At 54.7% G+C, this 57,671-nt stretch carries 51 protein-coding genes, 1 rRNA gene and 1 riboswitch (1 of these 53 running past the window's edge); of the genes, 27 read left to right on the top strand and 25 right to left on the bottom strand.

The features are described from left to right. The 3 genes from WH279_RS06135 to btuB form a co-directional block, all read right to left on the bottom strand. Nucleotides 1-166: ribosomal RNA gene (locus WH279_RS06135) — 16S ribosomal RNA — on the bottom strand; the annotation flags it as partial. Nucleotides 167-571: 405 nt separating this feature from the next. After that, on the bottom strand, nt 572-1,423 hold the full coding sequence (gene murI / locus WH279_RS06140) for a glutamate racemase (RefSeq protein ID WP_133846334.1): 852 nt from the start codon (nt 1,421-1,423) through the stop codon (nt 572-574). After that, nucleotides 1,368-3,248: a TonB-dependent vitamin B12 receptor BtuB gene (btuB, locus tag WH279_RS06145; RefSeq protein WP_339455325.1), complete on the bottom strand. Its 1,881-nt coding sequence runs from the start codon at nt 3,246-3,248 to the stop codon at nt 1,368-1,370. The genes murI and btuB overlap by 56 nt, the downstream gene beginning before the upstream one ends. Before the next feature lie 67 nt (nt 3,249-3,315). Beyond that, a riboswitch (cobalamin riboswitch) is annotated at nt 3,316-3,495 on the bottom strand. Nucleotides 3,496-3,620: 125 nt separating this feature from the next. On the opposite strand from btuB, the gene trmA reads away from it, so the two are divergent. Beyond that, on the top strand, nt 3,621-4,721 hold the full coding sequence (gene trmA, locus WH279_RS06150) for a tRNA (uridine(54)-C5)-methyltransferase TrmA (RefSeq protein ID WP_339455326.1): 1,101 nt from the start codon (nt 3,621-3,623) through the stop codon (nt 4,719-4,721). Nucleotides 4,722-4,757: 36 nt separating this feature from the next. On the opposite strand, the gene WH279_RS06155 is transcribed toward trmA, so the two are convergent. Both WH279_RS06155 and fabR read right to left on the bottom strand, forming a co-directional pair. Beyond that, nucleotides 4,758-5,114, bottom strand: a complete 357-nt coding sequence (locus WH279_RS06155) for a YijD family membrane protein (RefSeq protein WP_339455327.1) — start codon at nt 5,112-5,114, stop codon at nt 4,758-4,760. 64 nt (nt 5,115-5,178) lie between these two features. Beyond that, nucleotides 5,179-5,820, bottom strand: a complete 642-nt coding sequence (gene fabR, locus WH279_RS06160; protein ID WP_339455328.1) for an HTH-type transcriptional repressor FabR — start codon at nt 5,818-5,820, stop codon at nt 5,179-5,181. A 192-nt stretch (nt 5,821-6,012) separates the two neighbouring features. On the opposite strand from fabR, the gene sthA reads away from it, so the two are divergent. Then, nucleotides 6,013-7,413, top strand: coding sequence for a Si-specific NAD(P)(+) transhydrogenase (gene sthA, locus WH279_RS06165; protein WP_339455329.1), 1,401 nt, complete (start codon nt 6,013-6,015; stop codon nt 7,411-7,413). On the opposite strand, the gene oxyR is transcribed toward sthA, so the two are convergent. Continuing rightward, nucleotides 7,396-8,310, bottom strand: a complete 915-nt coding sequence (gene oxyR / locus WH279_RS06170) for a DNA-binding transcriptional regulator OxyR (protein WP_133846340.1) — start codon at nt 8,308-8,310, stop codon at nt 7,396-7,398. The genes sthA and oxyR overlap by 18 nt on opposite strands. A 135-nt stretch (nt 8,311-8,445) precedes the next feature. Between oxyR and WH279_RS06175 the strand changes: the two genes are divergently transcribed. Then, nucleotides 8,446-9,177 carry a glutathione peroxidase gene (locus tag WH279_RS06175; protein WP_159338331.1) on the top strand — a complete coding sequence of 244 codons (732 nt, stop codon included), beginning with the start codon at nt 8,446-8,448 and terminating at the stop codon, nt 9,175-9,177. Between the two features lie 86 nt (nt 9,178-9,263). Here WH279_RS06175 and argH read toward each other — a convergent pair whose 3' ends face one another. The 3 genes from argH to argB all read right to left on the bottom strand — a co-directional run bounded on the left by argH (nt 9,264) and on the right by argB (nt 12,868). Next, nucleotides 9,264-10,637, bottom strand: a complete 1,374-nt coding sequence (gene argH / locus WH279_RS06180; RefSeq protein WP_133846342.1) for an argininosuccinate lyase — start codon at nt 10,635-10,637, stop codon at nt 9,264-9,266. Nucleotides 10,638-10,727: 90 nt separating this feature from the next. Beyond that, a complete protein-coding gene (locus WH279_RS06185) occupies nt 10,728-11,942 on the bottom strand; it encodes an argininosuccinate synthase (RefSeq protein ID WP_133846343.1) in 1,215 nt (404 codons plus the stop codon). 149 nt (nt 11,943-12,091) lie between these two features. Then, nucleotides 12,092-12,868, bottom strand: coding sequence for an acetylglutamate kinase (argB, locus tag WH279_RS06190; RefSeq protein WP_200643382.1), 777 nt, complete (start codon nt 12,866-12,868; stop codon nt 12,092-12,094). Between the two features lie 171 nt (nt 12,869-13,039). On the opposite strand from argB, the gene argE reads away from it, so the two are divergent. Together argE and ppc are read left to right on the top strand one after the other, a co-directional pair. Then, the gene (argE, locus tag WH279_RS06195) at nt 13,040-14,191 is read left to right on the top strand and encodes an acetylornithine deacetylase (RefSeq protein ID WP_200643383.1); all 1,152 of its coding nucleotides are present in this window, start codon (nt 13,040-13,042) and stop codon (nt 14,189-14,191) included. A gap of 371 nt (nt 14,192-14,562) precedes the next feature. Then, nucleotides 14,563-17,214 (top strand): phosphoenolpyruvate carboxylase, encoded by a 2,652-nt coding sequence (gene ppc, locus WH279_RS06200; protein WP_133846346.1) that lies wholly within the window; start codon nt 14,563-14,565, stop codon nt 17,212-17,214. A 108-nt stretch (nt 17,215-17,322) separates the two neighbouring features. On the opposite strand, the gene metF is transcribed toward ppc, so the two are convergent. The 3 genes from metF to metB form a co-directional block, all read right to left on the bottom strand. After that, the gene (gene metF / locus WH279_RS06205) at nt 17,323-18,225 is read right to left on the bottom strand and encodes a methylenetetrahydrofolate reductase (RefSeq protein ID WP_339455330.1); all 903 of its coding nucleotides are present in this window, start codon (nt 18,223-18,225) and stop codon (nt 17,323-17,325) included. 214 nt (nt 18,226-18,439) lie between these two features. Continuing rightward, nucleotides 18,440-20,875 (bottom strand): bifunctional aspartate kinase/homoserine dehydrogenase II, encoded by a 2,436-nt coding sequence (locus tag WH279_RS06210; RefSeq protein ID WP_339455331.1) that lies wholly within the window; start codon nt 20,873-20,875, stop codon nt 18,440-18,442. 2 nt (nt 20,876-20,877) lie between these two features. Beyond that, the gene (gene metB / locus WH279_RS06215; protein WP_339455332.1) at nt 20,878-22,038 is read right to left on the bottom strand and encodes a cystathionine gamma-synthase; all 1,161 of its coding nucleotides are present in this window, start codon (nt 22,036-22,038) and stop codon (nt 20,878-20,880) included. Nucleotides 22,039-22,281: 243 nt separating this feature from the next. Here metB and metJ point away from each other — a divergent pair, with 243 nt between their 5' ends. Beyond that, nucleotides 22,282-22,599: a met regulon transcriptional regulator MetJ gene (metJ, locus tag WH279_RS06220; protein ID WP_133846350.1), complete on the top strand. Its 318-nt coding sequence runs from the start codon at nt 22,282-22,284 to the stop codon at nt 22,597-22,599. A 167-nt stretch (nt 22,600-22,766) separates the two neighbouring features. Here metJ and rpmE read toward each other — a convergent pair whose 3' ends face one another. After that, on the bottom strand, nt 22,767-22,979 hold the full coding sequence (gene rpmE / locus WH279_RS06225; RefSeq protein WP_133846351.1) for a 50S ribosomal protein L31: 213 nt from the start codon (nt 22,977-22,979) through the stop codon (nt 22,767-22,769). 217 nt (nt 22,980-23,196) lie between these two features. Here rpmE and priA point away from each other — a divergent pair, with 217 nt between their 5' ends. The 7 genes from priA to rraA all read left to right on the top strand — a co-directional run bounded on the left by priA (nt 23,197) and on the right by rraA (nt 31,367). Next, nucleotides 23,197-25,395, top strand: a complete 2,199-nt coding sequence (gene priA / locus WH279_RS06230) for a primosomal protein N' (protein ID WP_339455333.1) — start codon at nt 23,197-23,199, stop codon at nt 25,393-25,395. 206 nt (nt 25,396-25,601) lie between these two features. After that, nucleotides 25,602-26,639: a DNA-binding transcriptional regulator CytR gene (gene cytR, locus WH279_RS06235; protein ID WP_200643388.1), complete on the top strand. Its 1,038-nt coding sequence runs from the start codon at nt 25,602-25,604 to the stop codon at nt 26,637-26,639. Between the two features lie 177 nt (nt 26,640-26,816). Further along, complete coding sequence (gene ftsN / locus WH279_RS06240; protein WP_339455334.1) at nt 26,817-27,719, top strand: cell division protein FtsN; 903 nt, start codon at nt 26,817-26,819, stop codon at nt 27,717-27,719. Nucleotides 27,720-27,809: 90 nt separating this feature from the next. Then, on the top strand, nt 27,810-28,340 hold the full coding sequence (gene hslV, locus WH279_RS06245) for an ATP-dependent protease subunit HslV (RefSeq protein ID WP_133846355.1): 531 nt from the start codon (nt 27,810-27,812) through the stop codon (nt 28,338-28,340). Nucleotides 28,341-28,352: 12 nt separating this feature from the next. Continuing rightward, entirely contained in the window at nt 28,353-29,684 is a 1,332-nt protein-coding gene (gene hslU, locus WH279_RS06250) for an HslU--HslV peptidase ATPase subunit (RefSeq protein ID WP_167864836.1), read from the top strand. Between the two features lie 164 nt (nt 29,685-29,848). Continuing rightward, a complete protein-coding gene (locus tag WH279_RS06255; RefSeq protein ID WP_339455335.1) occupies nt 29,849-30,775 on the top strand; it encodes a 1,4-dihydroxy-2-naphthoate polyprenyltransferase in 927 nt (308 codons plus the stop codon). Between the two features lie 106 nt (nt 30,776-30,881). Further along, complete coding sequence (gene rraA, locus WH279_RS06260) at nt 30,882-31,367, top strand: ribonuclease E activity regulator RraA (RefSeq protein ID WP_133846358.1); 486 nt, start codon at nt 30,882-30,884, stop codon at nt 31,365-31,367. Between the two features lie 74 nt (nt 31,368-31,441). Here rraA and zapB read toward each other — a convergent pair whose 3' ends face one another. Next, nucleotides 31,442-31,681, bottom strand: coding sequence for a cell division protein ZapB (gene zapB, locus WH279_RS06265; protein WP_133846359.1), 240 nt, complete (start codon nt 31,679-31,681; stop codon nt 31,442-31,444). Between the two features lie 445 nt (nt 31,682-32,126). Here zapB and WH279_RS06270 point away from each other — a divergent pair, with 445 nt between their 5' ends. The 3 genes from WH279_RS06270 to glpX all read left to right on the top strand — a co-directional run bounded on the left by WH279_RS06270 (nt 32,127) and on the right by glpX (nt 35,629). Next, nucleotides 32,127-32,969 (top strand): MIP/aquaporin family protein, encoded by an 843-nt coding sequence (locus tag WH279_RS06270; RefSeq protein WP_167864835.1) that lies wholly within the window; start codon nt 32,127-32,129, stop codon nt 32,967-32,969. A gap of 34 nt (nt 32,970-33,003) precedes the next feature. Beyond that, nucleotides 33,004-34,518, top strand: a complete 1,515-nt coding sequence (glpK, locus tag WH279_RS06275) for a glycerol kinase GlpK (RefSeq protein WP_200643392.1) — start codon at nt 33,004-33,006, stop codon at nt 34,516-34,518. Nucleotides 34,519-34,618: 100 nt separating this feature from the next. Continuing rightward, the gene (glpX, locus tag WH279_RS06280; protein WP_339455336.1) at nt 34,619-35,629 is read left to right on the top strand and encodes a class II fructose-bisphosphatase; all 1,011 of its coding nucleotides are present in this window, start codon (nt 34,619-34,621) and stop codon (nt 35,627-35,629) included. A gap of 156 nt (nt 35,630-35,785) precedes the next feature. Here the strand turns inward: glpX and emrD are convergent, their stop codons facing one another. Beyond that, nucleotides 35,786-36,964, bottom strand: coding sequence for a multidrug efflux MFS transporter EmrD (gene emrD, locus WH279_RS06285; RefSeq protein WP_339455337.1), 1,179 nt, complete (start codon nt 36,962-36,964; stop codon nt 35,786-35,788). A 308-nt stretch (nt 36,965-37,272) separates the two neighbouring features. On the opposite strand from emrD, the gene fpr reads away from it, so the two are divergent. Then, a complete protein-coding gene (gene fpr / locus WH279_RS06290; RefSeq protein ID WP_339455338.1) occupies nt 37,273-38,019 on the top strand; it encodes a ferredoxin--NADP(+) reductase in 747 nt (248 codons plus the stop codon). Here fpr and WH279_RS06295 read toward each other — a convergent pair. Further along, nucleotides 38,010-38,453, bottom strand: coding sequence for a DUF805 domain-containing protein (locus WH279_RS06295; protein WP_339455339.1), 444 nt, complete (start codon nt 38,451-38,453; stop codon nt 38,010-38,012). The two genes, fpr and WH279_RS06295, sit on opposite strands and share 10 nt — an antisense overlap. 91 nt (nt 38,454-38,544) lie before the next feature. Here WH279_RS06295 and WH279_RS06300 point away from each other — a divergent pair, with 91 nt between their 5' ends. Together WH279_RS06300 and tpiA are read left to right on the top strand one after the other, a co-directional pair. Beyond that, nucleotides 38,545-39,138, top strand: a complete 594-nt coding sequence (locus tag WH279_RS06300; protein WP_339455340.1) for a DUF1454 family protein — start codon at nt 38,545-38,547, stop codon at nt 39,136-39,138. A 118-nt stretch (nt 39,139-39,256) separates the two neighbouring features. Continuing rightward, complete coding sequence (gene tpiA, locus WH279_RS06305) at nt 39,257-40,024, top strand: triose-phosphate isomerase (RefSeq protein ID WP_133846367.1); 768 nt, start codon at nt 39,257-39,259, stop codon at nt 40,022-40,024. A 31-nt stretch (nt 40,025-40,055) separates the two neighbouring features. Here the strand turns inward: tpiA and pdxR are convergent, their stop codons facing one another. After that, nucleotides 40,056-41,489 (bottom strand): MocR-like pyridoxine biosynthesis transcription factor PdxR, encoded by a 1,434-nt coding sequence (pdxR, locus tag WH279_RS06310; protein WP_339455341.1) that lies wholly within the window; start codon nt 41,487-41,489, stop codon nt 40,056-40,058. A 59-nt stretch (nt 41,490-41,548) separates the two neighbouring features. On the opposite strand from pdxR, the gene WH279_RS06315 reads away from it, so the two are divergent. Next, on the top strand, nt 41,549-42,004 hold the full coding sequence (locus WH279_RS06315) for a carboxymuconolactone decarboxylase family protein (RefSeq protein ID WP_159338326.1): 456 nt from the start codon (nt 41,549-41,551) through the stop codon (nt 42,002-42,004). A gap of 320 nt (nt 42,005-42,324) precedes the next feature. Further along, entirely contained in the window at nt 42,325-43,887 is a 1,563-nt protein-coding gene (gene mqo, locus WH279_RS06320; protein ID WP_339455342.1) for a malate dehydrogenase (quinone), read from the top strand. 127 nt (nt 43,888-44,014) lie between these two features. Here mqo and WH279_RS06325 read toward each other — a convergent pair whose 3' ends face one another. Then, nucleotides 44,015-44,602, bottom strand: a complete 588-nt coding sequence (locus WH279_RS06325; protein ID WP_133846371.1) for a LysE family translocator — start codon at nt 44,600-44,602, stop codon at nt 44,015-44,017. 137 nt (nt 44,603-44,739) lie between these two features. Here WH279_RS06325 and WH279_RS06330 point away from each other — a divergent pair, with 137 nt between their 5' ends. Then, nucleotides 44,740-46,191 carry an aminotransferase-like domain-containing protein gene (locus WH279_RS06330; RefSeq protein ID WP_200643399.1) on the top strand — a complete coding sequence of 484 codons (1,452 nt, stop codon included), beginning with the start codon at nt 44,740-44,742 and terminating at the stop codon, nt 46,189-46,191. Between the two features lie 53 nt (nt 46,192-46,244). Here WH279_RS06330 and WH279_RS06335 read toward each other — a convergent pair whose 3' ends face one another. Beyond that, complete coding sequence (locus tag WH279_RS06335) at nt 46,245-46,868, bottom strand: glutathione S-transferase family protein (protein ID WP_133846373.1); 624 nt, start codon at nt 46,866-46,868, stop codon at nt 46,245-46,247. Between the two features lie 112 nt (nt 46,869-46,980). Between WH279_RS06335 and WH279_RS06340 the strand changes: the two genes are divergently transcribed. After that, nucleotides 46,981-47,832, top strand: coding sequence for a PhzF family phenazine biosynthesis protein (locus tag WH279_RS06340; RefSeq protein WP_339455343.1), 852 nt, complete (start codon nt 46,981-46,983; stop codon nt 47,830-47,832). A 50-nt stretch (nt 47,833-47,882) separates the two neighbouring features. Here WH279_RS06340 and WH279_RS06345 read toward each other — a convergent pair whose 3' ends face one another. Next, nucleotides 47,883-48,641 (bottom strand): SDR family NAD(P)-dependent oxidoreductase, encoded by a 759-nt coding sequence (locus WH279_RS06345; protein ID WP_339455344.1) that lies wholly within the window; start codon nt 48,639-48,641, stop codon nt 47,883-47,885. 115 nt (nt 48,642-48,756) lie between these two features. Between WH279_RS06345 and WH279_RS06350 the strand changes: the two genes are divergently transcribed. Continuing rightward, nucleotides 48,757-49,656: a LysR family transcriptional regulator gene (locus WH279_RS06350; protein WP_339455345.1), complete on the top strand. Its 900-nt coding sequence runs from the start codon at nt 48,757-48,759 to the stop codon at nt 49,654-49,656. Nucleotides 49,657-49,712: 56 nt separating this feature from the next. Beyond that, nucleotides 49,713-50,726 (top strand): inner membrane protein YhjD, encoded by a 1,014-nt coding sequence (gene yhjD / locus WH279_RS06355; RefSeq protein ID WP_339455346.1) that lies wholly within the window; start codon nt 49,713-49,715, stop codon nt 50,724-50,726. 31 nt (nt 50,727-50,757) lie between these two features. Here yhjD and WH279_RS06360 read toward each other — a convergent pair whose 3' ends face one another. The 5 genes from WH279_RS06360 to cpxP all read right to left on the bottom strand — a co-directional run bounded on the left by WH279_RS06360 (nt 50,758) and on the right by cpxP (nt 55,555). Then, nucleotides 50,758-51,534: a CDP-diacylglycerol diphosphatase gene (locus tag WH279_RS06360; RefSeq protein ID WP_339455366.1), complete on the bottom strand. Its 777-nt coding sequence runs from the start codon at nt 51,532-51,534 to the stop codon at nt 50,758-50,760. Nucleotides 51,535-51,715: 181 nt separating this feature from the next. Continuing rightward, nucleotides 51,716-52,705: a sulfate ABC transporter substrate-binding protein gene (locus WH279_RS06365; protein ID WP_133846379.1), complete on the bottom strand. Its 990-nt coding sequence runs from the start codon at nt 52,703-52,705 to the stop codon at nt 51,716-51,718. A gap of 143 nt (nt 52,706-52,848) precedes the next feature. Further along, on the bottom strand, nt 52,849-53,811 hold the full coding sequence (gene pfkA, locus WH279_RS06370; protein WP_200643404.1) for a 6-phosphofructokinase: 963 nt from the start codon (nt 53,809-53,811) through the stop codon (nt 52,849-52,851). 213 nt (nt 53,812-54,024) lie between these two features. After that, nucleotides 54,025-54,927: a CDF family cation-efflux transporter FieF gene (gene fieF / locus WH279_RS06375; RefSeq protein WP_339455347.1), complete on the bottom strand. Its 903-nt coding sequence runs from the start codon at nt 54,925-54,927 to the stop codon at nt 54,025-54,027. A 118-nt stretch (nt 54,928-55,045) separates the two neighbouring features. Continuing rightward, entirely contained in the window at nt 55,046-55,555 is a 510-nt protein-coding gene (gene cpxP / locus WH279_RS06380; RefSeq protein WP_339455348.1) for a cell-envelope stress modulator CpxP, read from the bottom strand. 152 nt (nt 55,556-55,707) lie between these two features. Between cpxP and cpxR the strand changes: the two genes are divergently transcribed. Further along, on the top strand, nt 55,708-56,406 hold the full coding sequence (gene cpxR / locus WH279_RS06385; RefSeq protein ID WP_133846420.1) for an envelope stress response regulator transcription factor CpxR: 699 nt from the start codon (nt 55,708-55,710) through the stop codon (nt 56,404-56,406). Then, nucleotides 56,403-57,671, top strand: partial view of an envelope stress sensor histidine kinase CpxA gene (cpxA, locus tag WH279_RS06390; protein ID WP_200643436.1) — the 5' portion only. The gene runs 111 nt beyond the window's last position; 1,269 of the gene's 1,380 nt are visible here — the first part of the coding sequence; its start codon is at nt 56,403-56,405; its stop codon lies off the right edge, out of view. Before cpxR ends, cpxA begins: the two co-directional genes overlap by 4 nt.

Below are 57,671 nucleotides of genomic sequence, written 5' to 3' on the forward strand. Positions count from 1 at the left end.
ACCGTTTCCAGTAGTTATCCCCCTCCATCGGGCAGTTTCCCAGGCATTACTCACCCGTCCGCCACTCGTCACCCGGGGAGCAAGCTCCCCTGTGCTACCGTTCGACTTGCATGTGTTAGGCCTGCCGCCAGCGTTCAATCTGAGCCATGATCAAACTCTTCAATTAAAAGTTCGATTTGCTGCAACAAGTGCAGCGATGCTCAAGTGTAAAACGTCATAATGAATTTCATTATGTGTTCACTCTTAAGACTTGATATTTTTTGTCACCCGGAGGTGACTGATATCAATCCTGCGAGTGCCCACACAGATTGTCTGATAAATTGTTAAAGAGCGGTGCAATCAGTGCCGAAGCTTCCTGTTGCGAGGTGGCGTATATTACGCCTTCCTCCTTCGGAGTCAACTTCTTTTTGAGAAGTTTTTCCGGCGCTATCAGTTACCTGACGCTCCTGACCCGGTGACTTGTAAGCCGTTGTTCCGTGTCAGTGGAGGCGCAGTATAGGGATTTTCTGGAGAGTGACAAGGGCTAATTGCAAAAAACTTTCTGAGTGGTGATTTTTTGCCCTAAAGTTCCCTAAAGCGCCAGTTTTTCGAGCTTTGCAAAGCCATATCGTTGTAAAACGGGCATTAATTGAACTGCCTGTTCAGTGATATCCATGCAGAACGCCATGTTCTCATCCTGAGAAAAAGCCTCAGGAGACTCATTTTCCAGCAGCCACACCGTACGGCGGGCAATGGCAGCGCCAGAATCGATTAAACGAGTGCCTTCAGGCAGTACTTGCTGTAGCTCTTCACTGATAAGAGGGAAATGCGTGCAGCCCAGCACCACGGTATCGGGTGGCTCCTGCATCCGCAGCCAGGGTTGCAGAATACGTTTTACTTCTTCTATAGGAACAGGCTGACCATGCAGCTTAGCTTCTGCTAACTCCACCAGTTCCGCAGAGCCCAGCATCTCGGTTTTGCACTCACCACCAAAACGCGCCACCAGCTCTTTAGTATAAGGACGCTTTACCGTGCCACGCGTCGCCAGCAGACCAACCACGCCGTTACGGGTCAGACGTGCCGCTGGCTTAATCGCTGGCACAACACCGACAACAGGAAATTCAAAGCGTTCTCGCAGAGCAGGGAGCGTCACGGTGCTCGCCGAGTTACAGGCGATAACCACCAGCGCAAGAGGATAGAGCCGAGTGACCGCTTCCACGATGGTCACCACACGCTCGACGATAAACTCTTCCGACTTTTCGCCATAGGGGAAAGCAACGTTGTCGAAAGCATAGAGATAATGGAGATCCGGCAATAATTTGCGGATCTCATCATAGACAGAAAGCCCACCGACGCCGGAGTCAAAGACCAGCACGGTGGGGCGCGGTTTAGAAGGTGTAGCTGCCGCTGAGGTAGTATTCCCGTCCAGGGGTTTCATAGCCATACACTGTCTCGTAATCTTTATCGAACAGGTTGGCAATTCTACCACGAACAGTGAGATGGGATGTGACTGGATACGAAACCGCGAGATCCCAAAGGCTGACGCCGCCCAATTTGGCGAGATCACCATTTGGATTCGTTGCATATTGACGGTCGTAGCGTTCACCCAGGTATTGATAACTCACTGACCAGTCGAAATTATACACCGTCCAGTCGAGCTGATACTTCACCTGCTGTTTAGCCCGACGTAGCAAAATCTCATTGGTTTCGGCATTACGCGGATCAACGTAGTCATAGAAAATCTGGTGAGATACCGGGCCGGTATCAAATGAAGCCGTTGCTTCAACGCCTTTGATAGTCGCTTTATTGATATTGTAATAACCACCGCTGGCACTACTGTAATCAATAAGGCTGTCGATATCGTTGCGATATCCGGATACATGCCAGGTCACAGGGCCTGTTAAGCCTTCGAAGCCCCCTTCCCACTGTTTGCTCTCTTCAGGATCAAGATTGCTATTGCCGCCAAAAGAACCATACAGCTGACCGAGGTTGGGTGCCTTGAATGCCGTCCCGTAGCTGGCGATGAAACGATAACCCTCAATGAACTCCCAGGCCGCGCTGGTCTGCCAGGTGTTATGCCAGCCGTAAACGGAGTGATCATCGCCACGAACGGCACCTTCCAGCGTCACTGGGCCAAACATCTGCTGCCCGGTGGCATACAAACCCGTATTGGTCACTTCACGATGGTCATTCACATAAGCAGTCCCTGGCTCAATGGACTGCTTCTGCCAGTCAACGCCGCCACCCACACTGCCCTGTCCCACGACCACATTATTGGCCCACTGCAAATTATACTGCTGGGAGTCATCAAGAGTGGCAGAAGACGCATAGCGTCCCATATCAGGACTGTAGTTATAATCTTTCGTGTGGCTGTAGCTGGCGGTCAGATTGGAAGAATAGAGACCACTATTGAAGCGGAGTCCACCATCCCAGGTCTGGCTATACAGCTGGCGAGTATCAACATAGGTATCGGGTTGAACATAGGTCGGGCTACCGTCATAGGCAGTACGGTTATCAAAGCCATAACCCCGAACAAAGGCACTAAAATCATCATTGATCTGATGTTCAATCGCGCCATAGATGTTCTTGCTCATAAACCCATCACGATCGGGTTGTGCAGTGTTGCCAAGCGCATCAGGGTAGTTAGCAACAACATCATAGCCTTTGGTGTAGGTATAGTTACCTGCAAGCGTCACCCGAGTATTCTGGCCCAGCATCTGCTGAGTGGAACCGTCGTAAGACTGATAGCCGTTGGAACCTACCCCTGCCGCCAGCGTCGTACCCTCCTTAGTGCGCGTGGTAATGATGTTGAGTACCCCACCAATGGCATCAGAACCATAGACCGCTGAACGTGCTCCACGTACATATTCAATCCGCTGAACCAGTGAAATTGGGATCTGGCTGAGATCGGAAGCACCGCTGATCCCCGCCTGATTAAGGCGCACACCATCAATCAAGACCAGAACATGGCTGGAGTTAGTACCACGAATAAACAGTGAGCTTTGCTGGCCCATTCCACCATTTTGAGCAATATCAACGCCCGGCAGGCGACGCATCACATCCGTCAGCGTTTTTGACTGCCAGCGGTCGATCTGCTCTTTCGTGACCACCGTGGTAGGGGCCAATACAGAAGAGACTGGCTGTTCAAAACGATTCGCAGTCACAACCTGCGTTTCTTCTTTATTACTGTCCTGTGCAAAGCCGTTTTGCGCCCAGAGGGAAATTGCCGTAGCGCTAAACGCCAACAGCGTATTTTTAGTTGTCATCATGACCAAGCATCCAAAAAATGTGCAGGATGCCGCAGGCATACGATCGATAGCACGCGATGACCGTAAGAAATGCGACGTTAATCCGGCAGGTCTTCGGGCTCAGAATCGTTGGGTGGCAATGACTTCCCGTCAAAAGACAGTGTCTGCGTTACGCTATTGTCACGACATTCTATACCGCTGCGCGTCAGCTCCAGATTTACACTGGATTCCCTATTAACTCGTGGGAGGCCGGGGAACGCATTTTATGAACAAATATGTTAGAAGTCCAGATATCCAGACATCCATAAAGGGTGAATCGTGGACAATACTGGACATGAGGTAAAGAATCCCTACAATCGCCCGGCTATCACTGCCACATACTCAGGAACGCCCATGACACCCGAACAACTGCCTGTTGAACACTATGACGACCAACTCACAGAGAAAGTGACACGACTGACATCCATGATGTCTGCGTTTAATGCTCCCAACGTCGAGGTCTTCCGTTCTCCGGTCAGCCATTACCGGATGCGTGCAGAGTTCCGTATCTGGCATGACGGTGATGATCTGTACCATATTATCTTCGATCAAAAGACACATGACCGCATCCGGGTAGACAGCTTCCCGGCAGCCAGTGAGCTGATTAACCGCCTGATGCCCCGGCTGATCGATGCCGTGCGCGACCAGCGTGCACTGCGTTTTAAACTGTTCCAGATTGACTACCTGTCGACAGTCAGCGGCCAGGTCGTGGTCTCTATGCTCTATCACCGCAAGCTGGATGATGAATGGCAGCAGGCTGCCACGCTATTGCGTGATGCGCTGCGCGCTGAAGGTTTCGATCTGCATTTGATCGGCCGCGCCACTAAAACCAAAATCTGTCTGGATCAGGATTTCGTTGATGAGCGTCTGATGGTGGACGGCCGTGAGATGATCTATCGCCAGGTAGAAAACAGCTTTACGCAGCCAAATGCGGCAATGAATGTGAAGATGCTGGAATGGGCTCTGGATGCCACGCGTGATTCTCGCGGCGACCTGCTGGAACTGTACTGCGGCAATGGCAATTTCTCGCTGGCGCTGGCGCGTAACTTCCGCCGCGTGCTGGCAACGGAAATCGCCAAACCGTCAGTCGCCTCTGCTCAGTACAATATCGCGGTAAACCAGATCGATAACGTCCAGATTATCCGTATGGCGGCAGAAGAGTTTACTCAGGCGATGAACGGAGAAAGAAGCTTCAGGCGCCTGGAAGGCATCGATCTGACCAGCTATGAGTGTGAAACCATTTTCGTCGACCCTCCGCGCAGCGGCCTGGATGACGAAACGGTGAAAATGGTGCAGGCGTATCCGCGTATCCTTTATATCTCCTGCAACCCGACAACGCTGTGCGAGAACCTTGCCACATTATCGGCTACTCATGAGATTACGCGCCTGGCCCTGTTCGACCAGTTCCCGTACACACACCATATGGAGTGTGGCGTGTTGCTGACCCGCCGCTAATCTGGCTCGGGCGATATCCATCGCCCGGCTTTCGCTTTACACGCTGGAATGACGCGCGCGCCACTTAACCGCAATCCAGAACACCACCGCCACCATCAGAATGGTCGGCACAAAGTTTGAGCCAATCTCAGGATACTCTGCTCTGACAATTGCACTGTACACCAGAATCCCCAGCAGGAAAAAGCCGGCAGCAAGCGAAGGCATCCCTTCAGGCATCGCGCGATTCAGGTAGCGCTGATGCAGACACCAGGCAGCCAGACCAAGCGCGATCAAAGGGAAGACAGAAAATGGCACCACCGTGCTGAACAGCGCCGAAAACGAGCCATTAATCGACAGCCCGGTAAGAAATGTTAACAGCAGAGTGCCTTTATCGCGGCCAGTCGCTAAATTCATGTCATCCCCTTGAATTTGTTCCAGTCGGCTAGGTTATTTGCCATGTAGGCCCTGACCAGGCCGCTTAGTCTTTTGCTTCCAGCGTCACCGCCAGCTTCTCCTGCTCACGTCGATACCAGTAATATGCCCCTTTCGAGATCATACGCAGTTGCAGTACCAGCCTTTCTTCCAACTGGCGCCGCTGATCGACATCAATATCCAGTGCTTCAGCACCGGCGTTAAACACGATAATGACCATCGCTTCTGCCTGCGCTTCAGTGAAGCTGCGCGGCATACGGTTCTCAACTTCCAGATAATCGGCCAGTTCGGCAATAAAGTGCTGAATTTCACGGGCAACAGCGGCACGAAATGCGGCTGACGTGCCGGAGCGTTCACGCAGGAGTAACCGGAAGGCATTTGGGTTATTACCAATAAACTCCATAAAGGTAGAAACCGAAGTGCGGATGACACTGCCACCTTTAGCAATACGCTGACGCGCCTGGCGCATCAACTGTCGCAACATCAGACCACTTTCGTCCACCATGGTTAATCCCAATTCATCTACATCACGAAAGTGACGATAAAATGACGTTGGGGCAATCCCCGCCTCCCTGGCAACTTCCCGCAAACTGAGGCTGGCAAAACTACGTTCGGCACTGAGTTGACTGAATGCCGCTTCGATAAGTGAACGTCGTGTACGTTCTTTTTGCTGCGCTCTAACGCCCATTTTTGTGCCTGTTTAGCCTGCAAGTGAGCACTATAGCAAAAATTTCAGCGTACAGTGGGCCAAACTTTGTGAGCGGCTGTTAACCCTGTTATTTGGCATTTGATGGCAAAAAGCACGGTTAGAATTGGGAACTGAGGCGTGAGATGTTAGAATCTCGTTGTAAAATTGTATAAGAAAATAGGACGTATTGGTATGCAACAGTCTTATGATTACGACGCCATTGTCATTGGTTCCGGTCCTGGCGGTGAAGGTGCTGCGATGGGACTGGTGAAGCAAGGTGCACGTATTGCCGTCATCGAGCGCTACCACAATATTGGTGGCGGATGTACACACTGGGGAACAATCCCGTCGAAAGCGCTGCGTCACGCCGTCAGCCGCATTATCGAGTTCAACCAGAACCCACTGTATAGCGACCACACGCGTCTTCTCCGTTCTTCTTTCGCCGACATTCTGAATCACACCGAAAACGTTATCAGCCAGCAAACCCACATGCGCCAGGGTTTCTATGAGCGCAATCACTGTGAACTGTTCCAGGGGGATGCTCGCTTTGTCGATGCCAACACCATTGAAATTGAGAGCCACGATGGCAGCATTGAGCGCCTGACCGCAGGCAAGTTTGTCATCGCCTGCGGATCACGTCCTTATCATCCGCCGGATGTCGACTTTACTCATCCACGTGTTTATGACAGCGACTCTATCCTGAATCTGCACCATGAACCTGGTCATGTGATTATCTATGGCGCCGGGGTGATTGGCTGTGAATATGCATCGATTTTCCGTGGTCTGTCCGTCAAAGTTGACCTGATCAATACCCGTGATCGTCTGCTGGCCTTCCTCGATCAGGAAATGTCAGACTCGCTGTCCTATCACTTCTGGAATAACGGCGTGGTCATTCGCCACAACGAAGAGTTCGAGAAGATTGAAGGTGTGGCCGATGGTGTGATCATGCACCTGAAATCCGGAAAAAAACTCAAAGCAGACTGCCTGCTGTACGCCAACGGCCGCACCGGTAATACCGATGGGCTGGGGCTGGAAAATGTCGGACTGGAAGCGGATGGCCGCGGCCTGCTGAAGGTGAACAGTATGTATCAGACGGCGCAGCCGCATATCTATGCGGTAGGCGATGTCATCGGGTATCCGAGTCTCGCATCAGCCGCCTACGATCAAGGCCGCATTGCCGCTCAGGCGATGATCAAAGGCGAGGCCAGCGCTCATCTGATCGAAGATATTCCTACAGGTATCTATACCATTCCGGAAATCAGCTCTGTGGGGAAAACCGAGCAGCAACTGACAGCAATGAAAGTGCCATATGAAGTGGGCCGTGCGCAGTTTAAACACCTGGCACGTGCGCAGATTGTTGGTATGAACGTCGGTAGTCTGAAAATTCTGTTCCACCGCGAAACCAAAGAGATCCTCGGTATTCACTGCTTCGGTGAACGTGCTGCGGAGATTATCCATATCGGCCAGGCGATAATGGAACAGAAAAACGGTGGCAACACGATTGAGTACTTCGTGAATACCACCTTTAACTACCCCACCATGGCGGAAGCCTATCGGGTGGCGGCGCTTAACGGTTTAAACCGGCTGTTCTAAGCGGCCCATCACACCCCGCATATGCTCACGGATCGCCTCTGCCAGCTGTTCATAACGGCCACGCAGAGGTGAACCTGGGCGATACACCAGGGCGATAGTGCGCTGTGGTACCGGCTTATAGCAGGACAGATAACAGACGCCATCACGCACTCTTTCGTTCGGTACGGCCAGCGAAGGTAACAGTGTGATACCGCTGCCCGCCGCCACCATATTGCGGAGCGTTTCCAGACTGGTCGCACGGAAATGCGTATCTTCATCCGCCCCCGCCTGGAAGCAAAAGCCCATCGCCTGATCGCGCAGACAGTGACCATCTTCCAGCATCAGCAGTTTCTCCCCGGCCAGATCCGACATCGGAACACGATCGCGGTCGTGCCACGGGTGATCCGCATAGATCGCCAGTTTCATCGGCTCATCAAACAGCGGGACTTCAATAAACGCTTCTGACTCTTTCACCAATGCCAGGATCGCACAGTCCAGCTTACCGCTGTCGAGTTGCGCCAGCAGTTGCTGCGTTTGTGCTTCGTGCAGATACATCTCCAGCTTAGGGAAGGTCTGATGAAGCGTAGGAATAATCTGCGGCAGCAGATACGGGCCAACGGTCGGGATCAGCCCAATGTGCAGCGGGCCGGACATCGCCTCGCCTTGCTGGCTGGCCATCTCTTTCAGGACCTTGACCTCCCGCAGCACTGTACGGGCCTGATCCACCAGCAGCAGACCCGCCTGAGTGAATAACACCTTGCGGCTGGTACGCTCCAGCAGCATCACCCCCAGTTCATCTTCCAGCTTGCGGATCTGGCCGCTTAACGTTGGCTGACTTACATGGCAGGCATCGGCTGCACGACGAAAATGGCGATGTTCTGCCAGCGAAACCAGATACTCCAGATCACGAATATTCATTTTATCCTCTTTTTCACGATAGCCCGTGACGATAGATAGCATAGCAACCAACGATTATCCCTATCAAGCCTGAATGGTAATAATGTGCCGGTGCCAAAAATGGGCACACTAAATTTCACCACCTTGAGGTCTTTTATGTTTGCAAGTCAGGAAGGTAAGTCCATCCCGCAGGTCACTTTTCACACACGCCAGGGCGACAGTTGGGTTGATGTCACTACTGATGAGCTGTTTAAAGACAAAACCGTGATCGTCTTTTCACTGCCGGGGGCTTTTACTCCTACCTGCTCCTCCAGCCATCTGCCGCGCTATAACGAACTCTCCGATGTGTTCAAAAAACACGGCGTGGACAGTATCCTGTGCGTCTCGGTGAATGACACTTTCGTGATGAACGCCTGGAAAGCCGATCAGAACGCCGGAAACATTACCTTTATCCCTGATGGCAACGGTGAGTTCACCCGTGGCATGGAGATGCTGGTTGAGAAAGCCGATCTCGGCTTCGGTCCGCGTTCATGGCGTTACTCGATGCTGGTACGCAACGGTGTGGTAGAGAAGATGTTTGTAGAACCTAACAAGCCGGGCGACCCGTTTGAAGTGTCTGATGCAGACACCATGCTGCGCTACGTCGCACCAGAATTTAAAGTGCAGGAATCCGTTTCCCTGTTCACCAAACCCGGCTGTTCATTCTGCGCGAAAGCCAAACAGATGCTGTTAGATCGTGGAATTCAGTTCGAAGAAATCGTGCTGGGCCAGGATGCCACGACCGTCAGTCTGCGCGCCGTTACCGGCCGTGCCACTGTGCCGCAGGTGTTTATCGGTGGTCGCCATATTGGCGGAAGCGATGATTTAGAGCAGTTCTTTACGGCATAAACCGAACAGGGATGGGCATGCCCATCCCCTATGTCATCCCAGGGGTCAGGCATGCCTGACCCTTTGCACGCCTGACACAAAAGCCATTACGCCAGACGCTGTTTCGCTTCAGTAATCGCTTTTGATACCTGATGCGGAGAGACACCGCCTTTCGCGTTACGCTTATCCAGGCAGGATTGCAGAGACAGGAACGGGTACACATCCTCTCCGATCACACTGCTGAACTTCTGCAAATCACCCAGCGTCAGCGCTTCCAGCGCCACACCCTGTTTAATCGCTTCGACCACGGTTTCACCTACAATATGGTGCGCTTCACGGAATGGCACGCCTTTCGCGACCAGATAATCCGCCAGCTCCGTCGAATTCGCGTAACCCTGCTCAGCGGCTTCCTGGCAACGTGGGCGTTTCACCTGAATACCATCCAGCACCAGTGCGGCCATATGCAGGCAGTCAGACCAGGTATCGAGCGCATCAAACAGCCCTTCTTTGTCTTCCTGCATATCTTTGTTATACGCCAGCGGCAGACCTTTCAGGGTCATGCTCATCGCGGTCAATGCGCCTTGTACGCGGCCAACTTTGCCACGGATCAGCTCCAGCGCATCCGGGTTTTTCTTCTGCGGCATCAGGGATGACCCCGAAGTGACCTTATCGGACAGCTCAACAAAACCGGATTCGCCGGTGTTGAAGAAGATCAGGTCTTCAGCGAAACGCGACAGGTGAACCATGCCGATGGACGCATCAGACAGCAGCTCCAGCACATGGTCACGGTCAGACACGGTGTCCAGGCTGTTACGGGTGGCAGAGGCAAAACCTAACCAGCCTGCCAACTGCTCACGGTCGATTTCGTACGCGGTTCCGGCCAGTGCGCCACAGCCTAGCGGGCTGACGTCAAGGCGCTTCAGCGTATCCTGAAGGCGGCTTTCATCGCGTGCCAGCATCTCAACGTAGGCCAGGCACCAGTGTGCAAACGTCACCGGCTGGGCACGTTGCAGGTGGGTATAGCCCGGCATGACGGCGTCCTGATTGGCTTCCGCCGTCGCCACCAGCGCCTGCTGGAACTGGCGTGTGGCGATCAGCAGTTCGCTGACCTGCGCTTTACACCACAGTTTCAGGTCGGTAGCGACCTGGTCATTACGGCTACGGCCAGTGTGGAGTTTTTTACCCAGCGCACCGACCTTGTCAATCAGTTTGCCTTCCACCCAGCTGTGAATATCTTCGGCATCGCTTTCCAGAATTTGCTGTGGGTTCGCGCGCACGTCTTCCAGCAGAACATTCAGCGCCACTTCCAGCTGCTGCTGTTCTTCTGTGGTTAATACATTGACCGTCACCAGCGCTTTGGACCAGGCAATGGAACCAGTGATGTCCTGCTCTGCCAGACGATAGTCGAAGCGCAGTGAGTCATTGAAAAGCTTGAAACGTTGATCTGCTGCCTGCGTAAACCGTCCACCCCAAAGTGCCATGATGCGTACTCCATTCAAATAATGTAATACGGGCGGCACATGTGCCGCCCCTACGAATACCTGTAGGGACGAGTTGCCTCGCCCAAAGAATTACTTCTTCTCGTTCAGCGCACGGATACGTGAAGAGAGTGAGAACAGACGGATAAAGCCGCCAGCATGACGGTGATCGTAAACTTCATCTTCACCGAAGGTCGCAAACTCTTCAGAGTACAGGCTGTTAGCTGATTTCTTCTGAATCGCGGTGACCTGGCCTTTGTACAGTTGCAGAACCACTTCACCGTTCACTTCTTCTGCCAGGGCAGCGGCGGATGCCTGAATGGATTTACGCAGTGGCGCGAACCAACGGCCATCGTAAACCACGTAGGACATTTCCAGGCCCAGCTGCTCACGCCATTTGAAGCTGTCACGGTCCAGAACCAGCTGCTCAACCGCACGCAGCGCATTCACCATGATGGTGCCGCCCGGGGTTTCGTAACAACCACGGGACTTGATGCCCACCAGGCGGTTTTCCACGATATCGATACGACCAACACCGTGACGGGCACCGATAGCATTCAGTTTGTCCAGGCAGCCGAACGGGCTTAACGCTTCACCGTTGACGGCAACTACGCGGCCTTTCTCAACAGCAACGGTCACCTGCTCCGGCTGGTCTGGTGCTTCCAGCGGATCCACGGTCCATACCCAGCAATCTTTGTTCGGTGCGTTCCACGGGCTTTCCAGCACGCCGCCTTCGGTGGAGATATGCCATGCGTTTTCGTCACGGCTGTAGATTTTTTCCAGCGACGCGGTGGTCGGGATATTACGTTCTTTCAGGTAGTCCAGCAGGGCTTCACGGGAACGCAGGTTCCACTCACGCCACGGTGCCACCACTTTCAGCTGCGGAGCCAGTGCGGTATAGGTGGTTTCGAAACGCACCTGGTCATTACCTTTACCGGTTGCGCCGTGGCACAGTGCATCTGCACCCACTTTCAGTGCCAGCTCAACCTGAGCTTTAGCGATAATTGGGCGCGCCATTGACGTCCCCAGCAGGTAGGTGCCTTCATACAGGGCACCGGTCTGAAGCACCGGATACACGTACTCGCTGATGAACTCTTCACGCAGGTCCACAACGTGGCATTCAGATGCACCGGATTGCAGCGCTTTCTGCTCTACACCTTCCAGATCGCCACGTTCCTGACCGATATCGGCCACGAATGCCACCACTTCACAGCCGCCGTAGTTCTCTTTCAGCCACGGAATAATGGCCGAAGTATCCAGACCGCCGGAGTAAGCCAGTACGATTTTCTTGATGCTTTTATCTTGCATTGTCTCTTCCTTCAATTTCCCATCATCTTTCACGCTGCAACTACGTTGGCTTCCTACACTCACCCCAGTCACTTAGTGAACTAAGCTCCCGGGGATTCATTCCGTCGCCGCCTTGCTGCAACCCGAAATTTTTCGGGAAAGGTTTATAATTAAGCGAGGATACGGGTGCCAATAGACACGCCGTTAAACAGGGCTGGCAGCTGTTCAGCATGGCGCCAGCTGGCAATATCTACCGGACGGCCCAGGGTACGGGCAGCGTCCAGTGCGGCATTCACCTTGACGATCATGCCGTCAGTGATCACGCCATCAGCAATCAGCTGTTCCGCTTTCTCTGCCGTCATCTCTTCGATGCGTTGTTTATTGGCATCGAGAATACCACTCACGTCAGAGAGCAGAATCAGGTCTGCACCCAGAGTGGCAGCCAGCGCCGTCGCGGCCTGATCGGCGTTAACGTTCATCAGCAGGCCATCCTGAGTAATACCTATCGAACTCACGACTGGCAGATAACCCGCCTCCAGCAGTGTGGCAATCAACCGTGGCGATCCCGGTGTTGCCAGGCCCACGTGCCCGAGTTCATCATCAAACTGCGCCACATTGACGCTACCGCCGTCACCGAGGCACAGGCCAACGGCATCAATGCCATGTTTTTTCGACCAGGCCAGCAGAGTTTTGTTCGCCGTCCCGGCCAGTGCACCGGTAATAATGTCAATCTGATCGGCGGGTGTCACGCGCAGGCCGTTTTTCTTCTTCACCGGCAGCGCAAGCTTAGTCATCAGCTCATCCACCAGGCAGCCACCACCGTGAACAATCAGCAGTGGGCGTTGGTGGGCAGCACGGTAGGTCACCAGCGCGTCAAACAGCCGCTCCAGCGCTTCTTCGCTGTCCAGCAACACACCACCCAACTTGATAATTAACGGATTTGTCATGAAAGTCACTCGCTCACTGTGAGTCATTGCGCTTCAGGGCTGCCAAAACGCCTGTTGAACTGCTACCGTGGAAGACAAATTTATCGGTTTCCATCCGGTCGTCGTTAATGTATTTTTATTCACTATTAATGCATGAATATTGATACTATCCTAACTCAAGGACTGTCAACAGTGAAGACAAAATTACCCCCTTTTATCGAGATTTACCGCCAGTTGATTGCTACGCCATCAATCAGTGCAACCGACAGTGCGCTCGATCAGAGTAATCAGACTTTAATCAATTTACTGGCCGGCTGGTTCCGCGATATTGGCTTTAGCGTGGAAGTCCAACCCGTCCCCGGTACGCGCAACAAATTCAATATGCTGGCGAAGAGCGGCCAGGGCGCCGGCGGGCTGCTGCTGGCGGGTCATACCGATACCGTTCCCTTCGACGATGGCCGCTGGACGCGCGATCCCTTTACCCTGACCGAGCACGACAACAAACTGTACGGTCTGGGCACCGCCGATATGAAAGGGTTCTTCGCCTTCATTTTAGATACCCTGCGTGATATTGACGTTTCAACGCTGAAAAAACCGCTGTATATCCTCGCCACCGCCGATGAAGAAACCACGATGGCGGGCGCGAAGTTTTTCTCTGAAACTACCAGCCTGCGCCCGGACTGCGCCATTATCGGTGAACCCACCTCACTGAAACCGGTTCGCGCCCACAAAGGCCATCTCTCCAATGTGATTCGCATTCAGGGCCAGTCCGGCCACTCAAGCGATCCAGGACGCGGCGTCAACGCCATCGAGCTGATGCACGAGTCGATTACCCAACTGATGGAACTGCGTAATACGCTAAAAACGCGCTACCACCATGACGGATTCGCTATTCCCTATCCGACCATGAACTTTGGCCATATCAACGGTGGCGACGCTGCCAACCGCATCTGCGCCTGTTGTGAACTGCATATGGATATCCGCCCACTGCCAGGCCTGACGTTAAGCGACCTTGACGGTTTGCTGAATGAAGCGCTGGCACCCGTCAGTGAACGCTGGCCAGGTCGCCTGACCGTGGGTGAGCTGCATCCACCGATCCCGGGTTATGAGTGCCCGCGCGAACATCAGCTGGTGCAGGTCGTGGAGAAATTGCTGGGGACAGAAACGGAAGTGGTGAACTACTGTACCGAGGCGCCATTCATTCAGGAAATCTGCCCGACGCTGGTTTTAGGCCCGGGATCGATCGATCAGGCACACCAGCCGGATGAATTTATTGACACGGCATTTATCAAACCCACCCGGGAGTTGATCGCCCAGGTGGTGCATCATTTTTGCCATCACTGAGTAAAAAAGGGGGTAAATGACTGCCAAAACAGCCGTTTGCCACCGATTTCAATTATTCTGGTTGATAAGAATAACTTATCTCACTCCGTTGTAATTAAATTTCATAAATTCCCGCTATTTAGCGTCACGTTGCGGCAAATTTAAGTCAATTGACGAATGGTTGCTAACGTGGCTAGATAAAAGGCTAAGTTATGCCCACAAGGGTTATTTATAGCCAAAATAGTTGAAGTTGCAGCAAGGCGGCAAAAGAGCGAGTCCCGATGAGCTTACATTAGTCAGTGATTCGGGTGAGTGAGAGCGGCCAACGTAGTTGCAGCTTCAAATATGACGGATATTAAAGTTACAAATACAAGAAGGGTGTCAGGGGTCATATGAACGAACAATATTCCGCAATGCGAAGTAATGTCAGTATGCTCGGCAAACTGCTCGGGGATACGATTAAGGATGCACTGGGAGAGAACATCCTGGACCAGGTAGAAACCATCCGTAAGCTCTCTAAGTCATCACGTGCGGGAAATGATGCCCACCGTCAAGAGTTGCTGTCCACGCTGCAAAATCTGTCCAATGACGAACTGTTGCCGGTTGCCCGTGCTTTCAGCCAGTTCCTCAACCTGACCAACGTGGCCGAGCAGTACCACACCATTTCGCCAAAAGGCGAAGGTGCGAATCACCCGGAGCTGTTGGCAAAGACGTTTGAACGCCTGAAGCAGCAGCCGGATCTGACGGAAGCCGCCGTTCGTGAAGCTATTGAATCCCTGTCGCTTGAACTTGTTCTGACCGCGCACCCGACTGAAATCACCCGCCGCACCTTGATCCATAAGCTGGTAGAAGTGAATACCTGCCTGCAACAGCTGGATCACAATGACCTGTCTGATTATGACCATGGCAAGATCATGCGCCGCCTGCGTCAGCTGGTTGCACAGGCCTGGCATACCGATGAAATTCGTAAATACCGCCCGACACCGGTCGATGAAGCCAAATGGGGCTTTGCGGTCGTCGAAAACAGCCTGTGGGAAGGCGTTCCTCACTTCCTGCGCGAATTAAACGAACAGGTTGAAGCCGCTTTTGGCTACACCCTGCCGGTTGATTTTGTCCCCGTGAAATTTACCTCCTGGATGGGCGGCGACCGCGACGGCAACCCGAACGTCACGGCCGACATCACTCGCCATGTTTTACAACTGAGCCGCTGGAAAGCGACCGACCTGTTCCTGCGTGATATCGCCGTGCTGGTTTCTGAACTGTCGATGTCCGAATGTACGCCAGAAGTGCGTGAGCTGTGTGGTAACCCGGAAGCCCTGGAACCTTACCGCGAGATCATGAAAAATCTCCGTGGCCAGCTGATGAGCACTCAGGCTTATCTCGAACGCCGCCTGAAGGGCGAGCGCTTACCACGCCCGGCCAATTTACTGATCTCCAACGACCAGCTGTGGGAACCACTGTACACCTGCTACCAGTCACTGCAGGCGTGTGGCATGGGCATCATTGCCAACGGTCAGCTTCTTGATACCCTGCGCCGCGTGAAGTGCTTTGGCGTTCCACTGGTGCGTATTGACCTGCGCCAGGAGAGCACCCGCCACACTGAAGCCATTGCAGAGATCACCCGTTACCTCGGTCTTGGCGATTATGAAAGCTGGTCAGAAGCCGACAAACAGGCCTTCCTGATCCGTGAACTGAATTCCAAGCGTCCGTTGATGCCGCGCCAGTGGGAACCCAGTGCCGACACCAAAGAAGTGCTGGATACCTGCCGCGTGGCCGCAGAAGTGCCTCAGGGTTCGATTGCTGCCTATGTGATCTCGATGGCGAAAACGCCGTCAGACGTGCTGGCGGTTCACCTGCTGCTGAAAGAAGCGGGCATTACTTACGCCATGCCGGTCGCACCGCTGTTTGAGACCCTCGATGACCTGAATAACGCCAACGACGTGATGAGCCAGCTGCTCAACATTGACTGGTATCGCGGCCTGATTCAGGGCAAACAGATGGTGATGATTGGCTATTCTGACTCCGCGAAAGATGCGGGCGTGATGGCAGCAAGCTGGGCACAGTACCAGGCCCAGGATGCACTGATCAAAACCTGCGAGAAAGCGGGTATCACCCTGACGCTGTTCCACGGACGTGGCGGTTCAATCGGCCGTGGTGGTGCGCCTGCGCATGCAGCATTGCTGTCTCAGCCTCCGGGCAGCCTGAAAGGTGGCCTGCGCGTCACCGAACAGGGCGAGATGATCCGTTTCAAATACGGCCTGCCGGAAGTCACCATTAGCAGCCTGTCGCTGTATACCGGCGCGATCCTCGAAGCTAACCTGCTGCCACCACCGGAGCCGAAAGCGGAGTGGAACAGCATCATGGATCAGCTCTCTGATGTTTCCTGCAAAATGTACCGTGGCTATGTACGTGAACACGCCGATTTCGTGCCGTACTTCCGCTCCGCCACACCGGAGCTGGAGCTGGCCAAATTACCCCTGGGTTCGCGTCCGGCTAAACGTCGTCCGACAGGGGGTGTCGAATCACTGCGCGCCATTCCGTGGATCTTCGCCTGGACGCAAAACCGCCTGATGCTGCCTGCCTGGTTAGGTGCCGGTGCCGCATTGCAGAAAGCGATGGAAGATGGTCATCAGGAAACGCTGGAGACCATGTGTCGTGACTGGCCGTTCTTCTCTACCCGCCTGGGGATGCTGGAAATGGTGTTCTCGAAAGCCGACCTGTGGCTGGCGGAGTACTACGATCAGCGCCTGGTCGATAAGTCGCTGTGGGCACTGGGCAAACAGCTACGTGACCAGCTGGACTCGGATATTAAAGCAGTGCTGACCATCGCCAACGATTCCCATCTGATGGCCGATCAGCCGTGGATTGCCGAATCGATTGCGCTGCGTAACGTCTACACTGACCCACTGAACGTATTGCAGGCCGAACTGTTACATCGTTCACGCCAGCAGGAAGCAGAAGGCGCAGAGCCGGATGCCCGCGTTGAGCAGGCACTGATGGTGACGATTGCGGGTGTTGCGGCAGGGATGCGTAATACCGGTTAATCCGGCCTCACGGGCCGATCGGAAAAAATGATCGGCCCCTAAAGATGTTCGCCCGCAACGATCAAAAAAGGACGCTTTCGCGTCCTTTTTCTGTTTGTGCCGCCCCTCTCAGGCGATGATCTGCGCCCCCGGGCGTACGCCCAGCGTATGACAAATGGCATAGCTCATTTCGGCACGGTTCAGCGTGTAGAAATGGAAATCTTTCACCCCTTCGCGGCTGAGGATCTTCACCATATCCATCGCGACGTTGGCACCCACCATTTTGCGGGTTTCCGGGTCGTTATCCAGTCCTTCAAACATGCTGGTCATCCAGCCTGGTACCCGCACGTTAGTCATGGTGGCAAAGCGCTGCAACTGCTTAAAGTTCGACACCGGCAGAATACCCGGGACAATCTCAACATCAATACCGGTAGACACGCAGCGGTCACGAAAACGCAGGTAACTTTCTACATCAAAGAAGAACTGAGTGATCGCGCGGTTCGCGCCGGAATCAATTTTACGTTTCAGGTTGATCAGGTCGGCCTGTGCGCTTTTCGCTTCCGGATGCACTTCCGGGTAGGCCGCGACAGAAATATCGAAATCACCCACTTCTTTCAGCAAGGCGACCAGGTCAGCCCCGTACATTTCCGGCTTGCCACCGCCCGGCGGCAGGTCACCGCGCAGTGCCACGATATGGCGGATGCCGTTGTCCCAGTAATCCTGGGCAATGGCGCGCAGTTCATCGCGGGTAGCATCAACACAGGTCAGATGTGGGGCGGCTTCCAGACCGGTGCGGTCTTTAATGCCTTTGATAATGCTGTGGGTACGGTCACGTTCACCCGAGTTAGCACCGTAAGTGACCGAAACGAATTTTGGCTTCAGGCTGCTAAGGCGATCGATTGAGCTCCACAGAGTGTCTTCCATTTCACTGGTACGCGGCGGAAAGAACTCAAAGGAAACGTTAATTTGCCCGCTGATTTCGGCAAGACTTTGGTTCAATGCTTCGCGCTGGTTTGCGTGGAAAAAACTCATACCCGTTACCTCATCGATCGCTGCTGAAGATGGTTCGCTACCTTGACCGTCTATCCGTTTAGACGTCCAGACATTCAAAATGACGGAAATTGGTTATTCAGTCAACAGATAAATGATGGCCAGGCGTGACAAATCCTCAACAAAGATGAGGGAATTTCATGATGGTGTGGTGTGGCGAAGGGGCCAGGCGTGCCTGGCCCAAATGAGGAGGAGATTACAGCAACTGTGCCAGGCGGTTGAGATCCGACTGAATGGCTCCGGCAGTGACATCGCGCCCTGCACCCGGCCCACGGATCACCAGGGGATTATCGCGATACCAGCGGCTTTCGATAGCGAACACGTTATCACACGGCAACAGCGCCGCCAGCGGATGATCGTCACGCACGGCTTCCACGCCAACACGCGCTTTGCCGTTGGCATCGAAACGTGCGACGTAGCGCAGTACCAGTCCCAGTTCCTGAGCGGCTTCAAAGCGCTGAACCATCTGGTCATTCAACTCATCGGCATTCTCAAAGAAGTCATCCACCGATCCCGACTGGTAGCTGGCGGGAACCAGCGACTCAACGCGTACCTGGTCAGGTTCAATATCGTAGCCCGCCTCACGCGCCAGAATCACCAGCTTACGCATCACATCCTGGCCGGAGAGGTCGACACGCGGATCGGGTTCAGTCAGACCCTGCTGCCACGCCTGATCCACCAGCTCGGTAAAGGGCACCGTGCCATCAAATTGCAGGAACAGCCACGAGAGCGTGCCGGAGAAGATACCGCTGATCGACAAAATGCTGTCACCGCTTTCACGCAGATCGCGCACCGTGTGGTTAACCGGCAACCCGGCACCGACCGTGGCGTTATACAACCAGTGGCGCCCGGTTTTCGCGAACGCATCGCGGATCTGGCGATAACTATTGCTACTGGCCGCGCCTGCCACTTTGTTCGCACCAATCACGTGGAAACCGTAGCTGGCGAAATCCAGGTACTGCGCAGCCAGCGTTTCACTGGCGGTCACATCCAGCACCACCAGGTCATCAAATGGATGGGCACGCATCCACAGGAACAGCGATTCCTGGTCCTGCTCTACCGCTTCCTCTTCGAAAAAGGCCAGTGCACGGCTGGCATCCAGCCCGTCGTAACTCAACAGACTGCGGCGGCTGTCCACCACCCCGGCAAGAATAAATTCGAACCCGGTGCGCGCAGAAAGGGTTTCCTGCTCACGGGCAAACAGCTCCAGCCAGCGGGAACCGATGTTGCCTTTGCCAAACAGCACCAGGCCCACCTGCTTCTCCGCTCGGAATAGCGTCTGATGCAGGCCCCGGATAAGATGTTCCGTCGGCCCGACGCGCAGCACCGCCACCAGGCTGATGCCTTCCTGTGACTGGCAGATAAATTCCACCGGCTGATCTTTCATCTGCTGCCAGAAACGGTGACTGTGTAGCGGGTTACGGCAAACGCCAGCCCCCACCATCGCCACCATTGCCATGCCTTCACGCAGCTGCAAACGCCCCGGTAATCCTGCATCTTCCAGCAGAGTCAGGGCACTGTTTACCACTTCCGAGGTGTAGCACAGCTGTAACAGATTACGGTCAGGATGGACGCCGGTTGCCAGCGGACGAACCTGTGCACGCTTCAGTAGCTGATCGATCTCTTTATGCCGCGCGGCAAAATCATGCTGTGCAGGTACATGGAATTCGATCAGACAAACATCATCATGGCTGGTCACGATACGCGCCCCTGTGCCTGAGGCCAGCACGCGTTCAATACGTGTTGATCCCTGCTCCGGCTGATAGCTGCAACGCAGTTGCAGATCGATATCGCTGCCTGAAACCGGCTGAAGCGTACGCGTATGCAGCACCGGAGCCGCCAGACGTGCCAGCTCACTGGCTTCATCCAGACGCAGCAGCGGCAGCAAACACGCATCTTTCACTTTACGCGGGTCAGCACTGTACACGCCGGCCACGTCACTCCAGATGGTCACGCGTGTCACACCGGCCAGCGCACCGATCTGCGTTGCCGAATAGTCACTGCCGTTGCGCCCTAACAGCACCGTTTCACCCGCATCATTTGCGCAGATAAACCCAGTGACCACCAGACGCTGATCAGGATGCTGTGCCATCAACTGCTGTAACAGCGGCTGTGACTTCGCTTCATCCACCTGCGGCTGTGCTGCACGTTCGGCGCGTAAAAATTCGCGGGCATCCAGCCAGCCAGCGTGAATATCCCGCTGATTCAGCACTGCTGACATCAGACGTGCCGACCAGATTTCACCGTGCCCCACCACCTGTGCATAAACCGCATCAGTGATTTTGTTATCCAGCAGGGCGGCCAGTTTTTCGAGGTCATGAATAAATTCAGCAATCAGCGGGTCAGCGACATCCGGCGGTAACAGACTGCTAATCAGCTCACTCTGATAACGACGTAATGCCTGTTGCACCTGGTGCGCAGACAACCGATCATTCTGGCTCAGCTTAAGCCAGCTAATCAGCTGGTTAGTGGTACTACCGGCTGCCGAGACCACCATCAGGTCACCCGGCTGGCTGTACTCTGCCATGATCCCGGCAACACGCAGGTAGCATTTGGCATCGGCCAGGCTACTGCCACCAAATTTATGTAACTGCCGCGAACTGTCGGCCCCTGCCACTGCTGAATAACTCATGCTTACCTCTTGGCCGCGATCCGGAATGCATTATCCAGATCGGCGATTAAATCTTCGTGATCTTCAATTCCCACCGAAATACGCAGCAGCGTCTCCGAAATCCCCGCTGCCGCACGCGCTTCAGCAGACATGCCCGCATGGGTCATGGTTGCCGTGTGGGAAATCAGACTTTCGACGCCGCCCAGCGATTCCGCCAGTGTGAATAATTCCAGCGCTTTCAGGAAACGACGCAGCGTTGCCTCATCACCGTTCAGCTCGAAACTTAGCATGGCGCCAAAGCCTTTTTGCTGACGTACCGCAAACTGATGTCCGGCATTTTCCGGCAGGGAAGGATGATACAGCTTTTTCACCAGCGGTTGTTGTTTGAGATAATCGACAATCGCCAGCGCATTACGCTGTGCCGCCGCCATACGCGGAGCCAGTGTACGCATGCCGCGCAACAGCAGATAGCTGTCAAATGCGCCACCGGTCACACCAATATTGTTCGCCCACCAGGCCAGTTCAGTCACATGCTGCGGGTCTTTGGCGACAACAGCACCGGCCACCACATCGGAGTGACCGTTAAGGTATTTGGTACAGGAGTGAATCACCAGGTCAGCACCCAGCGCCAGCGGATTCTGTAAAGCCGGGCTGAGGAAGGTATTGTCCACCACGCTAATCGCGCCAGCTTCTGCCGCAGCCTGGGTGATCGCCGCAATATCCACCACACGCAGCAGCGGGTTGCTCGGGCTTTCAATCAGTACCAGCCTGGGTTTCTCAGCCAGCGCCGCCTGTAAAGCAGCCTCATCGCCCTGGTCAACAAACTTCACGCGATACGCACCGCGTTTGCTCAGGCTATCGAACAGACGGTAACTGCCGCCGTAACAGTCATGCGGCGCCACCAGCAGGTCGCCGGGTTTCAGGAATACGGTACACACCAGATGGATGGCAGACATGCCCGTATTGGTCATCACTGCACCAGCGCCCCCTTCCAGCTCTGCCAGCGCACGTTGCACGACATCACGCGTCGGGTTGCCACGACGTGAGTAGTCATGAGCGCGCGGCTCATTGAAGTCGGTAAAGTTATAGGTGCTGGAGAGATGAATCGGTGGGACAACGCAGCCATATTGCTCGTCATCATTCAAACCGCTACGTACTGCGATGGTTGCCTGTTTACGCGTCATGGTGCATAACTTCCTGCTGGTTAATAAGATAAGACAGATAGAGTAAACAGCAGCGAGATAGACGTCAATACATCTGGACATCTAAATGTCTTTGCGTATAGATTGAGCAATGCGCGAATAACCGTTAGAATTATGTCGATATACCCCAGAGAAAGTTGTGCCATCCCGGTGTGATAGCCATCGACTTCGGGCATAATTAGCCAAATTTCGGCAATTCTACATTTAATATGATTAAGGTAACTCATGGCTGAATGGAACGGCGAATATATCAGCCCTTACGCTGAGCACGGTAAAAAAAGCGAGCAGGTTAAAAAAATCACGGTATCCATTCCGTTGAAAGTATTAAAAATTTTGACCGATGAGCGCACCCGCCGCCAGGTTAACAACTTGCGTCATGCCACCAACAGCGAACTGCTGTGCGAAGCATTTCTGCATGCATTTACCGGCCAGCCTCTGCCGGATGATGTTGACCTGCGCAAAGAACGCAGTGACGAAATTCCCGAGGAAGCAAAAGCGATCATGCGTGCAATGGGCGTCGATCCTGAGACCTGGGAATACTAAACCGTTCGGTTATCCGGTCTGCACCTGATGTCATATCGGTGCCTGCCGGGTTACCCGATAGCCCCGCATGCCACACCCCGCCGCGTCCCGATGAGCAGGCATAAAAAAACCCAGCCAGAGGCTGGGTTTTTTTACATCCGAAACGGAAACCGTTTCTTTCAGGGTGCTTATTTAGCGCCTGGGATGCTGAAACGCTTGTTGAAGCGATCCACACGGCCGCCGCTAGCAACATCACGCTGCTTACCGGTGTAGAACGGGTGGCAGTTACCACACACGTCCAGATTCAGGTCGTGACCCACGGTAGAGCGGGTTTTGATTTCATTACCGCAAGAACATTTAGCAGTAACTTCAGCGTAATTAGGGTGAATACCTTTTTTCATGGGAAAACCTCAGTTAAGGCCGTGTCGCTCTCCCGCGCCAGGATCACTCCTGCACCGGCACCACACGAAGATTAATATTTCAAGTGAAGTTGATACCAAAATGCCATACCAACGGCGGCGAACTATACAGAAATTAAACAGCCGCCGCAATCGGATCCGCACATTCCGGACGACACAGTGTACACTAACTGGCTCAATTTTTCACCCGGATGAATCCATGCCCGTTGTTCAGGTCGCGCTACCCGTTCCGCTTGCCCGCAACTTTGATTATCTGTTGCCACCTCACCTCAACCATGCCGTGGTCGGTGGGCGCGTCAGCGTGCCTTTTGGTAAGCGCAAAGCGATCGGCGTGGTTGTCGGGATTGTTGAACACAGCGACTTCCCCCTCGACCAGCTCAAAAGCGTGCATGAGGTGTTAGATAGCGACTCGCTTTACCCCGCTCCCTTGTGGCGCATCCTGCTATGGGCTGCTAATTATTATCATTATCCGCTGGGTGAAGTGCTGTTCCACGCCATGCCCGTGCTACTGCGTCAGGGCAAAGCCGCCGAAGAAGCCCCTCTCTGGCAATGGCTGATGACAGAAGAAGGCAAAGCGACCGCCCCGGAAAGCCTCAAGCGAGCACCGAAACAGCAGCAGGCACTGGCTGCGCTGCGCCATAGCGGGCTGTATCGCCATGAAGTCAGCCAGCACGACATCACCGAAGCCACACTGCAAGCGCTGCGGGCCAAAGGCCTGTGTGAGCTGCGTGCGCAGCCCCGTGCCCACCAGGACTGGCGGGAAAATTATACGGTGAAGGGTGAACGTCTGCGGCTCAATACTGAACAGGCGACCGCCGTTGGCGCTATCCGCAGCGCCGACGATCAGTTTTCTGCCTGGTTACTCGCGGGGATCACCGGATCGGGTAAAACTGAGGTTTACCTCAGCGTTCTGGAAAACATTCTGGCCAACGGCCGCCAGGTGCTGGTGCTGGTGCCGGAAATTGGTCTGACGCCGCAAACCATCGCGCGTTTTCGTGAGCGCTTTAGCGCCCCGGTGGATGTGCTGCATTCCGGGCTGAACGACAGCGAACGCCTCGCCGTATGGCTGCGGGCGCGCAGTGGTGAAACAGCCATTGTGATTGGCACCCGATCTTCCCTCTTCACGCCGTTTGCCCGCCTGGGCGCCATCATTATCGATGAAGAGCATGACAGCTCTTACAAACAGCAGGAAGGCTGGCGCTATCACGCACGCGACCTGGCGGTGTTTCGTGCCCGTCAGGAAAATATTCCGATCGTGATGGGCTCAGCGACCCCCGCGCTGGAAACGCTGCAAAACGTTCAGTCAGGTAAATATCGCCAGCTTAACCTCAGCAAACGCGCCGGAAATGCCACTCAAGCCACACAGCTGCTGGTCGACCTGAAAGGCGTCAAGCTACAGGGAGGCCTGTCTCCGATGCTGATTAAGAAAATCGGCCAGCATCTCAACGCCGATAACCAGGTACTGTTGTTCCTCAACCGTCGTGGTTTCTCGCCAACGCTGCTGTGCCACGAGTGCGGCTGGATTGCCGAATGTCAGCGCTGTGACCGTTACTACACCCTGCACCAGCATCAACGCCAACTGCGCTGCCATCACTGTGACAGCCAGCGTCCGGTTCCTCATCAATGCCCGCAGTGCGGTTCCACGCATCTGGTGCCGGTCGGGCTGGGGACAGAACAGCTCGAACACAATATTGGTGAGCTGTTCCCGGGCGTCCCGCTGACGCGTATTGACCGCGATACCACCAGCCGTAAAGGGGCGCTTGAGCAGCAACTGGCTGAGGTGCATCGCGGCGGCGCGCGCATTCTGGTGGGAACGCAAATGTTGGCGAAAGGCCACCACTTCCCCGACGTTACACTGGTGTCACTGTTGGATGTCGATGGCGCGCTGTTCTCAGCGGACTTCCGTTCGGCCGAGCGCTTTGCTCAGCTGTATACCCAGGTCGCGGGGCGTGCCGGGCGTGCCGGTAAACAAGGGGAAGTGTTGTTGCAGACCCATCACCCTGAACATCCGCTGCTGCAAACCCTGATGCATCAGGGTTACGATGCCTTCGCACACCAGGCACTCAGCGAGCGCAAAAGCGTGTTCCTGCCGCCGTTCACCAGCCATGCTCTGTTTCGTGCAGAAGATCATGACAACCAGCAGGCCAGTCTCTTCCTGCAGCAGCTGCGCAATTTGCTCGAAGCCAGCCCACTTAACAGTGAATCATTCTGGGTCATGGGCCCGGTTCCGGCATTACAGGCAAAACGCAGTGGTCGGTATCGCTGGCAGCTCCTGCTTCAACATCCTTCGCGTGCCGTCTTGCAGCGCCTGATTAAATCCAGCTTGCCCCTGATCTCAACCCTGCCTCAGGCCCGTAAAGTAAAATGGACGTTAGATATCGACCCGACAGAAAGCTGACAACGTAATCGATTGCCTGCAAAGTTGCGCACTGGATCGAAAAAAGTCGCACAAGTCACAATTTTTATGCAAATTAAGTAACAGCTACCTCGCATATCTGTTAAGAATGCGGGGTCGTTCACCGCAAGCGACATTTTTAGTCGCCGGACAATACATCGTTATTAGTTGGTCAGGTCGGCTCAAGGGTTGGCGTGAGGAGAAAAGCGTTGGAGCAGAATCAAGACACATCCGTGGTGACCATGAAAAACGTGGCTGAAAAAGCTGGCGTATCAACGGCAACGGTTTCCCGTGCCCTGATGAATCCGGAAAAGGTCTCTGCTGCAACACGCTATAAGGTTGAACAGGCGGTGATCGCCGTCGGCTACTCCCCGCATTCCATGACCCGCAGCGCACGACGCAGTGAATCACGGACCGTACTGGTGATTGTGCCCGATATCTGCGACCCGTTTTTCAGTGAAATTATTCGTGGCATTGAAGTCGTGGCGGCGGCTGAAGGGTATCTGGTACTGATTGGCGACTGCGCTCACCAGAACCAACAGGAAAAGTCCTTTCTTAATCTGATGCTGACCCGCCAGATCGACGGCATGGTGCTGCTTGGCTCCAATGTGCCCTTTGAGACCGGGGTGGAAGAGCAGCGTAATCTGCCGCCCATGGTCATGGCCAATGAGTTTGCACCGGAACTGGAGCTACCAACGGTCCACATTGATAACCTGACGGCGGCCTTTGAAGCCGTTAACCATCTGCAAAAGCTCGGACATCGCCGCATTGCCTGCATCTCCGGCCCGGAAGAGATGCCGCTGTGCCAGTATCGCCTGCAGGGCTATATTCAGGCTCTGCGCCGTCACGGCATAACGGTCGACCCGACCTATATCGTGCGGGGTGACTTCACCTTCGATGCCGGTTCGCAGGCGATGAAACATCTTATGACACTACCGAGACCGCCCGATGCCTTATTTTGCCACAGCGATATCATCGCACTGGGTGCGATGTCACAGGCGAAAAATATGGGCCTGCGCGTGCCAAAAGATCTGTCAATCATCGGCTTCGATGATATTGAACTGTCACGCTACAGCGATCCGCAATTAACCACCGTTGCCCAACCGCGTTTCAACATAGGGCGCGAAGCGATGCTACTCTTGCTGGAGCAGTTGCAGGGCAGGATGGTCAGCAACGGTTCACGCCTGCTGGACTTCGAGCTGAAAATTCGCGGTAGCACCGCGCCCTCCCTGCGCGACGAAGAGTGATTTTTCCAAATAGCGGTAGCACGCCATGCCTGGTTTTGGGCAAAAATCAGCGGATTCTTAGTAAGATCGCTGCTGGTCAAACTTCCGGCCCTTCAGTAACATGGCGGGCTATCATCGGGTACACATTTTCACTCTTTTAGCCCGGCCTTACCTTCATAGATTATTAGCGGAACGATAGTGGCACAAAAAGATTATGTAGGCCGCGGGCGTTCGACAGGGACGCGTCGCAAAAAAACCAACAGTCGCAGCAAGAAGCGCAGCAGTGGATCCGGTGTATCAAAAATCATGATAGTGCTGGCGGTTGCCGTTCTGGTCACCTTTATCGGTGGCTTGTGGTTTATCGCGCATCATAAAAAAGAAGATACGCCAGTGATCCCCGACCACAAGGCGACCGGCAATGGCCTGCCACCCAAACCGGAAGAACGCTGGCGTTATATTAAAGAGCTGGAGAACCGTCAGCTTGGGGTTCCTACGCCAACAGAACCCACGTCAGGGGGCGAAGCACATTCCCAGACTCAGTTAACCGATGAACAGCGTCAGCTCCTGGATCAGATGCAGGCCGATATGCGCCAGCAACCTACCCAGCTCAACGAAGTGCCGTGGAATGAACAAACGCCGGCGCAGCGCCAGCAGACCATTCAACGTCAGCAGCAGCAGAGCCAGCTTCAGCAGCAATCGCGTATGCCGCAACAGCAAACGCAGCCGCCGCGTACGCAGCCACAGACCCAAACTCAGACACCGCGCCCGGCACCGATAACACCGGTCACCCGCGAACCTGTTCGCCAGCAGAAACCGGAAATTGCCGCACAGCCGAAAGTGGAAACCAAGCCAAAAGAAGCTGAAAAAGAGAGTGCGCAGCGCTGGATGGTGCAGTGTGGTTCCTTCAAAGGCACGGACCAGGCCGAGTCCATTCGTGCTCAGTTAGCCTTTGAAGGATTTGAAAGCAGGATCACGACCGGCGGTGGCTGGAATCGGGTCGTTATCGGCCCGTATAACAACCGCAGTGCGGCCGACAGCACCCTGAAACGCCTGCGTGGTTCCGGCCACTCAAATTGTATTCCTCTGTCAGTCGGGGGTTGAAACCCCTCAAACCCGCCCCATATCTGATTGCATCAGTACCCCGTACAAAACGTGCGGGGTCATCTTCCGACTGCAATAAGGGGTCTGCCCGTGACAACAATAGTAAGTGTACGACGCAACGGCCAGGTAGTGATTGGCGGTGATGGCCAGGCTACCCTCGGCAATACCGTGATGAAAGGCAACGTCAAAAAAGTGCGTCGTCTCTACAATGACAAAGTCATTGCGGGCTTTGCGGGCGGTACCGCCGATGCCTTCACTCTGTTTGAACTTTTTGAACGCAAACTGGAAATGCACCAGGGTCATCTGGTGAAAGCCGCCGTAGAACTGGCGAAAGACTGGCGCACCGACCGTATGCTGCGCAAGCTTGAAGCACTGCTGGCAGTGGCCGATGAAAATGCCTCGCTGATCATCACCGGTAACGGGGATGTCATTCAGCCAGAAAACGACTTAATTGCTATCGGTTCGGGCGGTCCCTACGCTCAGGCAGCAGCCCGTGCACTGCTGGAAAACACCGATATCGGCGCACGCGACATCGTGGAAAAAGCGCTAGGTATTGCAGGTGATATCTGCATCTATACCAACCATAACCTCACCATCGAAGCATTACCGTCTAAAGCGTAAGGATCCTAATTTATGTCTGCTATGACTCCGCGCGAGATTGTCAGCGAACTGAACAGATTTATCATCGGCCAGGATGGCGCCAAACGTGCCGTCGCCATCGCGCTGCGTAACCGCTGGCGCCGTATGCAGCTGGACGAAGAGTTGCGTCATGAAGTGACGCCAAAAAACATTCTGATGATCGGCCCAACCGGGGTGGGTAAAACGGAAATTGCCCGCCGCCTGGCAAAACTGGCTAACGCCCCTTTCATCAAAGTCGAAGCGACCAAGTTCACCGAAGTGGGCTATGTGGGTAAAGAAGTGGATTCGATTATCCGCGATCTGACCGATTCTGCGATTAAAATGGTGCGCTCACAGGCGATTGAGAAATATCGCTACCGCGCCGAAGAAATGGCCGAAGAGCGCATTCTCGATGTGTTGATCCCACCGGCAAAAAATAACTGGGGCCAGAATGAAGCAGCACCTGAGCCTTCTGCTGCGCGTCAGTCCTTCCGTAAGAAGCTGCGCGAAGGCCAGCTGGATGACAAAGAGATCGAAATCGATCTGGCTGCCGTATCCGGTGGCGTAGAAATCATGGCACCTCCAGGCATGGAAGAGATGACCAGCCAGCTCCAGTCGATGTTCCAAAACCTCGGCGGGCAGAAGCAGAAACCTCGGAAGCTGAAGATTAAAGAGGCGATGAAACTGCTGGTGGAAGAAGAAGCCGCCAAACTGGTGAACCCGGAAGAGCTGAAGCAGGAAGCGATCGACGCGGTTGAACAGCACGGTATCGTGTTTATCGATGAGATTGATAAAGTCTGTAAACGGGGTGAATCGTCCGGTCCTGACGTGTCTCGCGAAGGTGTACAGCGTGACCTGCTGCCACTGGTCGAAGGCTGTACGGTATCGACAAAACACGGCATGGTAAAAACTGACCACATCCTGTTTATCGCTTCCGGCGCATTCCAGGTGGCCAGCCCGTCAGACTTGATCCCTGAGTTGCAGGGTCGCCTGCCTATCCGCGTTGAACTTCAGGCGCTGACCACGCACGACTTTGAGCGTATCCTCACCGAACCAAGTGCCTCCATCACCGTGCAGTATAAAGCACTGATGAACACGGAGGGTGTGGAGATTAACTTTACCCCTGACGGCATCAGTAAGATTGCTGCTGCGGCATGGCAGGTGAATGAGACCGCTGAAAACATCGGTGCACGTCGTCTGCATACCGTACTTGAGCGTCTGATGGAAGATATCTCCTACGACGCCAGCGACCTGAATGGCCAGTCGATTACCATTGATGCCGAGTATGTGGGCAAACATCTGGATGAGCTGGTGGCTGACGAAGATCTCAGCCGCTTTATCCTGTAAGAAAACGGTTCGACACATCAGGAGGCTTCGGCCTCCTTTTTTTATATCCTCTGCCAACTTGACCAGGATTAACTCCTGCTACGCAAATCCCCCTTACCATGATACCGATATCGTGCTGGCACTCGCCGCACTGGACCTGAAACGGATCGGAGGCGCAACCTGTCATGGATAATACTCAATTGGCTCCCCCACTCTCAATGCCCCAGGCCTGGCTGGAAAGCCTGCGTCTGCGCACACTCCCCCTCGCCTGTGCCTCGATCATTACCGGTAGCGCACTGGCGTGGCATCAGGGGCATTTTGACCCCTCCATCGCCCTGCTGGCGCTGCTGACCACCACGCTGTTACAGATCCTCTCTAACCTGGCGAATGACTACGGCGATGCCCTGAAAGGCAGTGATACGCCGCAGCGTATCGGGCCGTTGCGTGGCATGCAGAAAGGGGCGATCACCAAAGAGCAGATGCGCATCGCGCTGATGCTGACCGTGGCCATCACCACCGGTTGTGGCCTGCTGCTGATCCTGCGGGCCTGCCAGTCTCCCGCCGATATCCTCGGCTTTGTGGCGATGGGGGCGCTGTCGATGGTCGCAGCCATCGCCTATACCGTAGGGAAAAAACCCTATGGCTATCTTGGCCTGGGCGATCTGTCCGTGATGATTTTCTTTGGCTGGCTGGGGGTCATCGGCAGTAGCTATCTGCAAACACACCAGATTGATCTGCTGCTGCTGCTGCCCGCCAGTGGCTGCGGCCTGCTGGCGACCGCCGTACTGAACGTCAACAACCTGCGCGATATCGACTGCGACCGGCAGAATGGCAAATTTACGCTGGCAGTACGCCTGGGTGCACGTGGCGCACGCCGCTATCATGCCGTTCTGTTAACCACGGCACTGGCCTGCTTTGCCCTCTACAGTGCGCTGGTCGGCCTGCGTCCGGTGGGCTGGTTATTCCTGCTCACAGCCCCTCTGTTGTGGCAGCAGGGGCGCTTCATTTTGCGAGAAACCAGTGCACTGGCGATGCGACCGATGCTGGAAAAAACCGTTAAGGCGGCCCTGCTGATCAATATCCTGTTTGCCGCAGGCTTGATGTTCAGCTAAACGCGATGTGCTTGACCCATCGCAATTTTTAACAATTGATGATTTTGCCAACAGTGGCCTTTAAGCGATATACTTAGCCCTCCTGCGGCAAACAGACGAAACCCCTATGAAATACGATACTTCAGAACTGTGCGACATCTACCATGAAGATGTGAATGTCGTTGAACCGCTTTTCTCAAACTTTGGTGGTCGCACCTCGTTTGGCGGGCAAATCACCACGGTAAAATGTTTCGAAGATAACGGGCTGCTCTATGATTTGCTGGAGGAAAACGGCCGTGGTCGTGTTCTGCTGGTTGATGGTGGTGGTTCAGTACGCCGTGCGCTGGTGGACGCCGCGCTCGCAACGCTGGCTCAGCAAAATGAGTGGGAAGGCATTGTGGTGTATGGTTCTGTTCGCCAGGTGGATGATCTGGAAGAACTGGATATCGGCATTCAGGCCATCGCGGCTATTCCTGCCGGGGCTGCGGGTGAAGGCATTGGTGAAAGCGACGTGCGGGTGAACTTTGGTGGCGTCACGTTCTTCTCCGGCGATCATCTGTACGCAGACAACACGGGAATGATCCTGTCCGAAGACGCGCTCGACATCGAATAAAGACGAACATATAAAATGGGTGCCCCAGGGCACCCGTTTTCTGCTTGCTTCCTGCTTTTACGCCAGGTGCAGCATTACACCTCTTCCATTTTTCCCAGCAAAGCCCGCAGACGATCCTGCCAGACATGCTGCTCTTCTTTTAACTGCTGATTTTCACGCACCAGCGCATCACTGCTGCCTGCTGCCTGCTGAACCTGCTGGTTCAAATTACCGTTTTGTTCTTTAAGCTCTTCGATTTCCATCTGCAACAGCGTGATGGTATCAATCGCCTGCTGCACTTTCGCTTCCAGTTTCTCGAATACTTCAAATGACATGTCTATAACCTCTCCTAATCGCAGGGCGTTGATGATGCTAGCCGCAGGGGTGAGGAATGAACCGGCATTCCGCGGATAACAACGATTCTCCGATTGTAAGTAGAGCGACAGCTCAAGTCCAGCAGCGAACCCTTACAGGGCGTAGTCTGTAACAATTTTCAGTCTATACCTGGTCTCATTAACATCTTCCCCCTCCTGATGTAAGGTCAGCGTTAAATAATTGCGCATTTCACACGCGATCAAACGCGCACCAGGTCGTGTTTGGAAAGCAAAAAGACGCGAAAACGCTCATTTTTATGACACAGAACACAATTTTTGATTTCGCTATTTCTCGTTTATGCTCGTTAACGATAAATTCACAACAGCCCTACATAAGATTTGGGTGATTCATGGATGAAACAAAACTAAGAAGCTAAACCATTAACCTCGCCTTCAGGAATTCATCATGAGTCAGACAACAAGTACACTTAAGGGGCAGTGCATCGCCGAGTTTCTCGGCACTGCCACGATCATCTTTTTCGGTGCTGGCTGCGTGGCCGCAATGAAAGTTGCCGGAGCCAGTTTCGGCCTCTGGGAAATCAGTATTGTCTGGGGCCTGGCCGTTGCGATGGCCGTCTATCTGACCGCCGGTATTTCAGGCGCTCACCTGAACCCCGCCGTCAGCGTCGCTCTGTGGCTGTTCGCCAATTTCGAAGGGCGTAAAGTGCTGCCCTATACGATCGCACAGGTAGCGGGTGCATTCTGCTCCGCAGCGCTGGTGTACGGCCTGTATCACAATCTCTTCCTCGATTACGAACAGACACATCACATGGTACGTGGCAGCGTCGAGAGCCTCGACCTCGCGGGCATCTTCTCCACGTACCCTAACCCGCACATCAGCGTAGGCCAGGCATTCCTGGTTGAAATGGTCATTACCGCTATCATGATGGCATTGATTATGGCACTGACCGATGACGGTAACGGCCTGCCGCGTGGCCCGATGGCACCGCTGCTGATTGGTTTCCTTATCGCCATCATCGGCGCCGCAATGGGCCCACTGACCGGCTTTGCACTGAACCCGGCACGTGATTTCGGACCTAAGCTGTTCGCCTGGGTGGCTGGCTGGGGTAATGTTGCCTTCACCGGTGCCCGTGATATTCCGTATTTCCTTGTTCCGATCTTTGGCCCACTGATCGGTGCAAGCCTCGGTGCCTTTGGCTACCGCGCCCTGATTGCCAACAACCTTCCGGGTAAGGTTGTGGAGAAACAGGAAAAATCAGCACCGCGCGCTGCACAGCGTAAAGCGTAATCCTGCTCATTGCTTACACCATCAGGAACCTATTATGACCGTAGAAAAAAAATACATTGTCGCACTCGACCAGGGAACCACCAGCTCCCGCGCCGTGATTCTGGATCATGACTCCAATATCGTTGCGGTATCACAGCGTGAATTCCAGCAAATCTACCCGAAAGCGGGTTGGGTTGAGCATGACCCGATGGATATCTGGGCGTCACAGAGCTCCACCTTGGTCGAAGTCCTGGCACATGCGGACATTAACTCTGACGAGATTGCCGCGATTGGTATCACCAATCAGCGTGAAACCACCATTGTGTGGGACAAAGAAACCGGCAAGCCGATTTACAACGCCATCGTCTGGCAGGACCCGCGTACCGCCGACTACTGCTCGAAGCTGAAAAAAGAAGGCCTGGAAGAGTACATCCGTCATACCACAGGTCTGGTGATTAACCCGTACTTCTCCGGCACCAAAGTGAAGTGGATCCTCGACCACGTGGAAGGCTCCCGCGATCGTGCACGCCGTGGCGAACTGTTGTTCGGCACCGTCGACTCCTGGCTGGTGTGGAAAATGACGCAGGGACGGGTTCATATCACCGACTACACCAACGCCTCCCGTACCATGATGTTCAACATTCACAAGCTGGAGTGGGATCAGCGCATGCTGGACATTCTCGATATCCCGCGTGAAATGTTGCCGGAAGTGAAATCCTCGTCAGAGGTCTACGGCCAGACCAACATTGGTGGTAAAGGCGGAACGCGTATTCCAATCGCCGGTATTGCGGGTGACCAGCAGGCGGCACTTTATGGCCAGCTGTGCGTCCAGCCGGGTATGGCGAAAAATACCTACGGCACGGGCTGCTTTATGTTGATGAACACCGGTACAGAAGCAGTGACCTCAACACACGGCCTGCTGACCACCATCGCCTGCGGCCCGCGTGGCGAAGTGAACTATGCGCTGGAAGGTGCGGTGTTTATCGGCGGTGCATCCATTCAGTGGCTGCGTGACGAAATGAAACTGATCAGTGACTCTACTGACTCCGAATATTTCGCCACCAAAGTCAAAGACACCAACGGCGTGTATATGGTGCCTGCATTCACCGGTTTGGGCGCCCCCTACTGGGACCCGTATGCCCGAGGCGCTATCTTCGGCCTGACGCGTGGTGCCAATGCTAACCACATCATTCGCGCCACGCTGGAGTCCATTGCTTATCAGACGCGTGACGTGCTGGAAGCGATGCAGAACGATGCCAACACCCGTCTGCAATCGCTGCGTGTTGACGGTGGTGCCGTGGCGAACAACTTCCTGATGCAGTTCCAGTCCGATATCCTCGGTGCGCGCGTTGAGCGTCCTGAAGTGCGTGAAGTGACTGCGCTGGGTTCTGCTTACCTTGCCGGTCTGGCAGTGGGCTTCTGGAAAGATCTGGATGAAGTGCGCGCCAAGTCCGTCATCGAGCGCGAATTCCGCCCAAGCATCGAAACCACCCAGCGCAACGTGCTGTACGCAGGATGGAAGAAAGCCGTCGCCCGTGCGCAGGCATGGGAAGACGCTGACGACAAGTAATCATCTCCTGCCCGTGGTCGCCTGACCACGGGTATCTCCCTTCCCCGCTCCGCTCCCTGTGATAAACTTCCCGCCTCATTAGTTTCCTTAAAGGCATGTCATGAAACGAGAACTGGCGATTGAATTTTCCCGCGTAACAGAAGCAGCGGCACTGGCTGGCTATAAGTGGCTGGGGCGTGGCGATAAAAATGCGGCAGACGGCGCAGCCGTACACGCAATGCGCATCATGCTCAACAAAGTGGATATCGACGGTCAGATCGTGATTGGCGAAGGGGAAATTGATGAAGCGCCGATGCTCTATATCGGCGAGAAAGTCGGGACAGGCAACGGGGATGCGGTGGATATTGCCGTCGACCCTATTGAAGGTACGCGCATGACCGCACTGGGACAGGCCAATGCACTGGCGGTCATGGCCGTCGGGGACAAAGGCACCTTCCTGCACGCACCGGATATGTATATGGAGAAGCTGGTGGTCGGTCCTGGGGCTAAAGGCGCTATTGACCTTAACCTGCCGCTGGAAGAGAACCTGCAACGCGTTGCCCGTGCCCTGAATAAACCCCTGACAGAACTGACCGTGACCCTGCTGGCGAAACCACGCCACGATGCGGTGATTGCCAGCCTGCAACAGCTTGGCGTACGCGTATTTACGTTCCCGGACGGTGATGTTGCCGCGTCGATCCTGACCTGCATGCCGGACAGCGAGGTCGACGTGATGTACGGCATCGGTGGCGCACCGGAAGGCGTGGTCTCAGCCGCCGTGATCCGTGCGCTGGATGGCGATATGCAGGCTCGTCTGCTGGCACGTCATGACGTTAAGGGTGATACCCCTGAGAACCGTCAGTTGGGCGAACAGGAGCTGTCACGCTGTGCGGAAATGGGGATTGTCGCCGGACAGGTGCTGAAACTGGAAGAGATGGCGCGTAACGACAACGTGATTTTCTCCGCGACCGGCATTACCAGCGGTGACCTGTTAAAAGGCATCACCCGTCAGGGTAATATGGCGACCACTGAAACGCTGCTGATCCGTGGTAAATCCCGCACCATCCGACGTATTCAGTCGATCCATTACCTCGACCTGAAAGACGAAAGCCTGCACCCGTATATTTTGTGATCGTCTACCGTCTCCCAGGTGTCAATGCGGGGCGGGCATGCCCGACCCCTACACGGTGTCAAGGCGGGCCCGGGGCTTGCCCGACCCCTACATGGTTTCTGAGACCGTAGGGGCGAGGCACGCCTCGCCCTGTGCCAAAGCGGGTAAACGACAGCCTTACACCGCGTGCGGCTGTGGATGTTTTGACAGCGGCAGCCAGCACAGCAGGATCAGCAGGGCAGTGGCAAACATCAGCATCCCCAGACTAAACTGACCGGTTTGCGGCAACAGCGCAGACAGCCACGCGACAAGCCCGGAACCGAGATTCTGTAATCCCCCCACCAGCGCTCCGGCGGTGCCCGCCATATACGGCCAGGGCTCCATTGCACCCGTCGTTGCCAGCGGAAACAGCATCCCGGCACCGAAAAAGAACAGCGATGCCGGCACAATCAGCGTCCACAGATTCATCACGCCCAGCCATCCGGGGACCCACATCATCACGCCCGCCAGCAGGCAGCTGTTTACCGCATACCACATCACCGTGGTAAAGGATTTCTCACTGCGCCCGGCAAACCAGGCACCAAAGAAGGCCGCAGGCAGGGGCAGAATAAACAGCACACTGACGGCGAGGCTGCTCATACCCAGTACACCGCCCATCAGTACGCCACAGCTGGCCTCAAACACCGCAATCCCAGACAGCGCACCGATCAGAATCACCAGATAACGGACAAAACTGCTGTCGGCCAGCAGTGGACGGTAACGGGAGAACAGCGGGCGCGTCTGCTGCCCTGCGGGGCGCGTTTCCGGCAGCCAACGCAGCATCACGCCAGCAACGATCAGGCATAACAGCAGTAAAAATGCGAAACAAGCGCGCCAGCCAAACAGGTGTGTCAGCCCGGCACCAATCACGGGAGCAATCAACGGACTGACCAGAATTCCCATGTTTAGCAAGCTGTTGGCATGACGTAGCGCACTGCCGGCGTAGAGATCACGCGGCATTGTGCGCGCCATCACCCCGGCAACACCCGTGCCCATTCCCTGAATAGCGGCACCCAGCACCAGACCATTCAGACTGTCTGCCAACAGCGCGGTGAGCGATCCGGCGATAAACACCGCCATTCCCATCAGGATCACCGGGCGACGCCCGATACTGTCAGACAGCGGGCCGTAAAACAGCTGCGAGGCACCGTAGGCCATCAGATAGGCAGCCATCACCCGTTGTACCGCACCATCGCGTACATGGAAGACATCAGCAATGGTCGACATCGCCGGAACATAGATCGTCTGCGCCATCTGTCCCACCGCGAGCAACGCCATCAGCATCACCAGCAAATGGCCATTTTCTATTTTTTTCATTACGTTACGACTCTTCTAAAAAGCGGAAACTCACCCAACCAGCAAGGGTGGCCAGTCATACCGGCACAATGGCGCTGAAAATATCAGGAATGCGTAGCAAAGCGAGGGGGACACGGTAAATAACGCTGACGCCACTGTCAGTAAAAGCAGGCGTGTCTGTAAAACATTTTTTACGCTACGTTTAAATAGTGCTCATACTTTGTCGATATGAGCTTTCACCCGGGCCGTCGGGTGGAAAAAAAACCGATGGCTGGCGAAGATAGCCGCAGAGACGTCACTTATGTCGCAAGCGAATGAAGGAGTTTTTTATGGCCGTATGGGTCAACGCCCGCGTTAAACATGTCACCGACTGGACCGACAGTCTGTTCAGCCTGACGGTGACCGCTCCCATCGACCCGTTTACCGCCGGGCAATATGCCAAGCTGGCACTGGAAATTGACGGCGAACGTGTGGTGCGCGCCTATTCATTTGTGAATGCGCCCAGCAATGAAAATCTGGAGTTCTACCTGGTCACCGTGCCGGAAGGGAAACTCAGCCCACGACTGCATGCGTTGAAACCCGGCGATGAGGTGATGATTACCCAGGATGCTCAGGGCTTCTTTGTGCTGGATGAAATCCCTGAGTGTGAAACGCTGTGGATGCTGGCAACCGGTACCGCCATCGGGCCGTATCTGTCGATTTTACAGGAAGGAAAAGGGCTGGAGCGCTTCAAAAATATCGTACTGGTCCATGCCGCACGTTATGCACAGGATCTGAGTTATCTGCCAGTGATGCAGGCATTACAGCAGCGTTACAATGGGAAACTCCAGATTCAAACCGTGGTCAGTCGCGAAGAGAGCCCGGGCTCACTGACGGGCAGAGTGCCCGCGCTAATAGAGAGTGGCCAGCTGGAAGCGGTGACCGGGCTGAGCATCGATGCTGAACACAGCCATGTCATGCTGTGTGGCAACCCGCAAATGGTGCGCGATACCCAGCAAGTTTTAAAAGAAACCCGCGGCATGCGTAAACATCTCAAGCGCAAACCCGGGCATATCACCAGCGAACATTACTGGTAATCCGGTGAGCGGCGGCGCAGATAAACCACAGGCTGCGTCGCTTTGCCAAACCGATTATCACCCGGTGTACCCGCAAAACCGCCCAGTTCAACCACCATACCGACCATGATCAATGTGGGAATAAAACGGCCCACCAGCCACTGCGCATCTCCCGGCAATATCGCCCAGTGCCCCGCCATCAGCATCCAGGCGACGATAAACAGCAGCGCCCACTGGCCGCCTTTGTTACGGTCGTGCAGTCGTTTTACCATGACAGCACTGGTGGGCCACAGCAGGGCCACCACACAGAAAGCCGCCGTCTGCGTATCCAACAGACCATTGCCTGCCAGCGTAAAGAGCAGCACCAGCATCAGCAGCCAGGCCACCTGCCAGATCCAGAAGTCGCGCCGTCCCAGGCGACCACGAAAAGAGAAACACCATTGCTGTAACGTCATTATTTTTATCTCAGAGTCCGGGTGCCCTTTGACTTTGCCGGTCATTGTCCGTTTTAATCTTGGGCTGAGTTTACTGGTTAGGGTCATTGAAATGAAGAACGCGATTTTGGCAGCAGTTGCACTGCTATCCGCAATGACGATCGCTGCGGCACACGCCGATCCGGACCCGCAGGATCGGACTGAGCATTTGCCCGGCGCGCCCTACTTACAGGCCGGCGCCCCCACCTTTGATATGACTATCGGCCAGTTTCGCGAAAAGTATAATGCTGCCAATAAAACGTTACCGTTAAGTGAATATCGCGCCATTGACAGCCGGAATGATAAAAGCAATCTGACGCGTGCTGCCAGCAAGATCAACGAAAATCTTTATTCGTCGACCGCACTGGAACAAGGCACGGGAAAAATCAAAACGTTGCAAATCACCTGGCTGCCCATTCCCGGCCCGGAACAGAAAGCCTCACGCGATAAAGCGCTGGCGTACATCGCGGCGCTGATTCATTACTTTGAACCGATGCTGAGTGAAGCCCAAAGCCAGAAACGTGCCGAGGCGCTGGTGACCAAAGGCACAGGCTCTCGCTTTTACCAACAGACCGAAGGGGCACTGCGCTATATCGTGGCCGATAACGGCGATAAAGGATTAACCTTTGCGGTGGAACCGTTGAAACTGGCCTTAAGCACCCCCTGAGACGACAGGCCCAAAGGATGACGAAAAGCAAAGCCTTTCCGATGTTTGATCTCTATACTGTCTGGCAGACAATGCTGCCTGCTGGCAGCTTTAATACTCTCTAAGCGTGGAGGATACAATGCGACATCCATTAGTTATGGGTAACTGGAAACTGAACGGCAACAAACACATGGTCAACGAGCTGATCGCCGGTCTGCGTACCGAGTTAAGCGGTGTTGATGGTTGTGGTGTGGCGATTGCTCCGCCTGTTATGTATCTGGATCAGGCGAAACATGCCATTTCCGGTAGCCATATCGCACTGGGTGCGCAGAACGTTGACGTTAACCTGTCTGGCGCTTTCACCGGTGAAGTCTCTGCCGACATGCTGAAAGATCTGGGCGCGCAATACATCATCATCGGCCACTCTGAGCGTCGTACTTATCACGCTGAGAGCGATGAGCTGATCGCGAAAAAATTCGCTGTGCTGAAAGCAGCCGGTCTGATCCCTGTACTGTGCATCGGCGAAACAGATGCAGAAAACGAAGCGGGCAAAACCGAAGAAGTCTGTGCACGTCAGATCGATGCCGTGCTGAACACCCTGGGCGCTGACGCGTTCAACGGCGTGGTTGTCGCTTACGAACCTGTATGGGCTATCGGTACTGGCAAATCAGCCACCCCGGCCCAGGCTCAGGCCGTTCACAAATTCATTCGTGACCATATCGCGAAGAAGGATGCTGCGGTGGCCGCTCAGGTCATCATCCAGTACGGCGGTTCTGTGAACGATAAAAATGCGGCAGAGCTGTTTGCTCAGCCAGACATCGACGGTGCCCTCGTGGGCGGCGCATCACTGAAAGCGGATGCTTTCGCGGTGATCGTTAAAGCTGCTGCTGCAGCGAAAAAAGCCTGATGATGCCTCCTGCCCCTCCCCGGGGCAGGATTTAACCGAATGTCCCGACCAGCGCTTTCAGCCGCTGCGCACACGCCTCAAACCCTTCACGTGGCATATTCGTCACACTCAGTACCAGCCCATAACGACGACGCCCCTCATCCTGATACCACACCGACAGCGGTGTTGGCGCCATGCCAAACGCCAGTGCTTCCTGCGCGATGCGCGTATCCTGGCATCCCTCCGGCAGCGCAATGATTACCGCCAGTGCCGCACGCGTTGCCTGCGGGAACAGCGGTTGCAGTGCTGCCAGCAGCGCCACCAGCCGTTCGTTGTACAGCCGCTTCATCCGGCGTAAATGACGCATAAAGTGGCCTTCGTGCAAAAATTCAGCCACCGCGTTGTGCAGCACGAAGGACGAGGCGGGTGCCAGCAGCGCGGCTGCCTCAGCAAAATGTGCCGCCTGTGATGCCGGAACAACCAGATAGCCCAGACGCAGCGACGGGCTGAGGTTTTTACTGAAAGTACCAATATGCAGCACGCGCCCCTCATCCAGCGCAGCCAGTGCCGGGGCCGCCCGCCCTTCCAGCTGCAACTCACCAAGATAGTCATCTTCAATAATCCAGCTTGCCTGGCGTTCCGCCCACGCCAGCAGCGCCGCTCGCCGTTCCAACGACAGCGTCATACCTAACGGGGCCTGCTGACCCGGCGTGACCAGCACCGCAGCGGCATCTGCCGCCAGCCGTATTCCTTCCGCCACGCACAGTCCTTGCTCATCCACGGCAACGGGAACGGCTTCGACACCTGCAAGCGTTAGCGCTTTACGGGCCAGCAGATAACCGGGGTCTTCTGTCCATACCGACTTGCCACGCAAACCCAGCGCCAGGCAGATCAGCCCCAGCGCCCCGGCATAACCATTGGTGATCATCACCTGCGAAGCCTTACAACGTATGCCGCGAGCCATCGACAGATAGCTGACCAGTTGTTCCCGCAGTGCCAGGCTGCCACGCGGATCGGAATAGCCGATCGGTTTACTCACCATTTCCCGGGCATGGCGCGTGAGAATGCGCGACCAGACCTTGGCAGGAAAGGCATCGTTAGCAGGCACGCCCATCTGAAACGTCAGCGGCGGACGATCAAAAGCGTGGATAACCGACGCCAGCGGTGCCATCACTGCCGTATCCGACAGCAGATTTTTTCCCGGTGAGTGGTGAACCTCGCTCACCCAGGTGCCCGCCGATCCTTTCGCCACCAGCCGCTGACCGTCGACCAGCATGTCATACGCTGTGCGTACCGTGCCACGTGCCACACCAAGCTGTGCGGCCAGATCGCGGCAGGAGGGGACGCGCGATCCGGGCTTCAGACGCCCTTCATCAATCGCCTGCGTGATCCCCTGACGGATCTGCTCACTCAGCGAGTGGCCCGTATCGCGCCGCAGCAGAATATCGGGAACGGATGGACCATTATTTTTATGAATTCCTGGCACTTTTAGCCGCCCATAAAACAGATGAGAATAGCGCCCTACCCAGATAAAAGGACAAGGCAATGAGCGAACGTATCAACTTCTACACCACTTCACCCGCGGGTATGAAAGCACTGGCAGGTGTCTCAGGCTATGTCACGCAAAGCGGTTTGCCACACGATATTATTGAGCTGGCCTTCCTGCGCGTCTCTGAAATCAACGGCTGTGCTTACTGTATCGACATGCACACCAAAGCGTTACATAAAGCGGGCCTGCCGTGGGACAAAATTGTGCTCACCAAAGTCTGGCGTGAAGCGGGTAACTGGTTCTCCCCACGTGAACAGGCGGCGCTGGCCTGGGCAGAATCATTAACGCTGATTGCACAGACACACGCGCCGGACGCGGTTTTTGCTCAGGTGCAAGCGGAATTTAGTGACAAAGAGATCACCGACCTCACGATCACCATTGGTTTAATGAATGCTTACAACCGACTGGCGATCGCCCTGCGTAAATTGCCGGACAGTGCTCCTCGCTCTTAACTTCATTCTGTTCAAATAGTTACCCCTCATTATCCTGTGGGATATCCTTCGCCCTGGCGGGCCGTTCAACGGCCCGTATCAATGTTGCTTATTTTTTAACGCTCATCATTCTCATTTTTAATCTTTAAACACTTTTTTAATTACCCCGTAACAATGCTATATTTCTGACGCTTTTGAACAGCGATTAAACACTTTGAATTCATGTGGATTTTCGCTGTCAGCAATCCAGAAAGGGCGAAGCAGTCAGACGGGTTCAAGAAGGCCTGCCACTGCTTCTCTACTTAACATGTTGATTTCCTTCAACACGGAGATGTCGTCTCATGCGCAAACTGGCAGTAGAGAAGCACGTCGATGTATTACTGATCGGGGGTGGCGTGATGAGCGCAACACTCGGTACCTACCTGCAAGAGCTGGAGCCAGAATGGCGCATCAGCATGGTAGAGCGTCTGGATGGTGTAGCCGAAGAGAGCTCAAACGGCTGGAATAATGCCGGTACCGGCCATTCCGCTCTGATGGAGCTGAACTACACCCCAGAGAACGCAGACGGTTCTGTCGATATCAAAAAAGCGGTGGAAATTAACGAAGCCTTCCAGGTTTCCCGTCGCTTCTGGGCACACCAGGTGCAGCGTAATGTCCTGCGCGATCCTCGCAGCTTTGTCACCAGCGTCTCGCATATGAGTTTCGTCTGGGGCGAAGAGAACGTCGATTTCCTGAAAAAGCGTTTTGCCGCCTTGCAACAGAGCACTCTGTTTCGCGGGATGGAGTTCTCTGAAGACCCGGATCAGATTAAAGAGTGGGTGCCACTGGTGATGGAAGGTCGTGACAGCGCGCAGAAAGTCGCGGCGACCCGTATTCCGACCGGAACCGATGTGAATTTCGGTGAAATCACCCGCCAGCTGGTGGCATCGCTACAGCAGAGCAAAAATTTTGAGCGTCAGACCAGCCATGAAGTGCGTGCGATTAAACGCAATGACGATGGTACCTGGAGCATCACCGTATCCGACCTGAAGAACAACGATGAGAAAACAATCATCAGGGCAAAATACGTGTTTATCGGTGCCGGTGGGGCAGCGCTGACGCTGTTGCAGGAGTCCGGTATTCCGGAAGCGAAAAACTATGCCGGCTTCCCGGTCGGTGGTGAGTTCCTCGTGACCGATAACCCGGAAGTGGTAAAGCGTCATCAGTCTAAAGTGTATGGCAAAGCGTCGGTGGGTGCCCCGCCGATGTCTGTACCGCATCTTGACTCCCGCACGTTGGATGGCAAGCAGGTGCTGTTGTTCGGGCCGTTCGCCACGTTCTCCACCAAGTTCCTGAAACAGGGTTCACTGTGGGATATGTTCGGTTCCATCACGCCATCCAACCTGATGCCGATGGTCCGCGTTGGCCTGGATAACTTTGACCTGGTGAAATATCTGGTCGGTCAGGTGATGCTGAACGAAGATGACCGCATCAACGCCGTACGCGAATACTTCCCGGACGCCCAAAAAGCCGACTGGCGCCTGGTGAAAGCCGGCCAGCGCGTGCAGATCATTCAGAAGGATGCCAACAAAGGCGGCGTGCTGAAGCTGGGGACGGAAGTGGTCACCTCACAGGATGGCACGATTTCGGCACTGCTGGGTGCCTCTCCGGGCGCCTCTACGGCGGCACCGATCATGCTGGACCTGATGAGCAAAGTGTTCAAAGACCAGATGGCATCGCCGGAATGGCAGAGCAAGCTAAAGGCGATCATTCCTTTCTACGGCCAGAAACTGAATGGCAATGTGGCAGCCACCGAGCGTGAGCTGGCCGAAACCAGCCGTATTCTGCAGCTGGATTACACGCCAATGAACCCGGCCGCGAATGACGAACCCGATGTTGCAGTGGATTCCGTGGTCGGCAAGTAGTCGCTGTAACGGGCGCGGCACGCTGCGCCCCTACAGCGTTTTGCGATCCCTGCACCTCGTCAAGGCCTGCCGCGCTTTTACGATCCCTTGTAGGGGCCTGGCATGCCTGGCCCACCGCCCCTTGTCGTTATGACAGCTGGAATGCCTCCACCAGCATCCACACCGTTGTGACCAGCAATGACAGCGCCATCACGCCGTTAAACAGCTGAAGTTTCCACGCCACCTGCAGATGTTTTCCCAGCCGATCGCCCATCATTGCCCAGATCAGAATGCACGGCAGGTTCAGCGCCATAAAACTCAGCATCACCGTCAGAATCGTACTGTTCACGGTGTACATCAGCGCCACGTTGATCGCCATCAGCCAGGCTTTAGGATTCACGGCCTGGAACAATGCCCCACCGACAAACGTCATTGGCCGCGCTTTCTCACGTAACTCCGGCGCACCAGAGCGGAAGATCTTCCACGACAGCCACAGCAGGTAGGTACAGCCGAGCAGAGTCAACGGCAGACGTATCGCGCCCATCCATTGCAGTAATACCTCAAGCATCGCCCCCGCCAGCGCCGTCTGTAATCCGCAGCCGACCAGAATGCCGCTGACCATCGGCAGTGTACGGCGTATGCCAAAGTTCACGCCTGACGTGGCCAGCATCAGATTGTTCGGGCCTGGGGTGATCGACATCACCGTGACGTAGCTGATAAAAGAGGGATCAAGCATGATTTCTGTCCTGCATTCCAAGTGAGAGCATCAGTGTAATCAGCCGTCAGCAATGGTAACAGATGCAGAAACCCGCTATTGTTATGAGTACAATACGTCAAACATAGTCACTGTACCCACAGGTTGAGGAGCACATTGTGTCCATCGTTGAACCGCCGATCACGTTGTACCATCAGCTGGCAGAAACGCTGGCGGAGGCCATCCATCAGGGCACCTTTATGCCCGGCAGCCGCCTGCCCGCTATTCGCCGCTGTGCCAGCAACCATCAGGTCAGCGTCAACACCGTGCTCACCGCCTATGGCATCCTGGAAGATCGTGGGCTGATTGAAGCTCGCCCGCAGTCGGGGTACTACGTGCGCGATACGCTGCCTTCGCTGGCCCGTCCGTCTTTTCAGCGTACCAGCGTGCGTTCCCCCAGCAGCGAAAAGCTCGATCTGATTGATGCGGTGTTCGCCGCACAGAACCACAGTGACTACACCAATATCTCGCTGGCCTGTCCCCAGAGCGGGGATTTTTTCCCGACAGGGAAAATCAGCCGCATTATTGCCTCGCTTCTGCGCAGGGAACCCGAACTCATTGGCCGCTATGCGCTTCCTCCCGGCAGCCTGCGTCTGAGACGTGAAATCGCCCGCCGCTCCATGGAACTGGGCATCACCCTGAGCGCCGAAGACATCACCCTGACGCATGGCTGTATGGAAGCGCTGCAACTCGGGCTGCGTGCCGTCACACAGCCTGGCGACTGCGTCGGCGTGGAAACACCCACCTATTTCTATCTGTTCCCTCTGCTGGCCAGCCTCGGTCTGAAAGTGGTGGAAATCCCAACGGACCCTCAGTACGGGTTGTCGCTGGATGCACTGGAGCTGTTGTTACAGGAAAAACGTATCCAGGCGCTAATCGCCATGCCAAATGCGCAGAACCCATTGGGCAGTAGCATGACGCTGGATGGCAAAAAACGGCTGGCACGGCTGGTCAACCACTATCAGGTGCCGCTGCTGGAAGACGGGCTGTACGCTGAACTGCAATTCTGCTGGCCGCTGACGCCCGCAGTAAAAGCCTTCGATGACGGCGGCTGGGTGATGTACTGCACCAGTTTTACCAAAACGGTTGCCCCCGACTTCCACCTTGGCTGGATTGCCGCCGGGCGTTTCAGCCAGCAGCTGGCGCGGCTGAAAGCCGTCTCTTCACTGGCCGAGTCTCGCCTGCTGTCTGAAGCGCTGGGGCATTTTCTCGAGTCAGGTGGCTACGACCATCATCTGCGCTCACTGCGCCGTCGTTACGCCGCGCAGCTGGAAGAGGCCCGCGGTATTATCGCCCGCCATTTTCCGCAGGGAACGCGCGCCACACGCCCGAGCGGTGGCTTTGTCTTCTGGGTGGAGCTGCCGGGCAATGTCGACAGCGTTGAGCTGTTCCACCGTCTGTTGCAGGAGAAGATTTGCCTGACGCCGGGGGCACTCTATACGCTCTCCGAGCGCTGCAACAATGCATTGCGCCTCTCCTGCTGTTATCCCTTTGATGAACGCTATACCTGGGCGCTGAAACGTACGGGCGCGCTGGCGTGTGAAATGAGTGGCATTGCGGCGGGAATGTAACGGCGTGGTGAAACGCAACAGCGGGTCGACCGGAAAAAGTCGACCCGTACGGGTTATGGCGTGCCGTTACGGCCCCAGGTGGCGTAACCCTTGCGCGCCGTCAGGCGCTCATAGTAGGCACGCACCGCAGGCAGATTAGCGTGATCGAGCGGTGTCTCATACCAACGGTTCACAGACAAGCCTATCGGTATATCAGCCAGCGAGAATGTCTGCCCGGCCACATACGCACCCGTGCGCTCCAGTTGCTGGTTCAGAATACCCATCGTGTAAGCCCAGCCTTTGGAGGCGGCAGCCAGCAGACGCGGGTCCTGATGCGCCGGTGAGTGACGCACCAGTGACATAAACGCATAGCGCCAGGCGGTATTCAGTTCCGTCGCCTGCCAGTCAATCCACTGATCGACACGGGCACGGGCCTGTGGTGCCGTGGGATACAGCGCTTCGCCACCGTAAGCGTTCGCCAGATAACGAATGATGGTGTTTGACTCCCAGAGAATAAACTCACCGTCCTGAATCACCGGGATCAGCGCATTGGGGTTCATTGCCTTAAATTCGGCCTCCTGCGGTGACTTAAAGCCATCGCCCCACTCTTCGCGGTGAAAATCGATCTCCAACTCATCGCACAGCCAAAGCACTTTTCTGACATTGATAGATGAGGCACGTCCCAGTATTTTCAGCATAAAATCATCACTTTTTTAACCACTGTGGTTTATTAATACCCATAATAGTCGGTACTGACAACCGCCAGGCGGATCGTCAACCAACGGAACCTTCACACTGACAGGAAGAGCTATGACGCAATTACGCCCTTTTAAACAGGTCGATGTATTTACTTCCACCCCGTACAACGGCAACCCGCTCGCGGTGATTATGGATGCCAGTGGTCTGAGTGATGAGCAGATGCAGTCAATCGCCCGCTGGACTAACCTGTCGGAAACCACGTTTGTCCTGCCCCCCACCGATCCGGCCGCCGACTACCGGGTGCGTATTTTCACCCCGGATACCGAATTCCCGTTTGCAGGCCATCCCACGCTGGGCACCGCACATGCGCTGCTTGAGGCGGGCATCACACTTCACCACTCTGGCCAGATTGTGCAGGAGTGTGGGCTGGGCCTGGTGCGGGTCAAAATCAGTGACGACGGCGCGCTGGCCTTTGCTGCCCCGGAAGCAATTCTCACTCCCTTTAGCGATGCGCCAATCAGCAGTGCGCTCAACAGCGATCAGCTGGAAACAGAGCTGCCCGTGATGATTGCCGATATGGGGATTCGCTGGCTGCTGGTGCCCATGATGTCAGCCGATGCCGTACTGGCGCTGAAGCCGGATGGGGTGGAGTTTTCTCGCCTGGTGCAGAAAGCCCGGGTCGATGGCGTGATGCCGTTTGGCCCCTTGCCTGGCGGGCAAGAGCAATACGAAGTACGCGGCCTGCTGATTGAGCAGGGCTCGCTAACCGAAGACCCGGTCACCGGCAGCGCCAACGCGTGCCTGGCGCGTTACTTCCAGGCACGCGGTGTCGAACTGGACTATCGCGTACGCCAGGGAACCGCGATGCAGCGGGCCGGACGCCTCAGCGTACGCTATGCGGCTGACGGCATCTGGATTGGCGGCCAGACCGTCACCGTGATTGACGGCACGGTCCGGGTATAACCCTTTCCCCGAAGAGGCGGACCTTCTGTTTCGGTCCGCCCGCCCCAGAATTACAGGAACATCCCACCCGAAGCCTCGATACGCTGACCGTTCACCCAGCGGCACTCTTCGCTGAATAACGCGGCAACCGCATGGCCGATATCATCCGGCAACCCTACGCGTCCCAGCGCGGTCTGTGAGGCGACAAACGCATTCATTGCCGCATCATCACGGACCTTTCCGCCACCGAAATCCGTTTCAATCGCGCCAGGTGCCAGAATATTTACCGCAATACCACGCACGCCCAGTTCTTTGGCCTGATAACGCGTCAGGACCTCCATGGCCCCTTTCACCGCCGCATAAGCACTGGAGCCCGGCAGGCTGAAGCGTGCCAGACCGCTGGAGACATTCAGGATGCGCCCACCATCAGCCATCAGCGGCAACAGGGTCTGCGTCAGGAAAAACGGCCCCTTAAAATGAACATTCACCAGATGATCAAACTGCGCTTCCGTGGTGTCGGTGAAAGGGACGTACAAACCCGTACCTGCATTGTTTAATAAATAATCAAAGGTTTCACGCTGCCATACCGTTTTGAGCTGTTGGGCAACCTCAGCGGCAAAAGCGCTGAAGCCCTGGCTGTCCGCCACATCCAGCGGAAGTGCCACCGCACGGGCCCCGAGCGCCTGAATGCGGGCCACAACGGCTTCCGCTTCCTGCTGCTGGCTACGGTACGTCAAAATCACATCAATGCCCTTTGCGGCGAGTTTTAGGGCTGAATTCTGGCCTAAACCACGGCTTCCGCCGGTAATCAGTGCTATTTTCTGGCTCATTTTTTTCTCCAGGGAGTGGGCTGTGGACAAAAAAGAGGATATTACCTGCCAGCTGAACTATAAATGTCTTCAGATACGCTTCACTGTTCCATTAATAACAACAATGAGCTCAGCAATGGATAAAATTCACGCAATGCAGGTGTTTGTCAGAGTGGCGGAAATGCAGAGTTTTACCAAAGCAGCGGAGAGCCTCGGCCTGCCTAAGGGCAGCCTGTCGCGCCAGATCCTGGCGCTGGAAAATAGCCTCGGTTCACGTCTGCTGCACCGTACCACACGCCGGGTGCAGCTGACTCAGGATGGGCAGGTTTACTTCGAGCGCTGCCGTGATGTGCTGGCCACGCTGGATGAGATGGACTCGCTGTTTCAGCACGACCCCGCGACCCTGAGCGGACGACTGCGGGTCGATATGCCGGTAAGCCTGGCCAGTAACTACCTGATCCCGCTGCTGCCGGATTTTTTACAACATTACCCGGGAATTGAGCTGGAGCTGAGCAGCAGCGATCGGCGAGTGGATGTGATTCGCGAGGGCTTCGACTGCGTAGTGCGCGTTGGCGTACTGGAGGATTCCGGGCTGATTGCGCGTCAGCTCGGCCATCTGCCGTTGATCAACTGTGCCAGCCCGGGCTATCTGGCGCGCTTTGGCACACCGCATACGCTGGAAGCCCTCTCTCAACATGCCATGGTGCATTACAGCCAGCATCTGGGGAGCCAACCCGAAGGGTTTGAATATTACGATGGGAAAACGACCCGGCTGATTAAGACCGGCGGCGTGATGACCGTCAACAGCACTGAAACTTACCGCGCTGCCTGTATCGCCGGGCTGGGAATTATCCAGGCCCCACGGGCAGGGGTATTGCAGGCGTTGAAAGAGAAAAAACTGGTCGAAATCCTGCCACAGTTCCCGGCACGCGCCATGCCCGTCTCCCTGCTCTACCCCCACCGCCGTAACCTGGCACGCAGGGTGCGAGTGTTTATTGAATGGCTCAGTCAGGCCCTTGCGCGTTACGTCACCTGACCAGCAGGCTATAATTATCGGCAGTCTTACCGTCAAACCAGGATAAAGAAGGATTCATGGCAGAGAAACCACAACGTACGACCCGACCCGAAGAGCAGTCCGCAGAGAAGCCGCTTATCACCCTGAAAACCGGCAATCATACGGTAGATAAATCCCTGACGCGGGTATCGCGACTGGTTGAGTGGTTCCGTGCTATTCCAGCAGTGGCGCATTTTATCCGCGCCGGTGAGCGCTTCAACGATCGCCTCGGCAGCCAGTTTGGCGCAGCGATCACCTACTTCTCTTTTCTCTCACTCATCCCGATCCTGATGGTCTCTTTCGCTGGCGTCGGTTTTGTGCTGGCGTCTAACCCTGATCTGCTGGCCAGGTTGATCAATACGATCGTCAGTAATATCAGCGATCCGTCACTGGCTGCCACGCTAAAAAGCACGGTGAACACCGCTATTCAGCAACGAACCACCGTTGGCCTGACGGGCCTGCTGGTAGCACTGTATTCCGGGATTAGCTGGATGGGCAATCTGCGCGAAGCGATACGCGCTCAGTCACGCGATGTCTGGGAGCGTACGCCGCAGGATCAGGAAAAAATCTGGTTTAAATATTCGCGCGATTTTATTTCGCTGACCGGACTGGTGCTGGCACTGATTATCACACTATCACTGACGTCGATTGCGGGTGCAGCACAGGCCGCTATCGTACGTGCCCTGGGTCTGGAGGGGATTGAATGGCTGCGACCGGCCATGACGTTGATTGCCCTGTCGATTTCCATTTTCGCTAACTATTTGCTGTTTCTGTGGATTTTTTGGATCCTGCCGCGCCATAAGCCGCGTAAAAAAGCCCTGTTTCGTGGCACATTGCTGGCCGCAATAGGGTTTGAAGTGATTAAATTTATTATGACGCTGACGCTACCGAAACTGGCCTCTTCGCCATCCGGTGCGGCCTTCGGGTCTGTGTTGGGACTGATGGCATTCTTCTATTTCTTTGCACGCCTGACGCTGTTCTGCGCGGCATGGATTGCCACCGCCCGTTATAAAAATGACCCGGAACCAGTGCAAAAAAACGAAGCGGTGTAGTGTCAAAAGGAGCCGGTTTTACCGGCTCCTGTCAAAGCTCACTACCCGATGTCGAATTCAATAATGCGCAGCGATGATCCTGTAATTCTTCAGCAGAGGCGCGATTAAGCAGCAGCAGATTACGCTTCACCACCATCAACACTCGTCTGCCATCGCCCAAAGCGGCAATGGCAATACCATAACTGCCCATGTTTTCACGCGCACCTGGCAACTCATTGGCCATCCGAATAAACGGGCTGGTGCGTTTAAACTCATCACGACTGATCACTCTGACCAGATACTCATGGCTGCCAAGACGCTGGCTTTGCCAGCGATCATTCAGCCGCGTACTGAGCGCATCTAACTGCTGACGAATATCCGGGCGCAGGCAAGAAATATGAACATGTAACTGATTTTGGGTCCGCCCCCAGCGCGAATTAACCGCCAGTGAATAGATCCGATCATCAATAACCGCACCGCGTTTTTCTTCCATAAAATGACGTGCACGCCAGGCTTCCGCCAGATAATTAGGCGTAGAGGGATTAAGTAAACTCTGGCTCTCCACTCCCGTTATTTTCGCTACCGGCATCAGCAAAAATTGCAGTGCACCGTTCCTGTCTTTTAATACCACATACCCGTCCTGAATATTGACCTGACGGCAGGGGGACGGATTGTTTTTTTGCTGCTGGCCTGGTACACATTGCTGGCTGACTATTTTCCATAAATGATCAGAATTTTTTAAGTAATTCAATACAATATAAGCACAACCGACGGTTACCAATACCACCATAGTGACCAGCGTGATAACAACCCGCCTTCGTTCCAGCATCTTTTCCAAACCTCTACCCAATTGTTGTTCACAATGTAATCTAAGCTGCGTGAAATATCATGCGAAATCATCACTTCACGGTACTTTTTTGGAAACCAGGCTGCCTGATAAATACTTAAATCAAATAACGAAAAAGGGCCGACAAATGTCGGCCCTTCGGAACAATTCAGGGTTAAGCGAATTAGCGCTTCATCACCTGGTCGTAAGTCCCCCCTTCAGCGAAGTGGGTTTTCTGCGCCTGCGTCCAGCCACCGAACTTATTGTCGATAGTAAACAGTTTCACCGGCTGGAAGGTGCTGGCATATTTCTTCGCGACCGCAGCATCACGCGGACGATAGAAGTTCTGCGCGGCAATATCCTGCCCTTCGGTTGAATACAGATACTTCAAATACTCATCAGCGACTTTACGGGTATCACGCTCGTCCACCACTTTGTCGACCACGGAAACAGTCGGTTCTGCAAGGATAGATTCGCTTGGCGTGATGATCTCAAACTGGTCTTTGCCCAATTTGTTCACCGCCAGATAGGCTTCGTTTTCCCATGCAATCAGCACATCGCCAATGCCACGTTCAACGAAAGTATTGGTGGCGCCACGTGCGCCAGAATCCTGCACTTCCACGTTTTTAAACAGGGCTTTCACGTATTCCTGAGCTTTAGCCTGGTCACCTTTGTTCTGGTCCAGTGCCCAGCCCCAGGCCGCGAGATAGTTCCAGCGTGCGCCACCAGAGGTTTTCGGGTTTGGAGTGATAACAGACACGCCAGGTTTGGTTAAATCCTGCCAGTCATGAATTTGTTTCGGGTTACCTTTGCGTACGAGGAACACGATGGTGGACGTATAAGGAGCGGAGTTATCCGGCAGGCGCTTGATCCAGTTCTTATCAATACGTCCGCGCTCGGCTATCGCATCCACGTCGGAGGCCAGCGCCAGCGTCACCACATCGGCTTTGATACCGTTGATAACCGAAGTCGCCTGTTTACCTGAACCACCATGTGACTGGCGGATCACGACGTTATCGCCAGTTTCCTGTTTGTAATGCGCGCTGAACGCTTTGTTGTACTGTTCGTACAGCTCACGCGTTGGGTCATAAGACACGTTCAACAGCTGGATATCCTTGGCCAGCACGCTGGTTGAGGCCAGTAACAGGGTAATTCCTACACTCCACTTCTTCATTGCACGCACTCCCAAAGGTTTATCTGATAAGGAGCGTGACACAAAGTGTAGAGTGAATTAAAGAATTAAAAATTAGCTGTAATAACTATATGGAATAACGATTTGCATAATAAAGGCGCTGACCAGCAGCGCCTTGTTTTTCATCAGTAAAGTTTTTTAGCGGTATCCAGCCAGTCGCCTTTAAACGGACGCTTCATGTTTTCAATCGCGTCAATGATGTCATGATGCACCATCTTCTCGTTTTGAATACCGACGCAGCGACCGCCGTAGCCCTGTAACAGCAACTCAATGGAATAGGCACCCATACGCGAGGCCAGAATGCGGTCATAGGCTACCGGTGGACCACCGCGCTGAATATGGCCAAGCACCGTGGCACGCGTCTCGCGTTTGGTCTCTTCTTCGATAAATTTCGCCAGCTCGTCGATATCACAGATGTGTTCAGTGATAGCAACAATCGCGTGTTTTTTGCCTTTGGCAATGCCGGCTTTAATCTCGTTCACCAGCTCTTCGCGGGTATAGGGGATTTCCGGTAGTACGATGAATTCACACCCGCCGGCAATCGCCGCAGCCAGCGTCAGGTCGCCACAGTAACGGCCCATCACTTCCACGATAGAAATACGCTGATGTGATGATGAGGTGTCACGCAGGCGGTCAATCGCTTCGACAACGGTTTCCAGCGCGGTGAAATAGCCAATCGTGTAGTCCGTTCCCGCAACATCGTTATCAATCGTGCCCGGCAGGCCAATACACGGGAAGCCCATCTCAGTCAGACGCTTGGCACCCATGTAAGAACCGTCACCACCGATCACCACCAGCGCATCAATACCGCGCTTTTTCATATTTTCGATGGCAACAGTGCGCACATCGTCATTACGGAATTCAGGGAAACGTGCGGACCCGAGGAAGGTACCGCCGCGATTAATCATATCTGACACGCTGTAGCGGTCGAGATTGACCATGCGATCTTCATACAGGCCGAGGTAGCCGTCATAAATGCCACAAACTTCCAATCCTTCACTGAGCGCGGCGCGAACAACACCCCGGATCGCAGCATTCATACCTGGGGCGTCGCCGCCGCTTGTCAGTACACCGATTTTTTTGATCATGACAACCTCTAAACTTGATGATGCAAATGATGAATTCTGGACGCCGGAGCGGGATTAAAAACAGACTTACGAGATAACCGGCTCAATTATTGGCAATAGTATATCAAACACTTCAAGCTGAATTGATTCAGGTCAGGCAACTTTCGGCTATTTTTTTTGCGGTGTATCACGTTTTAAGTAGTGTAAACGCTAACCATTTCATTTAAAAACGCTTTACAGCTCCAATTTGCCCTGCGGCCTGTCGGGTATCACAGAACACGGGTCCTGATGAATAATCACATCGGAACCCGGAAAGTGATGCAGCAGCGCCTGTTCAACCTGCTCCGCTATCTGATGAGCCTGGTACAACGGAAGGTGGTCGTCCATTTCCAGATGCAGTTGAATAAAGCGCGTGGGCCCGGACTGGCGCGTGCGGATGTCATGTGCCCCCTGAACGCCAGGCCAGGCGGCAATGATGTCTATAATCGCCTGGTGTTCCTCAACGGGAAGGGCGCGGTCGAGCAGGGCCTGAACAGCCTCATAACCCATACGCAAGGCGCTGTACAGGATCCACACGCCAATCCCTAAGGCAAACAGCGCATCAGCACGATGAAAGCCGTACCAGCTCAGCGCCAGGGCCAGCAAGATGGCACCGTTCATCACAACGTCAGATTGATAGTGCAGCATATCCGCGCGAATGGCCTGACTGCGGGTACGGCGAACCACCCAACGCTGGAATGTGACCAGCACGAGCGTTGCCACCAGAGCAATCACCGTGACGACCATCCCCACCAGCGGGGCTTTCATCGGTGCAGGTGACGCAAGATGTTGTAAGCCTGTGAGGAATAAAAACAGTGCAGAACCGGAGATAAACATACTCTGCGCCAGCGCCGCGAGGGATTCCGCTTTGCCATGACCGAAGGTATGTTCAGCATCAGCCGGTTGCAGCGAGTAGCGCACCACAAACAGGTTGGTCAGCGAAGCGGCAATATCCACCAGAGAATCCACTAGCGCCGCCAGTACACTCACTGAGCCGGTATACCACCATGCAAAAATTTTGATAATTAACAGCATCGAAGCCAGTACCGTCGCTGCAAGGGCAGCGGCATTTACCAGCCGGGCATAATTTGCATTCATGGAATACCCCGTGACATCGGAGTGCTAAGTATACTGAGTTTTGGGCAAAAAAAACCCCGCCATCATGGCGGGGGAAGACAGGGATATGTCTATGGCAAGGAAAAACAGGGATACTATGTTACTGGGTACTGCCGGTACTGCTTGCTGCCTGCAGCGGTGAAGCCTGCTGCATATTCGTTAGCCTGCGCATTTCATCAAAGCGCTGCTGATGTTTCTGTTCTAAAACGTTCTGCTGCTGAGGCGTTAACAGGTGATACATCTGGTTGCGAACCCGAGCCATCTCGATTTGGCGCGCTACCTCTGCCTGTGAAATTTTTTCCGCCTGAGCCTTGTAGGCCGCTTCATCAAATTTATCTGCAATAATCAGTTCGTGCAGTCGCTCTAAATCGTTAATACTTATAGGAGAACCATCGTGTCGTGCCTGCTGCATCAGGTCTCGTAGCTGCTGACGCTGCTGTTCCGTGAGGTTGATGCCATCAAACATATGACTCTGCGGAACCTGCCTCAGTGTACGGTTTGCTCCGTCATCCTGATGCATCTCGTCAGTCGTCGCGACGTTGTCGGCCCATGCGGCGGAGAGAGTGAGCATCAGCGCCGGAACCACAACGACGGCGGTAACTTTGCGCATCGTTTACTCCCAGGTTTGTTTCCGTATTTCGATTCAACGAGAATGAGTCTACGGTGCCTGCTGCAAACATGCGTCAGGGGGTGTAAAACTACGTAAAGTCATGGATTGAGCGCATTCGTTCACGGTATTTTGCCTGCGGAGGGCAATAAAAAATGAATAAGATCCTGTTGGTTGACGATGACCGCGAATTGACTTCGCTACTGAAAGAATTGCTTGAAATGGAAGGATTCAATGTCCTGGTTGCCGGTGACGGCGAACAGGCACTGGCGCTATTGGACAGCACAGTCGATCTATTATTACTTGATGTGATGATGCCGAAGAAAAACGGTATCGATACCCTGAAAGAACTGCGTCAGCAGCACCAGACGCCGGTCATTATGTTAACCGCACGTGGCAGCGAACTGGACCGTGTCCTTGGTCTCGAACTGGGCGCAGATGACTATCTGCCGAAACCGTTTAACGACCGCGAACTGGTTGCTCGTATTCGTGCCATTTTGCGTCGTTCTAACTGGAGTGAACAGCAGCAACAGCACGACAACAGCTCACCCACGCTGGAAGTGGATTTACTGCGCCTGAACCCGGGTCGTCAGGAAGCCAGTTTCGATGAGGTCACGCTGGATTTAACAGGAACGGAATTCACGTTGCTCTACCTGCTGGCACAGCATTTGGGCCAGGTCGTATCACGTGAGCATCTCAGCCAGGAAGTGCTCGGCAAGCGACTGACGCCGTTTGACCGGGCAATTGATATGCATATCTCTAACCTGCGGCGTAAGCTGCCGGAGCGCAGAGATGGCCATCCGTGGTTTAAAACGCTGCGCGGCCGGGGATATCTGATGGTGTCTGCTACATGATATCCAGCCTGACCACCCGCATCTTTGCCATTTTTTGGCTGACTCTGGCACTGGTATTGATGCTGGTGTTAATGCTGCCCAAGCTCGATTCCCGTCAGATGACGCCGCTGCTGGATAATGAGCAACGACAGGGAATTATGATTGAGCAGCACGTTGAAGCGGAGCTGAGTCAGGATCCGCCCAATGACTTAATGTGGTGGCGCAGACTGTTCCGCGCCATCGATAAATGGGCTCCGCCCGGTCAACGCCTGCTGCTGGTCACCAGCGAAGGGCGTGTGATTGGCGCACAGCATAACGAAATGCAGGTGATCCGTAATTTTATCGGCCAGTCCGATAATGCCGATTTTCCGCAGAAGAAAAAATATGGCCGACTGGAGATGGTCGGGCCATTTTCCATACGCGACGGGGAAGATAACTATCAGCTGTATCTGATCCGTCCGGCAGGCAGTTCACAGCTCGATTTTATTAACCTGCTGTTTGACCGTCCGCTGTTACTGCTGATTGTCACGATGCTGATCAGCTCACCGCTGCTATTGTGGCTGGCGTGGAGCCTGGCGAAACCCGCACGTAAGCTTAAACATGCTGCCGATGATGTTGCGGCAGGCAATCTGCGTCAGCGGCCTGAACTGGAATCCGGACCGCAGGAGTTTCTGGCCGCGGGTGCCAGTTTTAATCAGATGGTCAGTGCGCTGGAACGTATGATGAACTCCCAGCAGCGGCTGCTTTCCGATATCTCTCACGAACTACGCACCCCGCTGACACGCCTGCAGCTGGCGACTGCGTTGATGCGCCGTCGTCATGGTGAAGGCAAAGAGCTGGGACGAATTGAGATGGAAGCACAGCGCCTGGATGGCATGATCAACGATCTGCTGGTGTTATCACGCACTCAGCACACCAATGCGCTGGTCAGTGAAGCCATTAAGGCTAACCACTTGTGGTCCGATGTTCTGGAAGATGCACGCTTCGAAGCGGAACAGATGGGGAAAACACTGGAGGTGCCTTATCCACCCGGGCCGTGGCCGCTATACGGGAATCCCAACGCGCTTGAAAGTGCGTTGGAAAATATCGTTCGCAACGCGCTTCGCTATTCACACAGCAAGATTTCCGTCAGTTTTGCCGTGGATAAACAGGGTATCACTGTGCATGTGGATGATGATGGTCCTGGTGTCAGCCAGGAAGATCGCGAACAGATTTTCCGTCCGTTCTATCGTACTGATGAAGCACGCGATCGTGAGTCCGGCGGCACAGGTTTGGGTCTGGCCATT

The sequence above is a fragment of the Erwinia sp. MYb375 genome (genome assembly GCF_037479175.1).
GTDB lineage: Bacteria > Pseudomonadota > Gammaproteobacteria > Enterobacterales > Enterobacteriaceae > Erwinia > Erwinia rhapontici.

Coding starts and splice junctions, on each gene's coding strand:
- murI (WP_133846334.1), bottom strand. CDS start 1,423: ATGGCTATGAAACCCCTGGACGGGAATACTACCTCAGCGGCAGCTACA.
- btuB (WP_339455325.1), bottom strand. CDS start 3,248: ATGATGACAACTAAAAATACGCTGTTGGCGTTTAGCGCTACGGCAATT.
- trmA (WP_339455326.1), top strand. CDS start 3,621: ATGACACCCGAACAACTGCCTGTTGAACACTATGACGACCAACTCACA.
- WH279_RS06155 (WP_339455327.1), bottom strand. CDS start 5,114: ATGAATTTAGCGACTGGCCGCGATAAAGGCACTCTGCTGTTAACATTT.
- fabR (WP_339455328.1), bottom strand. CDS start 5,820: ATGGGCGTTAGAGCGCAGCAAAAAGAACGTACACGACGTTCACTTATC.
- sthA (WP_339455329.1), top strand. CDS start 6,013: ATGCAACAGTCTTATGATTACGACGCCATTGTCATTGGTTCCGGTCCT.
- oxyR (WP_133846340.1), bottom strand. CDS start 8,310: ATGAATATTCGTGATCTGGAGTATCTGGTTTCGCTGGCAGAACATCGC.
- WH279_RS06175 (WP_159338331.1), top strand. CDS start 8,446: ATGTTTGCAAGTCAGGAAGGTAAGTCCATCCCGCAGGTCACTTTTCAC.
- argH (WP_133846342.1), bottom strand. CDS start 10,637: ATGGCACTTTGGGGTGGACGGTTTACGCAGGCAGCAGATCAACGTTTC.
- WH279_RS06185 (WP_133846343.1), bottom strand. CDS start 11,942: ATGCAAGATAAAAGCATCAAGAAAATCGTACTGGCTTACTCCGGCGGT.
- argB (WP_200643382.1), bottom strand. CDS start 12,868: ATGACAAATCCGTTAATTATCAAGTTGGGTGGTGTGTTGCTGGACAGC.
- ppc (WP_133846346.1), top strand. CDS start 14,563: ATGAACGAACAATATTCCGCAATGCGAAGTAATGTCAGTATGCTCGGC.
- metF (WP_339455330.1), bottom strand. CDS start 18,225: ATGAGTTTTTTCCACGCAAACCAGCGCGAAGCATTGAACCAAAGTCTT.
- WH279_RS06210 (WP_339455331.1), bottom strand. CDS start 20,875: ATGAGTTATTCAGCAGTGGCAGGGGCCGACAGTTCGCGGCAGTTACAT.
- metB (WP_339455332.1), bottom strand. CDS start 22,038: ATGACGCGTAAACAGGCAACCATCGCAGTACGTAGCGGTTTGAATGAT.
- metJ (WP_133846350.1), top strand. CDS start 22,282: ATGGCTGAATGGAACGGCGAATATATCAGCCCTTACGCTGAGCACGGT.
- rpmE (WP_133846351.1), bottom strand. CDS start 22,979: ATGAAAAAAGGTATTCACCCTAATTACGCTGAAGTTACTGCTAAATGT.
- priA (WP_339455333.1), top strand. CDS start 23,197: ATGCCCGTTGTTCAGGTCGCGCTACCCGTTCCGCTTGCCCGCAACTTT.
- hslU (WP_167864836.1), top strand. CDS start 28,353: ATGTCTGCTATGACTCCGCGCGAGATTGTCAGCGAACTGAACAGATTT.
- WH279_RS06255 (WP_339455335.1), top strand. CDS start 29,849: ATGGATAATACTCAATTGGCTCCCCCACTCTCAATGCCCCAGGCCTGG.
- rraA (WP_133846358.1), top strand. CDS start 30,882: ATGAAATACGATACTTCAGAACTGTGCGACATCTACCATGAAGATGTG.
- zapB (WP_133846359.1), bottom strand. CDS start 31,681: ATGTCATTTGAAGTATTCGAGAAACTGGAAGCGAAAGTGCAGCAGGCG.
- WH279_RS06270 (WP_167864835.1), top strand. CDS start 32,127: ATGAGTCAGACAACAAGTACACTTAAGGGGCAGTGCATCGCCGAGTTT.
- glpK (WP_200643392.1), top strand. CDS start 33,004: ATGACCGTAGAAAAAAAATACATTGTCGCACTCGACCAGGGAACCACC.
- glpX (WP_339455336.1), top strand. CDS start 34,619: ATGAAACGAGAACTGGCGATTGAATTTTCCCGCGTAACAGAAGCAGCG.
- emrD (WP_339455337.1), bottom strand. CDS start 36,964: ATGAAAAAAATAGAAAATGGCCATTTGCTGGTGATGCTGATGGCGTTG.
- fpr (WP_339455338.1), top strand. CDS start 37,273: ATGGCCGTATGGGTCAACGCCCGCGTTAAACATGTCACCGACTGGACC.
- WH279_RS06295 (WP_339455339.1), bottom strand. CDS start 38,453: ATGACGTTACAGCAATGGTGTTTCTCTTTTCGTGGTCGCCTGGGACGG.
- WH279_RS06300 (WP_339455340.1), top strand. CDS start 38,545: ATGAAGAACGCGATTTTGGCAGCAGTTGCACTGCTATCCGCAATGACG.
- tpiA (WP_133846367.1), top strand. CDS start 39,257: ATGCGACATCCATTAGTTATGGGTAACTGGAAACTGAACGGCAACAAA.
- WH279_RS06315 (WP_159338326.1), top strand. CDS start 41,549: ATGAGCGAACGTATCAACTTCTACACCACTTCACCCGCGGGTATGAAA.
- mqo (WP_339455342.1), top strand. CDS start 42,325: ATGCGCAAACTGGCAGTAGAGAAGCACGTCGATGTATTACTGATCGGG.
- WH279_RS06325 (WP_133846371.1), bottom strand. CDS start 44,602: ATGCTTGATCCCTCTTTTATCAGCTACGTCACGGTGATGTCGATCACC.
- WH279_RS06335 (WP_133846373.1), bottom strand. CDS start 46,868: ATGCTGAAAATACTGGGACGTGCCTCATCTATCAATGTCAGAAAAGTG.
- WH279_RS06340 (WP_339455343.1), top strand. CDS start 46,981: ATGACGCAATTACGCCCTTTTAAACAGGTCGATGTATTTACTTCCACC.
- WH279_RS06345 (WP_339455344.1), bottom strand. CDS start 48,641: ATGAGCCAGAAAATAGCACTGATTACCGGCGGAAGCCGTGGTTTAGGC.
- WH279_RS06350 (WP_339455345.1), top strand. CDS start 48,757: ATGGATAAAATTCACGCAATGCAGGTGTTTGTCAGAGTGGCGGAAATG.
- yhjD (WP_339455346.1), top strand. CDS start 49,713: ATGGCAGAGAAACCACAACGTACGACCCGACCCGAAGAGCAGTCCGCA.
- WH279_RS06360 (WP_339455366.1), bottom strand. CDS start 51,534: ATGCTGGAACGAAGGCGGGTTGTTATCACGCTGGTCACTATGGTGGTA.
- WH279_RS06365 (WP_133846379.1), bottom strand. CDS start 52,705: ATGAAGAAGTGGAGTGTAGGAATTACCCTGTTACTGGCCTCAACCAGC.
- pfkA (WP_200643404.1), bottom strand. CDS start 53,811: ATGATCAAAAAAATCGGTGTACTGACAAGCGGCGGCGACGCCCCAGGT.
- fieF (WP_339455347.1), bottom strand. CDS start 54,927: ATGAATGCAAATTATGCCCGGCTGGTAAATGCCGCTGCCCTTGCAGCG.
- cpxP (WP_339455348.1), bottom strand. CDS start 55,555: ATGCGCAAAGTTACCGCCGTCGTTGTGGTTCCGGCGCTGATGCTCACT.
- cpxR (WP_133846420.1), top strand. CDS start 55,708: ATGAATAAGATCCTGTTGGTTGACGATGACCGCGAATTGACTTCGCTA.